This window comes from Pedobacter suwonensis (assembly GCF_044762335.1).
Lineage (GTDB): Bacteria > Bacteroidota > Bacteroidia > Sphingobacteriales > Sphingobacteriaceae > Pedobacter.
This window is the reverse complement of record NZ_JBIWEB010000023.1, coordinates 1-57,671: the sequence shown is the minus strand read 5'-3', so window position 1 is coordinate 57,671 and position 57,671 is coordinate 1. Positions and strand designations below refer to the sequence as shown.

The 57,671-nt window shown below is 38.6% G+C and carries 49 protein-coding genes (1 of these 49 running past the window's edge); 25 read left to right on the top strand and 24 right to left on the bottom strand.

The window, feature by feature from the left end:
- The 4 genes from ACIQXP_RS22950 to ACIQXP_RS22935 form a co-directional block, all read left to right on the top strand.
- Positions 1 to 600, top strand: the 3' portion of a protein-coding gene (locus ACIQXP_RS22950) for an MFS transporter (RefSeq protein WP_387508102.1). 777 nt of this gene lie to the left of the window's left edge; 600 of the gene's 1,377 nt are visible here — the last part of the coding sequence; the start codon falls outside the window, past its left edge; the stop codon is at positions 598 to 600.
- A gap of 151 nt (positions 601 to 751) precedes the next feature.
- The gene (locus ACIQXP_RS22945) at positions 752 to 2,683 is read left to right on the top strand and encodes an alpha-amylase family glycosyl hydrolase (RefSeq protein WP_387508101.1); all 1,932 of its coding nucleotides are present in this window, start codon (positions 752 to 754) and stop codon (positions 2,681 to 2,683) included.
- Between the two features lie 165 nt (positions 2,684 to 2,848).
- A complete protein-coding gene (locus tag ACIQXP_RS22940) occupies positions 2,849 to 4,405 on the top strand; it encodes a S10 family peptidase (protein ID WP_387508099.1) in 1,557 nt (518 codons plus the stop codon).
- Between the two features lie 429 nt (positions 4,406 to 4,834).
- Entirely contained in the window at positions 4,835 to 5,797 is a 963-nt protein-coding gene (locus tag ACIQXP_RS22935) for an acetyl-CoA carboxylase carboxyltransferase subunit alpha (protein WP_090986499.1), read from the top strand.
- A gap of 156 nt (positions 5,798 to 5,953) precedes the next feature.
- On the opposite strand, the gene ACIQXP_RS22930 is transcribed toward ACIQXP_RS22935, so the two are convergent.
- Both ACIQXP_RS22930 and ACIQXP_RS22925 read right to left on the bottom strand, forming a co-directional pair.
- Positions 5,954 to 8,995 (bottom strand): glycosyltransferase family 117 protein, encoded by a 3,042-nt coding sequence (locus ACIQXP_RS22930; protein ID WP_293742572.1) that lies wholly within the window; start codon positions 8,993 to 8,995, stop codon positions 5,954 to 5,956.
- 214 nt (positions 8,996 to 9,209) lie between these two features.
- Positions 9,210 to 12,236 (bottom strand): DUF2723 domain-containing protein, encoded by a 3,027-nt coding sequence (locus ACIQXP_RS22925; RefSeq protein WP_293742571.1) that lies wholly within the window; start codon positions 12,234 to 12,236, stop codon positions 9,210 to 9,212.
- Positions 12,237 to 12,604: 368 nt separating this feature from the next.
- Between ACIQXP_RS22925 and ACIQXP_RS22920 the strand changes: the two genes are divergently transcribed.
- The 3 genes from ACIQXP_RS22920 (at position 12,605) to pth (ending at position 14,951) form a co-directional block, all read left to right on the top strand.
- Positions 12,605 to 13,546, top strand: a complete 942-nt coding sequence (locus tag ACIQXP_RS22920; protein ID WP_145857215.1) for a ribose-phosphate pyrophosphokinase — start codon at positions 12,605 to 12,607, stop codon at positions 13,544 to 13,546.
- Between the two features lie 84 nt (positions 13,547 to 13,630).
- On the top strand, positions 13,631 to 14,215 hold the full coding sequence (locus ACIQXP_RS22915; protein WP_090986510.1) for a 50S ribosomal protein L25/general stress protein Ctc: 585 nt from the start codon (positions 13,631 to 13,633) through the stop codon (positions 14,213 to 14,215).
- Positions 14,216 to 14,390: 175 nt separating this feature from the next.
- Positions 14,391 to 14,951 carry an aminoacyl-tRNA hydrolase gene (pth, locus tag ACIQXP_RS22910; protein ID WP_387508095.1) on the top strand — a complete coding sequence of 187 codons (561 nt, stop codon included), beginning with the start codon at positions 14,391 to 14,393 and terminating at the stop codon, positions 14,949 to 14,951.
- Between the two features lie 130 nt (positions 14,952 to 15,081).
- Here pth and ACIQXP_RS22905 read toward each other — a convergent pair whose 3' ends face one another.
- From ACIQXP_RS22905 to ACIQXP_RS22895, 3 genes are all read right to left on the bottom strand, one after another.
- The gene (locus ACIQXP_RS22905; RefSeq protein ID WP_387508093.1) at positions 15,082 to 15,222 is read right to left on the bottom strand and encodes a hypothetical protein; all 141 of its coding nucleotides are present in this window, start codon (positions 15,220 to 15,222) and stop codon (positions 15,082 to 15,084) included.
- Positions 15,223 to 15,686: 464 nt separating this feature from the next.
- Positions 15,687 to 16,352 (bottom strand): tetratricopeptide repeat protein, encoded by a 666-nt coding sequence (locus ACIQXP_RS22900; RefSeq protein ID WP_293742570.1) that lies wholly within the window; start codon positions 16,350 to 16,352, stop codon positions 15,687 to 15,689.
- A 123-nt stretch (positions 16,353 to 16,475) separates the two neighbouring features.
- Positions 16,476 to 16,883: a hypothetical protein gene (locus tag ACIQXP_RS22895; protein ID WP_090988218.1), complete on the bottom strand. Its 408-nt coding sequence runs from the start codon at positions 16,881 to 16,883 to the stop codon at positions 16,476 to 16,478.
- A 105-nt stretch (positions 16,884 to 16,988) separates the two neighbouring features.
- On the opposite strand from ACIQXP_RS22895, the gene recF reads away from it, so the two are divergent.
- Both recF and ACIQXP_RS22885 read left to right on the top strand, forming a co-directional pair.
- Positions 16,989 to 18,092 (top strand): DNA replication/repair protein RecF, encoded by a 1,104-nt coding sequence (gene recF, locus ACIQXP_RS22890; RefSeq protein WP_387508091.1) that lies wholly within the window; start codon positions 16,989 to 16,991, stop codon positions 18,090 to 18,092.
- A complete protein-coding gene (locus ACIQXP_RS22885) occupies positions 18,085 to 18,375 on the top strand; it encodes a DciA family protein (RefSeq protein ID WP_090988170.1) in 291 nt (96 codons plus the stop codon). Before recF ends, ACIQXP_RS22885 begins: the two co-directional genes overlap by 8 nt.
- Before the next feature lie 92 nt (positions 18,376 to 18,467).
- Here the strand turns inward: ACIQXP_RS22885 and ACIQXP_RS22880 are convergent, their stop codons facing one another.
- From ACIQXP_RS22880 to ACIQXP_RS22870, 3 genes are all read right to left on the bottom strand, one after another.
- Positions 18,468 to 18,644: a hypothetical protein gene (locus ACIQXP_RS22880; protein WP_244278902.1), complete on the bottom strand. Its 177-nt coding sequence runs from the start codon at positions 18,642 to 18,644 to the stop codon at positions 18,468 to 18,470.
- Positions 18,645 to 18,972: 328 nt separating this feature from the next.
- A complete protein-coding gene (locus ACIQXP_RS22875) occupies positions 18,973 to 19,746 on the bottom strand; it encodes a BamJ family beta-barrel-assembly machinery protein (RefSeq protein WP_293742568.1) in 774 nt (257 codons plus the stop codon).
- Positions 19,747 to 19,880: 134 nt separating this feature from the next.
- Complete coding sequence (locus ACIQXP_RS22870; protein ID WP_090988166.1) at positions 19,881 to 20,300, bottom strand: nucleoside-diphosphate kinase; 420 nt, start codon at positions 20,298 to 20,300, stop codon at positions 19,881 to 19,883.
- 241 nt (positions 20,301 to 20,541) lie between these two features.
- On the opposite strand from ACIQXP_RS22870, the gene ACIQXP_RS22865 reads away from it, so the two are divergent.
- The 3 genes from ACIQXP_RS22865 to ACIQXP_RS22855 all read left to right on the top strand — a co-directional run bounded on the left by ACIQXP_RS22865 (position 20,542) and on the right by ACIQXP_RS22855 (position 23,758).
- Complete coding sequence (locus tag ACIQXP_RS22865; protein ID WP_293742567.1) at positions 20,542 to 21,552, top strand: DHH family phosphoesterase; 1,011 nt, start codon at positions 20,542 to 20,544, stop codon at positions 21,550 to 21,552.
- Positions 21,553 to 21,600: 48 nt separating this feature from the next.
- A complete protein-coding gene (locus ACIQXP_RS22860) occupies positions 21,601 to 22,596 on the top strand; it encodes an FKBP-type peptidyl-prolyl cis-trans isomerase (protein WP_293742566.1) in 996 nt (331 codons plus the stop codon).
- A 193-nt stretch (positions 22,597 to 22,789) separates the two neighbouring features.
- Positions 22,790 to 23,758 (top strand): FKBP-type peptidyl-prolyl cis-trans isomerase, encoded by a 969-nt coding sequence (locus tag ACIQXP_RS22855; RefSeq protein WP_090988162.1) that lies wholly within the window; start codon positions 22,790 to 22,792, stop codon positions 23,756 to 23,758.
- 46 nt (positions 23,759 to 23,804) lie between these two features.
- Here the strand turns inward: ACIQXP_RS22855 and ACIQXP_RS22850 are convergent, their stop codons facing one another.
- From ACIQXP_RS22850 to ACIQXP_RS22840, 3 genes are all read right to left on the bottom strand, one after another.
- Positions 23,805 to 24,275 (bottom strand): CYTH domain-containing protein, encoded by a 471-nt coding sequence (locus ACIQXP_RS22850; protein WP_293742565.1) that lies wholly within the window; start codon positions 24,273 to 24,275, stop codon positions 23,805 to 23,807.
- 1 nt (position 24,276) lies between these two features.
- The gene (locus tag ACIQXP_RS22845) at positions 24,277 to 26,226 is read right to left on the bottom strand and encodes a beta-N-acetylhexosaminidase (RefSeq protein ID WP_387508087.1); all 1,950 of its coding nucleotides are present in this window, start codon (positions 26,224 to 26,226) and stop codon (positions 24,277 to 24,279) included.
- Positions 26,227 to 26,499: 273 nt separating this feature from the next.
- On the bottom strand, positions 26,500 to 27,225 hold the full coding sequence (locus tag ACIQXP_RS22840) for a gamma-glutamyl-gamma-aminobutyrate hydrolase family protein (RefSeq protein ID WP_293742563.1): 726 nt from the start codon (positions 27,223 to 27,225) through the stop codon (positions 26,500 to 26,502).
- A gap of 210 nt (positions 27,226 to 27,435) precedes the next feature.
- Between ACIQXP_RS22840 and ACIQXP_RS22835 the strand changes: the two genes are divergently transcribed.
- A complete protein-coding gene (locus ACIQXP_RS22835; RefSeq protein WP_293742562.1) occupies positions 27,436 to 29,532 on the top strand; it encodes a M48 family metalloprotease in 2,097 nt (698 codons plus the stop codon).
- Positions 29,533 to 29,608: 76 nt separating this feature from the next.
- Here ACIQXP_RS22835 and yiaA read toward each other — a convergent pair whose 3' ends face one another.
- Complete coding sequence (yiaA, locus tag ACIQXP_RS22830) at positions 29,609 to 30,019, bottom strand: inner membrane protein YiaA (RefSeq protein WP_293742561.1); 411 nt, start codon at positions 30,017 to 30,019, stop codon at positions 29,609 to 29,611.
- Between the two features lie 165 nt (positions 30,020 to 30,184).
- Between yiaA and ACIQXP_RS22825 the strand changes: the two genes are divergently transcribed.
- Positions 30,185 to 31,681 carry an NAD(P)H-hydrate dehydratase gene (locus tag ACIQXP_RS22825; protein ID WP_293742560.1) on the top strand — a complete coding sequence of 499 codons (1,497 nt, stop codon included), beginning with the start codon at positions 30,185 to 30,187 and terminating at the stop codon, positions 31,679 to 31,681.
- A 119-nt stretch (positions 31,682 to 31,800) separates the two neighbouring features.
- A complete protein-coding gene (locus ACIQXP_RS22820) occupies positions 31,801 to 32,502 on the top strand; it encodes an AIM24 family protein (protein ID WP_134204197.1) in 702 nt (233 codons plus the stop codon).
- Between the two features lie 515 nt (positions 32,503 to 33,017).
- On the opposite strand, the gene ACIQXP_RS22815 is transcribed toward ACIQXP_RS22820, so the two are convergent.
- The 3 genes from ACIQXP_RS22815 to lipA form a co-directional block, all read right to left on the bottom strand.
- Positions 33,018 to 33,875: an anti-sigma factor gene (locus ACIQXP_RS22815; protein WP_293742559.1), complete on the bottom strand. Its 858-nt coding sequence runs from the start codon at positions 33,873 to 33,875 to the stop codon at positions 33,018 to 33,020.
- 2 nt (positions 33,876 to 33,877) lie between these two features.
- Positions 33,878 to 34,429, bottom strand: a complete 552-nt coding sequence (locus ACIQXP_RS22810; RefSeq protein ID WP_134204195.1) for an RNA polymerase sigma factor — start codon at positions 34,427 to 34,429, stop codon at positions 33,878 to 33,880.
- A gap of 111 nt (positions 34,430 to 34,540) precedes the next feature.
- A complete protein-coding gene (gene lipA, locus ACIQXP_RS22805) occupies positions 34,541 to 35,434 on the bottom strand; it encodes a lipoyl synthase (protein ID WP_090988144.1) in 894 nt (297 codons plus the stop codon).
- A gap of 393 nt (positions 35,435 to 35,827) precedes the next feature.
- Here lipA and cysS point away from each other — a divergent pair, with 393 nt between their 5' ends.
- From cysS to ACIQXP_RS22790, 3 genes are all read left to right on the top strand, one after another.
- Positions 35,828 to 37,288, top strand: a complete 1,461-nt coding sequence (gene cysS, locus ACIQXP_RS22800; protein WP_293742558.1) for a cysteine--tRNA ligase — start codon at positions 35,828 to 35,830, stop codon at positions 37,286 to 37,288.
- Positions 37,289 to 37,475: 187 nt separating this feature from the next.
- Positions 37,476 to 38,333 (top strand): nuclear transport factor 2 family protein, encoded by an 858-nt coding sequence (locus tag ACIQXP_RS22795; RefSeq protein ID WP_293742557.1) that lies wholly within the window; start codon positions 37,476 to 37,478, stop codon positions 38,331 to 38,333.
- Between the two features lie 114 nt (positions 38,334 to 38,447).
- Positions 38,448 to 39,467, top strand: a complete 1,020-nt coding sequence (locus tag ACIQXP_RS22790; protein ID WP_400454249.1) for a glycerophosphodiester phosphodiesterase family protein — start codon at positions 38,448 to 38,450, stop codon at positions 39,465 to 39,467.
- 303 nt (positions 39,468 to 39,770) lie between these two features.
- Here the strand turns inward: ACIQXP_RS22790 and ACIQXP_RS22785 are convergent, their stop codons facing one another.
- From ACIQXP_RS22785 to ACIQXP_RS22765, 5 genes are all read right to left on the bottom strand, one after another.
- Complete coding sequence (locus tag ACIQXP_RS22785; protein WP_090988373.1) at positions 39,771 to 39,962, bottom strand: hypothetical protein; 192 nt, start codon at positions 39,960 to 39,962, stop codon at positions 39,771 to 39,773.
- 138 nt (positions 39,963 to 40,100) lie between these two features.
- Complete coding sequence (locus ACIQXP_RS22780) at positions 40,101 to 40,622, bottom strand: hypothetical protein (RefSeq protein ID WP_293742555.1); 522 nt, start codon at positions 40,620 to 40,622, stop codon at positions 40,101 to 40,103.
- Positions 40,623 to 40,990: 368 nt separating this feature from the next.
- Positions 40,991 to 41,953, bottom strand: coding sequence for an AAA family ATPase (locus ACIQXP_RS22775; protein WP_387508082.1), 963 nt, complete (start codon positions 41,951 to 41,953; stop codon positions 40,991 to 40,993).
- Positions 41,954 to 41,958: 5 nt separating this feature from the next.
- Entirely contained in the window at positions 41,959 to 43,320 is a 1,362-nt protein-coding gene (locus ACIQXP_RS22770) for a peptidylprolyl isomerase (RefSeq protein ID WP_293742553.1), read from the bottom strand.
- Between the two features lie 53 nt (positions 43,321 to 43,373).
- Complete coding sequence (locus ACIQXP_RS22765) at positions 43,374 to 43,925, bottom strand: hypothetical protein (RefSeq protein ID WP_293742660.1); 552 nt, start codon at positions 43,923 to 43,925, stop codon at positions 43,374 to 43,376.
- Between the two features lie 140 nt (positions 43,926 to 44,065).
- Between ACIQXP_RS22765 and ACIQXP_RS22760 the strand changes: the two genes are divergently transcribed.
- Both ACIQXP_RS22760 and ACIQXP_RS22755 read left to right on the top strand, forming a co-directional pair.
- Positions 44,066 to 44,719: a hypothetical protein gene (locus tag ACIQXP_RS22760; protein ID WP_387508080.1), complete on the top strand. Its 654-nt coding sequence runs from the start codon at positions 44,066 to 44,068 to the stop codon at positions 44,717 to 44,719.
- A 123-nt stretch (positions 44,720 to 44,842) separates the two neighbouring features.
- Positions 44,843 to 45,415: a non-canonical purine NTP diphosphatase gene (locus tag ACIQXP_RS22755; protein ID WP_387508078.1), complete on the top strand. Its 573-nt coding sequence runs from the start codon at positions 44,843 to 44,845 to the stop codon at positions 45,413 to 45,415.
- A gap of 131 nt (positions 45,416 to 45,546) precedes the next feature.
- Here the strand turns inward: ACIQXP_RS22755 and ACIQXP_RS22750 are convergent, their stop codons facing one another.
- Positions 45,547 to 47,892 carry an OstA-like protein gene (locus tag ACIQXP_RS22750; RefSeq protein WP_387508076.1) on the bottom strand — a complete coding sequence of 782 codons (2,346 nt, stop codon included), beginning with the start codon at positions 47,890 to 47,892 and terminating at the stop codon, positions 45,547 to 45,549.
- A gap of 65 nt (positions 47,893 to 47,957) precedes the next feature.
- Between ACIQXP_RS22750 and tilS the strand changes: the two genes are divergently transcribed.
- The 4 genes from tilS to ACIQXP_RS22730 all read left to right on the top strand — a co-directional run bounded on the left by tilS (position 47,958) and on the right by ACIQXP_RS22730 (position 52,084).
- Entirely contained in the window at positions 47,958 to 49,289 is a 1,332-nt protein-coding gene (tilS, locus tag ACIQXP_RS22745) for a tRNA lysidine(34) synthetase TilS (RefSeq protein ID WP_387508074.1), read from the top strand.
- Entirely contained in the window at positions 49,290 to 49,778 is a 489-nt protein-coding gene (locus tag ACIQXP_RS22740) for a hypothetical protein (protein ID WP_090988355.1), read from the top strand.
- A 452-nt stretch (positions 49,779 to 50,230) separates the two neighbouring features.
- Positions 50,231 to 51,373, top strand: a complete 1,143-nt coding sequence (gene bshA / locus ACIQXP_RS22735) for an N-acetyl-alpha-D-glucosaminyl L-malate synthase BshA (protein ID WP_293742548.1) — start codon at positions 50,231 to 50,233, stop codon at positions 51,371 to 51,373.
- Positions 51,374 to 51,637: 264 nt separating this feature from the next.
- Entirely contained in the window at positions 51,638 to 52,084 is a 447-nt protein-coding gene (locus ACIQXP_RS22730) for a KTSC domain-containing protein (RefSeq protein WP_090988377.1), read from the top strand.
- A gap of 512 nt (positions 52,085 to 52,596) precedes the next feature.
- On the opposite strand, the gene ACIQXP_RS22725 is transcribed toward ACIQXP_RS22730, so the two are convergent.
- From ACIQXP_RS22725 to ACIQXP_RS22715, 3 genes are all read right to left on the bottom strand, one after another.
- Complete coding sequence (locus tag ACIQXP_RS22725; RefSeq protein ID WP_387508071.1) at positions 52,597 to 53,313, bottom strand: phytanoyl-CoA dioxygenase family protein; 717 nt, start codon at positions 53,311 to 53,313, stop codon at positions 52,597 to 52,599.
- A 117-nt stretch (positions 53,314 to 53,430) separates the two neighbouring features.
- Positions 53,431 to 54,540 carry a lactonase family protein gene (locus ACIQXP_RS22720; RefSeq protein WP_387508069.1) on the bottom strand — a complete coding sequence of 370 codons (1,110 nt, stop codon included), beginning with the start codon at positions 54,538 to 54,540 and terminating at the stop codon, positions 53,431 to 53,433.
- A gap of 250 nt (positions 54,541 to 54,790) precedes the next feature.
- The gene (locus ACIQXP_RS22715; protein ID WP_387508067.1) at positions 54,791 to 56,215 is read right to left on the bottom strand and encodes a pseudouridine synthase; all 1,425 of its coding nucleotides are present in this window, start codon (positions 56,213 to 56,215) and stop codon (positions 54,791 to 54,793) included.
- Positions 56,216 to 56,477: 262 nt separating this feature from the next.
- Between ACIQXP_RS22715 and ACIQXP_RS22710 the strand changes: the two genes are divergently transcribed.
- Positions 56,478 to 57,260 (top strand): lytic transglycosylase domain-containing protein, encoded by a 783-nt coding sequence (locus ACIQXP_RS22710; RefSeq protein WP_293742544.1) that lies wholly within the window; start codon positions 56,478 to 56,480, stop codon positions 57,258 to 57,260.
- Positions 57,261 to 57,671: the final 411 nt, after the last annotated feature.

The following is a 57,671-nucleotide window of genomic DNA, read 5'->3' as shown; positions in this document are numbered from 1 at the left end:
CCAGGTTTATTTTTAATGTGGTTTTATTATACCACCGCTGTTGCCATGAATGTTTTTGGTGGCAAAGATGCTGCTGATCCGGTTTATGCGCATGGGGCCGATTTTGGCAGTTTAACACTCGCTTATTACAGCGTAATTACTTTTCTGTTTGCCCTGATACTACCGAAAATTGCCGATACACTGGGCCGCAAAACTACCCATGCCCTTTGTTTAATCTGCGGTGCAGTCGGTTTAATCAGCGTTGCCTGGGTGCACGATAAAAATATGCTGTATTTATGTATGACAGGAGTTGGCATTGCCTGGGCCAGTATCCTTTCTATGCCTTATGCCATGTTAAGCGGATCGCTGCCTAAAGATAAAATCGGGATTTACATGGGTATCTTCAACTTCTTTATTGTATTGCCCGAAATTATCGCCTCGCTCGGTTTTGGCTGGTTAATGCGTAATGTATTAAATAACGACAGGCTTTTAGCTGTACAATTAGGTGGTGGATTGATGATTTTAGCAGCTGTAATCTGTTATTTATTTATCCGTGAATCAAAGAAAACTGATGAAGTTTTGACTTCTAAACTGGAAGTAGAAGAAAATAGATCAGTCTAAAACACTATTCCATGGTCTGTGTCCTCACAGACCATTATTCATGCTTCGGTCTGTGGGGGGCACAGACCGAGGTACATAAAAGATGTATTTTCAGTGCACTCTGTGAAAAAAAACGGTGTTCTCTGTGGTAAAAATCAAATAACCTAACCAAATGAAAAAAAACATTAACCGTATTGATTCGTGTCTGCACGAAACAAAAAGAGTCAAAACCATTGTTTACCTTTTGCTATTGGTAACAGCATGTATTACCGCCTGTAAAAAAGCGCCGGATGGCGGTTTAGAATCTATACCAACTGATCAGAAAGCTGATCTGCCTTCAGGAGCCAAAGATGGTGTGGTTTTTACCAACAATGGAACATCGGCCATTGTAACACTTTATGCACCAGGTAAAAAATCCGTATCGTTGATTGGTGAATTTAATGATTGGTCTACCACCAGCTTACCCATGAAAAATACACCAGATGGAAATTATTGGTGGACTCAGGTAGATAATTTAAATCCATCTGCAGAGTATGCCTATCAGTTTTATGTAGATGGAAACTTAAAAGTTGCCGACCCTTATTGCGAGAAAATACTCGATCCTGATAATGATAAATACATTTCAGCAGCAACCTATCCTAATTTAAAAGGCTATCCAACAGGTAAAACAACAGGAATTGTAAGTGTAATGCAGGCTAATCAACCCGTTTATACCTGGAAAAATACCGGTTTTACCCGTCCTGAAAAAAATAACCTGGTGATTTACGAATTATTGGTACGCGATTTTACTGCTGATCATAACTATGCCTCAACTTTGGCAAAACTCGATTATTTAACCGGTTTAGGTATCAATGCAATTGAATTAATGCCGGTAAACGAATTTGAAGGAAATTTAAGCTGGGGCTACAATCCATCATTTTATTTTGCACCCGATAAATATTATGGCACCAAAACCGCATTACAGAATTTTATTGATGAGTGCCATGGACGTGGCATTGCTGTAATTTTAGATATGGTGTTAAACCACTCTTTTGGTCAGTCGCCGATGGTGCAGTTGTATTTTGATGGCTCGAAACCTACAGCAAATAGTCCATGGTTTAATGTGGATGCGAAACATCCGTTTAATGTTGGTTATGATTTTAACCATGAAAGTGCGGCGACCAAAAAATTCTCGAAAGATGTGATGAAGTTTTGGATGCAACAATATAAAATTGATGGTTTCCGTTTCGATCTTTCAAAGGGATTTACACAGAAACAATCAACGGATGATGCACAGTTCAGGTTGTACGATGCTGGCCGTGTTGCCATTTGGAAAGATTACAATGGCTATATCAAAAGTTTAGACCCTAATTTTTATGTGATTTTGGAACATTTTGCAGAAGAATCTGAAGAGAAGGTACTGGCTGATGAGGGCATGATGCTCTGGAACAATATGAATTATAACATGAATGAGGCTACGATGGGCTGGTTGGATAATTCTAATTTTCAATGGGGTTTTTATGCCAACCATGGCTTCGCTAAATCGGAAAACTTAGTTGGCTATGGCGAAAGTCATGACGAGGAGCGCTTAAATTTTAAGAATATTACCTACGGCAATGCTTCCGGAAGTTATGTAATTAAAGGAAACCTGGCTACTTCGTTAAAAAGAGAAGAACTCATAGCAGCCTTTTTATTCAGCGTCCCAGGACCTAAAATGGTATGGCAGTTTGGTGAATTGGGTTACGATGTCAATATCGATTTTAACGGGCGGACAGGTGAAAAACCTATTAAATGGGATTATTACAGTGATCCGAACCGTAGGGCATTATACGATGCTTATGCCAGATTTATCAGGTTGAAAAAAAATAACAGTATTTTTAATTCGAGCAATTCGACATATAATCTTGCAGGCGGCGTCAAATATATCAAGTTAACTGAAGGAACTAATACTGTTGTGGTGGTTGGTAATTTTGATGTAGTGAGCCAGGCGGCCAATATTGATTTCGGGTCTGCTGGAACCTGGATCGATGCAGTTGGTAGTAGTATTAATTTAAGCACCAGCAGCTACATCCAAACTTTAGCGCCTGGAGAATACCATATTTTTAGTAAAACAGCATTGAAGTAATTAATTCCAGTCATTTATCCATCTCTGGTAAATCGTGTAAAATCATTACAACTTATTGAAAGCCGGTATTGCAGGTGCAGTATCGGCTTTTTTATGGTAACATTTCTAATGTGCTTTTTGATTAACGCTACAATATTTTGATATTTAGCAACCAAACCAAACGCAATGAAATTCAGATTTATACTCGCTACACTTTTAAGCATGGGTATTTTTGCGTACGCGCAACAAGGCCCAAGAAAAAGCCAATCTAAAGAAACCGTAACCACTACCCAGGTAACCCTTAAAGACGAACCTAAAACTTCAGCGAATGAAAGGAACATTAAAGTGGAGAGTACAATGGTTACCAATCACTCGGTGAACATTGATGGAAAGTCCGTTCCGTATAAAGCTACTGTCGGTACCTTACCGGTTTGGGATGAGGACGGGAAACCGATTGCTGGTTTATTCTATACCTATTATGAACGGAGTGATGTACAAAGCCGGGATAAACGTCCTTTAGTGATCTCTTTTAATGGTGGTCCGGGCTCTGCTTCTGTGTGGATGCACATTGCTTATACCGGTCCGGTGGTTTTGAATATTGATGATGAAGGATATCCTGTACAGCCTTATGGTTATAAAGAAAATCCATATTCTATTTTAGATGTGGCAGATATCGTATACATCGATCCGGTTAACACAGGCTATTCGAGAGCGGTAAGCAAAGATATTCCAACCAATAAATTCTTCGGTGTACGTGCCGATATTAAATACCTGGCCGAGTGGATCAACACCTTTGTAACCCGTAATAACCGATGGGCTTCGCCAAAGTTTTTAATTGGCGAAAGTTATGGTACTACACGCGTTTCAGGATTGGCTTTAGAACTGCAGAACAGTCAATGGATGTACCTGAACGGTGTGGTGTTAGTTTCGCCAACCGAATTAGGTATTGAGCGTAGCGGCCTTGAAGCCGCTTTGCGTTTACCGTATTTTGCCGCTACCGCATGGTACCATAAAGCTTTGGCAGCAGATTTACAAAACAAAGACTTAACCGCAATGCTTCCTGAAGTGGAAAGTTTTACCATTAATGAGCTTATCCCGGCCATTTCGCAGGGAGGGATGTTAAGTGCTGATAAAAAGAAAGCCATTGCACTAAAAATGGCCCGTTACTCCGGCCTTTCCGAAAAAGTAATTTTAGATTATAACCTTAACGTACCAACCGATTTCTTTTGGAAAGAGTTATTGAGGGATAAAGGTTTTACTGTTGGTCGCTTAGATTCTCGCTATCGGGGGATCGATAAAATGAGCGCTGGCGAAGCACCAGATTATAATGCTGAACTTACCTCCTGGTTGCATTCTTTTACACCAGCCATTAATATGTACATCCGCAACGAGCTGAATTATAAAACCGATTTGAAATACAATATGTTCGGTTCCGTTTACCCATGGGACAAATCCGGAGACCAGACCGGCGATAATCTCCGCCAAGCCATGGCACAAAACCCATATTTACATCTATTGGTGCAATCGGGTTATTATGATGGCGCCTGCGATTATTTTAATGCGAAATACAGCATGTGGCAGTTAGATGCTGCAGGTAAACTGCAAGACCGTATGAGTTGGGAAGGTTATCGCAGTGGGCACATGATGTACCTGCGCAAAGATGATCTGAAAATGGCGAATAACCACATCCGTGAATTTATTAAAAAAGCATTACCAAAAGCAGGCGAGGCCGCTAAATTCTAAATTTAGTATTTACAAACTTCTTAAACACTGTTATTTGTCAATGCTTTTGGGTTTACAGGAGCGCACTTGTATTGCAATAATTATCGTTAGTCCTGCTTTGCATTACAAGTCCGCACTCGTGCCTCGCTTGCGTGCTTTCCATTGCAATCAGTGCTACATAGGTTAGGGCGGTGGCACGGAAACCCGGCATAGTTGCAAAAACCGGAATTAATAAACCTGATCGGACAGATGCTGATTTTTCATCAGCAGGAGGGAGAGCAGGACGGAAACAAAGCCTATCAACCACTGCAATTGCTTTCCAAAAAAAGAAATAATCGTATTTTGCCTTTCTTTTATCTGTAAAGCTGGTGCGATTTCTCTACCTAAGCACTTAAACAAAAAACTGTTGGCTGCAAACCAAAAATAATTACTTATTTTTGTGGTTCAATTATGCAGCAAATAAAAACATCATTCGATTTTGAGAAACCTATTGCCGATTTAGTTCAGCAGATAGAAAAGGTTAAGCAAGTTGCCGAAAAAACCAAGGTAGATATGTCTGCCACTTTGGACGAACTTGATGGTAAATTAGATGAAACTACCAATAATTTATATAAAAATTTAACCGGTTGGAACAAGGTTCAGATGAGCCGTCATCCAGATCGCCCGCAAACCCTTGATTATATCAATATGATCTGTGATGATTTTATTGAAATGCACGGCGACAGAACGGTTAAAGATGATAAAGCTATTGTTGGCGGTTTTGCTTCTATAAATGGTCAAACGGTAATGATTATCGGTCATCAGAAAGGTAAAAATACCAAAGAGCGCCAGTTCCGCAATTTTGGTATGGCCAATCCGGAAGGTTACCGCAAAGCGTTGCGTTTAATGCGTTTGGCTGAAAAATTTAACAAGCCGGTGATCTCTTTTATCGATACAATGGGTGCTTACCCTGGTTTAGAGGCCGAGGAGCGTGGACAAGGTGAAGCTATTGCCAGAAATTTATTGGAAATGTCGGTTCTGCGTGTGCCGATTATTTGCATTGTAGTAGGTGAAGGTGCTTCCGGAGGTGCTTTGGGTATAGGAATAGGCGATAAGGTATATATGTTAGAACACACCTGGTATTCAGTAATTTCTCCTGAGTCATGTTCTTCTATTTTATGGAGAAGCTGGGACTTTAAAGAAAAAGCTGCTGAGTGCCTAAAATTGACTTCTGATGATATGTTTGGCAACAAACTAATCGATGGCATTATTCCTGAGCCGCTTGGTGGTGCGCATCAGGATCCGGAGTTAATGGGTAAAACATTAAAAGAATATATCGTAAAAGATTTGGCCGCTTTGGGCAAATTGAAAACAGATAAGATGATTGAGCAAAGGATTGAGAAATTCTGTGAAATGGGTGTAGTAAACGAATAATCATTAACTAAAATAAATTTGAATCCTGTTTGGCTATGCTGAGCGGGATTTTTTTGTGCTTTATAAACCTATCAGGTTTTAAAAACCTGATAGGTTGGTCAACAAAAAAGCAGCTACAAATGAATGCAGCTGCTTGGTAAACTATTTTCAGATCCGTTATTGTTGCGGACCTTGTTGTGGGAAAAACATGGATAAACGGCCTTCCAGGTTATTGAAAGTCTTTTGCAATTTATCGCTCAACTTATCCTGTCCAGCAGCTTTGCTCGTTTTAATCATGCGGTCCAGATAGTATAAGCCGGTTTGGATATTCTGTGATCCGGTTAAACCTTTTGATTGTGAAATATCGGCCAGGTAATTCAATTCCTTATTGATGTAATCGCCTGATTTGTCTAAAATATCATTGGCTCTGGCAGTTTCACCTAATTTATACAGGTTTTCAGCCATATAGAATTTTACAACAACTGTACGGATGCCGAAGAATTTATCCGGCATTACCGCATAATATTTATTCACCACTTTTTTGGCTTCATCCATTTTACCTTCTTTAATTAAGCTGTTGGTTAAGCTGCTGAAGATATTGGTAAAAATAAATGTATCATCTGATGACTGTGGATCTAAATATTTAGCTGTTTTCATATTTCCCCACTTAAACTTATTCATCACATTATTATATAAAACAGGCGTGTTCAATTGCTCCGGTCTATCCTCAGATGCGGTTGTATCAGCTTTAAGCGGCAATAAACGCAAAGCTAAACCTTCACTGTATAAATACTTATCCAAACCGTTATATTGCTCAGAAGGAACAGTGGAAGCGAAATAAATCGGGCGTTTCCAGTTGTTATGTGCCAGGATGTCGAACATGGCCAAAGTTCCTTTGGTCACGTAACCTTTATTAAATTTCCAATCCATTGTGTTGGTAATTTTTGAAGCATCTGCTGCAGGCACCGTTCCGGTACTGATTACTTGCTGTGGATCTACAGTAATTTTAAGGTTTTTAGTAGGCAGGAAATTAGATTTTGTTCCATCCTGCATCGGTACTTTATCGCTCTCATCGTTTGATAACAATAAATCAACTACGTTTTTAAGTTCAACGCTACCCGCAATTTTATAATCATCATATGGCATCACGTCTCTCTCTCCCTGTACATATTGCTCAGGCTTCATTGTAATTGGCAATGGGGCAGATTCGTTTTGTTTTTGCCTTAAACCGTTGATGTACCAATCTGTATCAAATAAACTTAAGTTTACAATACGTACGTCAGGACGAACATTTTCTACTTCCTGGATATACCAAAGCGGGTAGGTATCATTATCACCATAAGTAAATAAGATGGCATTTGGCGCACACGATTGCAGGTAATCATAAGCAATATCATGTGGAACCAGTTTGGTAGAACGGTCGTGGTCATCCCATCCCTGCTCGGCCATGATAACCGGTGCGGCCAGTAAACCAATTACTGTCGCGCCAATAGCTCCGGCAGTTGGGGTTAATTTTTTAAACAGCCATTCTTTAATTCCAAGGGCTCCTAACCCAATCCATATGGCAAAGGCATAGAAAGAACCTACATAAGCGTAATCCCGTTCACGAGGCTCTAAAGGCTTTTGATTTAAGTATAATACAATCGCAATACCTGTAAAAAAGAACAACAAAGCCACTACGCCAGCATCTTTCTGGTTGCGTTTAAAATGCCATAATGCGCCGATTATACCTATAATCAACGGTAAAAAGAAGAAACGGTTGTAAGCTTTATTATCAACAGTTGATGGTGGCAAATGACTTTGATCACCACGTAACCAGCTATCAAATGGTTTAATACCACTAATCCATTCACCTTCAAATCCGCTGCCCTGGCCTTGCTCATCGTTCTGGCGACCAACGAAATTCCAGAAGAAGTAACGCATATACATATAGCCGATCTGGTAGCTGGCCAAAAAGCCAACATTGTCAACTACATTCGGATGTTTGCTGTCATCTAAGTGCATCCATTCTTTATAAAAACTGGCATGTCTAGGGTCGTCACTGTACATGCGTGGCAATAAGGTATTGTTGTTGTATTCGTAATCGGTTTTTTTACCAGCCACTTCATATTTATCCTTGCCTTTTCTCCAGATGGTTTTACCTTCAGTTACACCTGTTCTTTCAGAATTGTAGTTTGGTCCATAGGCCAATGGTCTATCGCCATATTGCTCACGGTTTAAGTAACTTAAGAAAGAGAAAGCATCTTTAGGCGCACTGTTATTTAAGTTTGGATCAGCCTTTGCCCTGATGATGATCATTGCGAAAGAGGCATAACCGAAAATGATTAGAACTGTAGAGATTAAACCTAAATTTAATAATTTCTTTTGATGCCTGATCGAATAACGTATTCCCCAAACCAGGGCGCCGATCAATAATATAGCGAAGAACAATACACCTGTTCCGAAGCCCATACCCAATGTGTTCACAAAGAACAGATCGAAATAAGCACCGAATGATACCAGGTATTGGATAATACCATATTGAATTACTGCCAAGATCAGGATACCTACCAGAAGTGTTTTGATAATTCCGGATGTGGTTGCTTTATCAGTTCTTTTAAAATAGTAAACAAAAGCAAGTGCCGGGATTGTTAACAGGTTTAGTAAGTGGATACCGATTGATAAACCCATAATATAGGCAATAAACAATAACCAGCGGTCGGCTCTTGGCTCATCGGCATGCGCCTCCCATTTAAGTATAGCCCAGAATACAATGGCAGTAAACAATGATGATTGTGCATAAACCTCAGATTCTACCGCCGAAAACCAGAAACTATCAGAGAAAGTATAAGCTAAAGCACCAACGGCACCTGCACCCATAATACTGATTAATTTGCCTGTAGTTAATTCTTCACCAGCTTTTAATATGGTTTTTTTAGCCAATGCGGTGATTGTCCAAAATAAAAATAAGATAGTTGCCCCACTCGAAACAGCCGAACCCACGTTCATCCAGTAAGCAATTTTGGTTAAATCACCCGCTGCAAAAATCGAAAAGAAACGTTGGATCATTAAAAATAAAGGCGCACCAGGCTGGTGAACAACCTGCATTCTAAATGCCGATGCGATAAATTCACCACAGTCCCAAAAACTGGCAGAAGGCTCTAAGGTTAAAACGTAAGTTAGTGTAGCAATTAAAAAGCAGATCCAGCCTACTATATTATTAACTTTTGAATAATTCATTGGTTTGTTTAATGATATTAAAAAATGTTTTCACATAAAAATGCTGCCGAAATTAACTATTCTAGTCGATAAAACAGGTAAATTTTTGCATTGATTTAACAATTTTTAACGGCTTAAGGGCTTTAACATAAAGGATTTTAATTTATCGGAAAGTAAAAACCCATAAGCAGAAAGGTGAAATCTGCTTATGGGTTACATTTAGCATGTTTTTTGCCTATCCTGCAGCAAAAGGAGTAAATCTTACAATAAGATCATTATATTGTTTTTCGAGGTTTTTACTCAGGCTTGCCTGTTTAAATGCATCAGTCAGTTTGACCATCTGGCCTAAATAACCAAGGTAGAAACGCACATCCTGTTCTGCTGATAACTGGTTTTTGCTTTCGGAAACATCAGCCAGATGGGTGAGTTCCTTTCCTACATAATCGGCCGTTTTTTTGATCATAGCATTCGCACGGTTTAAATCATTTAACCGATACAGGTTTTCGGTAAAATAATACGTACTCATTACCTGGCGCCTGCTGTAAAATTTAGCCGGAATTACTTCAAAGTATTTATTTACCGCTCTTTTGCTTTCAAAAATTTTACCCTCATTAATTAGTCCGGTTAATAAACCATTAAACATGTTAGATATCATGGCTACATCATCGGCAGATTGTCTGTCTAAATGATTGGCATATTTAATGTTACCGAAGCCATACACATTCATCAGGTTGTTGTACATCGGTTTCAGGTTTACGCGATCAAAATCCTGTGTAATGGCTGTATCAGGTTTTAACGGAAGTAATCTTTTGTTTAAACCTTCAGAATAGAGGTACTTGTTAAGCCCTAAATATTGCTCGTCTGGCATGGCGCCGCTAAAATAAATCGGCCGTTCCCAGTTATTGTGCGTTAAAATATCAAACAGAGCTAAAGTACCTTTGGTTACAAAATTCGAATTATAAGTCCATTCCATACTGCTTGCTATTTTTCCGGCATCTTCTTTTGGAACGGTTCCCGTATCCAGTACCTGTTGTGGGCTTACTGCCAGTTTTAGGTTCTTTGTAGGTAACACATTGTATTTAGAGCCGTCTGTCATGGTTACCTTATCTTCGTCATGATCGGACAGCAACACATCTAAAATTTCCTGTAGCTCAATGTGCTGTGCAATTTTATAATCCTGGTAGTACATGATATCCCTAGTGCCTTCAACGTATTGCTCATGTTTGAGGGTGATCGGTAAAGGGGCAGATTCATTTTGTTTTTTTCGCATACCGTCAATATACCAGTCGGCTGTAAATAAGCTTAAATTCACCACCCGCACATCCGGACGGATATTTTCTACTTCCTGTGCATACCAAACCGGATAGGTGTCATTATCGCCATAGGTAAACAAGATGGCATTAGGTGCGCAGGATTTTAGGTAGTTGACAGACATGTCTCTTGCCATGTGACTGTCAGAACGGTCGTGGTCGTCCCAGCCCTGGTTGGCCATAATGATCGGGGCGCCAAATAAAGCTATAACCGTAGCAAAAATACTGGCACGCAAGGGCGTTAATTTTTGTGAAAACCAATCCTTTAATCCCAGTACCCCTAAACCGATCCAGATGGCAAAAGCATAAAACGAACCTACATAAGCATAATCTCTTTCGCGGGGTTCAACAGGAACAGAATTTAAGTAAACCACTATGGCCACCCCGGTAAATACAAAAAGTAAACCGATAACGCCTGCATCTTTTTGGTTGCGCTTAAAATGCCAAACGGCGCCAATTAAGCCGATTATTAAGGGCAGAAAGAAAAATCTATTATATGCTTTGTTCTCTACAATGGATGGTGGAAGATTTTTTTGATTGCCCAACCTGATCGCATCCAAAGGTTTTACACCACTGAGCCAATTACCGTCTTTCCCGCCAAGTTGTCCATCTTCATTATCCTGTCTGCCTACAAAATTCCACATGAAATAGCGCATGTACATTTGTCCGGTCTGAAAAGAAAACATATATTTCAAATTATCCAAAAGGGTAGGTTTATGTTCATCGTCAAAACCCATGTAGCTTTTGTAAAAATTAACATGTTCAGGTTTGTCGCTATACATGCGTGGCAGTAAAGTTTTATCGGCAAAAACATATTCCGATTTTGTGCCTGCTGGTTCGTATTTTTTATCGCCTTTGCGGATAATCTTGCCTGTTTCTTTAATTCCGATTTTTTCTGAATTGTAGTTTTCGCCATAAAGCAAGGGTCTGTCGCCGTATTGGTCGCGACTCACATATCTTGAAAACGAGAATACATTATCTACATTATAGTTGTTTAAATTTGGTTTAGCCTGTGCCCTGATGATGAGAAGCGCAAAAGAGCTATACCCAAAAAGTAACAGAACAGTAAATAACATCACCAGGTTCAAAACCCTTTTATTTTTAAGGATGGAATAGCGGATACCGTAAACCAGGCCCCCGATTAGGAACACTGCAAAAAATAATATCCCTGTTCCAAAGCCTAAACCCAGGGTGTTTACAAAAAAGTAATCGAAGCTTGCGGCAAAAGATATTACATATTGGATGATCCCAAATTGTACCGCCGCCAATACAGCTATTGAAATAAGAAATACCTTTAAAATACCTTTCCAATCGGGCGATTGGTTCTTTTTGAAATAATAAACAAATATTAATGCGGGAATGGTAAGCAGGTTTAAAATGTGTACCCCGATTGATATCCCCATCATGTAAGCCACAAAAAGTAACCAACGGTCTGATTTTGGTTCATCAGCCTGTGATTCCCATTTTAATATACCCCAGAATACAATGGCGCTACAGAGTGATGACATGGCGTAAACTTCAGCCTCTACTGCTGAAAACCAGAAACTATCAGAAAAAGCATAGGCCAAAGCGCCAACAAAACCGGCCCCCATTATGCCGATTATTTTTTGATTGGTGATTTCTTCGCCTTTTTTAATGACTGTTTTCCTGGCCAGTGCAGTAATGGTCCAGAACAGAAATAGAATAGTGCCAGCACTTGCAAGTGCAGAAGATATATTAATGAAATAGGCAACCTTGGTTTTATCGCCAAAAGCGAATATCGAAAATAACTTTTGGATCATGGAGACTATTGGAGCGCCTGGCTGGTGAACTACTTCCATCCGGAAGGCAGAAGAAATGAATTCGCCACAGTCCCAGAAACTTACAGATTGATCTAAGGTTAAAATGTACGTGAAAGCGGCAATAACAAAACAGAGCCAGCCTCCAATGGTGTTGATCCTTGAGTAATTCATAGTTTAATTTTAGTCTTTGATAATAAATGATTTAAGTGGTTCGTATTAAAAAAAGTCACATAAAAAAAGAAAATGTTGCATGCTATATGATGATTTTTTTATCTTTGCATCGCAAACAGGAACAGCGGGAAAGAAATTAAAAATATTTTAAAATCACTCTTGCATATTTAAAATAAGGTTCCTACATTTGCATTCCCTTTCGAAGAGAATATCTTTGATAAAGCTTGTCCGATAGTATAAGGGTAGTACAACGGTTTTTGGTACCGTTTGTCTTGGTTCGAATCCAGGTCGGACAACTAAAATTTAATAACGGATCATGTTTTAAATAGGCATGATCCGATTTTTTTTAACCGTAACTACACGAACCCATGCCATTGCAGTTTAACCCGGTAAAGCTTTTTTCCGGAACAGGTTCTAAAGGATTATCACTTAAAATTGCCGAGCATTACGGCAAGCCACTTGGTAGCGTAACCATTCACAAATTCAGTGATGGAGAATTTCAGCCTTCTTTTGATGAGTCAATCCGGGGTAGTGATGTTTTTCTAATCCAGTCAACTTATCAGCCCAGCGATAATTTAATGGAACTTTTGCTTATGGTTGATGCTGCTAAAAGGGCATCTGCACATTATATTACAGCAGTTGTTCCTTATTATGGTTTAGCCCGTCAGGATAGAAAAGACAAGCCACGTGTAGCAATCGGTGCCAAATTGGTGGCCAACTTACTGAAATCAGCAGGCATTCACCGAATCATGACGATGGATTTACATGCTGCGCAGATCCAGGGTTTCTTTGATATCCCGGTTGATCACCTCGATGGATCGGTAATATTTGTACCTTATATCAAAAGCTTAGGTTTAAAAAACTTAACCATTGCATCGCCAGACATGGGCGGTTCATACAGGGCACGTACTTTTGCCAAGTTTTTTAATGCTGAGGTAATTATTTGCGATAAGCGCCGTAAACGTGCCAATGAAATCGAATCGATGTCAATTATCGGGGATGTAACCGGACAGGACGTGGTACTGATCGATGATATCTGTGATACTGCCGGAACTTTATCGAAAGCTGCTGCTTTGATTATGGAAAACGGCGCAGCAAGTGTGAGGGCAGTTTGTACACATGCTGTATTATCTGGCAAAGCCGTTGAAACGGTAGAGAATTCGGTATTAACCGAACTGATCGTTACAGATACGATCCCATTGAAAAGGGAAAGTTCGAAAATCAGGGTGCTAAGCACAGCCAGTTTATTTGCAAGGGCAATTGCTAATGTAAACGAACATGGTTCAATTAGTGACCTGTTTAGGGTTTAAATTAAGGTGGAAGGTGAAAGGTTGAAGGCGTAAGGCTTTTACTTGATACTCGATACTTACTACTAATAATTAAATATAAATAAAATGAAAACAATCGCAATTAGCGGTTCTCCAAGAGAGAACGTAGGGAAACGCGATGCCAAGGAACTTCGTTACGAAGGTAAAGTTCCGGCGGTATTGTATGGTGGAAAAGAGCAACAACACTTAGCTGTGGTTATTGCTGATTTAAGAGATGTTATTTATACCCCGGAAGTAAACTTTGTTGAAATCGATGTTAACGGTGCCAAAACCAAAGCTATCGTAAAAGATACTCAGTTCCACCCACTTACCGATGTATTATTGCACATCGATTTTCTTCAGTTATTTGACGATAAAGAAATCGTTATGGAAATCCCGGTTAAATTAACAGGAACTTCTCCAGGTGTTAAAATGGGGGGTAAGTTAATCCAGAAATTACGTAAACTACGTGTTAAAGCTTTACCAGCTAACATGCCGCAAAACGTAGAAGTAAGCTTAGAGAAATTGGAAGTAGGTAGTTTATTCCGTGTTCGTGACCTTCAAGGTGACAAATATGTAATCACTAACACTCCTGAAGATACCATCGTTTCTGTTGCAATGTCTAGAGCATTAAAACAAGCAGAAACTGAAGCTGCTAAAGGTAAAAAATAGTAAGCTGATCTCACAGATTAATGTGATTACACAGATTTTAAAAGCGGTGCAAAAGCAATTTTGTACCGCTTTTTTGTTTTTAATGCGTAGTCGCTACTTTAAGCTTTGGTCTTTTTACTTTTACCTTAAACCTTCAGCCTTCCCGCCTTCAGCCTTTTTTTTTATCTTTGCTTCCATGAAATATCTTATAGTTGGCTTAGGAAATATCGGACCGGAGTATGCGCACACCAGGCATAATATCGGCTTTGATATCGCCGATGAATTGGTAAAAGGCTTAGGTGGTAGTTTCGACAATATCCGTTTGGCCTATTATGCTGAGGTTGGTTTTAAAGGTAAAAAACTGCATGTAATTAAACCGACCACCTTTATGAACCTGAGCGGTAAAGCTGTGAACTACTGGATGAAGGAATTAAAAATAGCACCGAAAAATGTGCTGGTTGTTGTCGATGATCTTGCGTTGCCGCTTGGGAAGCTTAGGTTGAAACTGCAGGGTTCCAGCGCCGGTCATAATGGGCTAAAAAGCATAGAAGAAGTTTGCGGTGGACAAAATTATGCGCGTCTACGCTTCGGCATCGGAAACGATTATCCGAAAGGCAGGCAAATAGATTTCGTTTTAGGTTTGTTTGATAAAAATGAACAGTTAGAACTTCCTGCATTAATCGATAAAAGTGTAGAGTTGATTAAAAGCTTCGTTACCATTGGGCCTGCCCATACCATGACAGCTTTTAATAAATAGATAGTTAATGGGTTAACTGTTCATATTATCATCCTGAGCGCAGCGAAGGATCTTTTGTAATTTAAATCTCAAAGGAGTGTAGCCCAAAAAAGGTCATTTGAAGAGCAATTACAGTAGCTCTTTTTAATGTTCATCCTGCTTTCCATTTCAAGTCCTCGCTGCGCTGTGGGCTTTCCATTTCAATCAGGTCTAAAATGGCAGTGTATTTGCTGTTATTAAAGGTGTGAATAGCATAGTCTGCTAATATGCCGTTATTGTCAGAATGTTTCAAAACCCAAATCGTATTACTTTATTTGCCACCTAAACCCAATCGAAGTTAAGTAAAGTTTACCATATAAAAGGATGCTTATATGCCCTACAATGTCAAATAACCAGGCATTTCTCTTTACACCATGCAACCACAGATAATTTTACTGCCCTGGGCCACCTAAACCTAAGGGATCGCAGTGGTTCCGATGCTTCTCTATAAATTACCATATCAGATTAATCAAAAGCATCGGATTAACGGAAAGCGGGACTGCAGCAACCTAAACGCATCTGTACCTGATTTCCAGAAAAAGAAAGAAGAAATTTTTTATGCAGTTTGTTGAGGCGCTTAAACAGGAGATCGATTTTGGATCTACTCTGTCGTTATAGATCTCTGCATTTCTGCGCTAAAGTTGAGATGACGAAAAGCTGCTAAACAAAAAAAGACCATCTTTCGATGATCTTTCCTGTAAGTATGTTTAGTTTTGTTTATTTCACTTTTTCCTGAGCTCTTGCAATGTATGCGTCAATTAATTGTGCTTCTGCACTCTCCGGATATTGCGTTTTTATTTTTGTATAAGCTTCAACTGCACCTTTATAATCATTTTGGCTTTCGTTAACCAATCCTAGCTTCTTTAAAAACATAGGTGAAGTAAATTTACTTGCTTTATCAGCCGCTTTTTTATAATAGGTGGTCGCTTGTTTGTAGTCTTTCAATTCGCTGTAAGCATCACCTAATAAACCTAAAGCCAATGGATCTGCAACCGGGCTGCCGGTAGCGCTATATTTGCTTAATGCCTCTATTGCTTGTTTATATTCGCCTTTACGTAAGTAAATGCCACCTAAATAAAGGTTAGCTAAGTTTGCCGATTTGGTGTTATCATATTCTTTAGCAATCTGCTCAAAACCCGGGTAACCACCTTCGCCTTTAACTGCTCTGTTCGATAATGAATCTACACCAACAAACTGCTCTGCTTTATACATTTTGCTGGCGGCTTCTTCAGCACGGCCTTTTAAATACACGCCTTGATACCAAAGATATATTAAAACTAATAAAACTACAGCACCTGCGATAAACAGTAAGCTCTTATTATTCTCTTGTAAAAATGAACCTTTTTTAGTCGGTTGAATTGTCTGGTTATCTGTTGTAGACATGTTTGTTTAAAAAATTTAAGATTGCAAAAATACATTTTTCAATCAAAGTATCAACCTTTATTTTGAAGTATTTAATTAAACATTAGTTAATTAGGCGTTCAGATCGTAAAATCATCAAGGTCATTAGCGTAACAAGCTAATCAGTGTATTAAACCAGGTTTGGTTATCGCTAAAAATCCCGGTATGGTTAATGACCAGGTACACAGTTTGGCTTTCAGAATTGCTCAAAACAGACCTGATTCTGATCGGCTGCCAGAATGCACCAAAGTTTTTGGCTGATGAAGCTGGGAATAAATCGTCGAATCCCATATAAACCTCTTCAATATGGGATAATGGCAGTTCCAATTGTTCATCCCCGGTAATGAAAATACCATTGGAAGCTAGTAAAATGTCGCCTTCGTGATTATGGACAGGTTTTAAAAATGAAAATAACTCTGCTATTTTTTTTACCCAGTTCGAATTTTTATTGCTGTTCAGTTCATGATCATAAGACCATAGAACATTTCCTTCCAGCATTTTTTGTGCAACCATTGATTCCTCCTTGCGATGAAAGTACAATTTTTTTAAATCTTATTAACGTTTATTTTAAACAATGGGTTTTAAGAAGTTAAAAAAGGGTAAATTTGTGACATATTTATGTGGTTAAAAAACATTACCGTTTTAAATTTTAAGAATTATACAGATGCAGATCTCCATTTCTCGGAAACTGTAAACGTATTTACGGGTAATAACGGCGCTGGCAAAACGAATATGCTTGATGCGATTCACTACCTCTGTTTATGTAAAAGTTACTTTAATCCCATCGATAGCCAGCAGATCAAAACCAATGAAGAGGTTTTTATGATTCAGGGCGATTTTGATCGCAATGAAAAAAATGAAAAAATTTCTTGTGGTGTAAAGCGAAACCAGAAAAAGCAATTTAAACGAAATAAGAAAGAATATGAAAAGTTGGCCGATCATATTGGCCTTTTTCCGGTGGTAATGGTTTCTCCCTATGATGTAAACCTGATTATGGAAGGCAGTGAGGAGCGGAGAAAGTTTATCGATAATGTGATTTCGCAAACCGATGCACATTACCTGGATCAACTGATTACCTACAACCGCATCCTGTTGAACCGGAATGCTTTGCTAAAACAGATCGCCATTACCAGAAAATATGATCCTACGCTGCTCGAAATTTTAGATGAACAGCTGGTTATAGCCGGCAACAAAATATTTGCCGTCCGTAAAGCTTTTATGGATGAGTTTATTCCACTTTTTAATCAATATTATACCTATCTTACTGAAAAAAAGGAAATTGTAGAGTTGAATTATCAATCGCAATTGAATGATGCATCTTTTGAAGAGTTATTGAAAAAATCAGTAGAAAAAGACCGTATACTGGAGCGGACCACAACTGGTATCCATAAAGATGAACTGGCTTTTATCATCAGTGGGATGCCTTTAAAAAAGTTTGGTTCGCAGGGGCAGCAAAAATCTTTTTTAATTGCTTTAAAAATAGCACAATATGCTTATCTCGCTAAAAATAAAGGATTTAAACCTTTGCTTTTATTGGATGATATTTTTGACAAGCTGGATGATAACCGCGTTCAAAAACTCATGCAAATGGTTTCACACCATGATTTTGGGCAGATATTTATTACAGATACGGGAAAAGAAAGGGTAAAATCAATTTTTGAAAAAATAGAAGTTGATGTAACTTTGTTTGAAGTAGATAACGGAACCATACAAAATGCGTAAACCCAACGATGTTACCTTAAAAGATGCGATCGGCAAAATGCTTGATGTATACCGTTTACGACGTAAGTTCGATGAAACCTCAATCTTATCCGTTTGGCCTGAGATTATGGGTACTGCAATTGCCAACAGAACCAAGCAGATTTACATTCATGATAAACGACTTTTTTTGAGGATAGAATCTTCCGTGATCAAAAACGAACTGATTATGGTAAGACAGGGGATTATCCAGAAACTGAATGAGCATGCCGGTAGCGAGGTGATTACCGAAATGGTATTTTTATAAGGGGTACAAAAGGGCAAAAACTTAGAGTTTCTGCCCTTTATATTTTAATAGGACTGATCATCCCGACTATAGACTTTTGACTCAGGACTAAACTAGCTCCTGCCTCCGCCAAATATTTTGGCCAAAATCCAGATGACCAGCGCCACTACTACTACCACTACAATTACGCCTACCCAAACGCCGGCTTTAAATATACCTTCTACCAGTTCGCAACTGCTTAAGGTGGTGCATAAAAATGCAATCAGTACTAAAGGGAATGCTTTTTTCATATTCATGTTAATTTGTAATAGCTAACATTGAATAGCGAAGAAAGTTTTAAAAATTCCTGGATTCCGTCCTGCTGAACTTGTTTCGGTATCTTTAGATAGAGTTAAATGTGGTGTCGGATGTTTCCATCTGACACAGAAAGTCCGGTTTTTTAAAGTCATCTTACTTAAACAAACAGTCAGCTGGTAACAGCTGACTGCATAGTATTCTTCAAAAAAAAAATCGTCATCTCAAACTGCATATGCTTGCCCGAGACAACGATTTTTGATAATTTCATTAGATGGTCTAGCTTACGGTTTCCATTTCACAAATACCATCTTACATTTCAATTTATTTCCCGTTAACCTTTAACAGTTCTACTTCAAAAATCAAAGTGCTGTAAGGAGGAATGTCTGCTCCTGCACCGCGTTCACCATAAGCCAGGTTGTACGGGATAAAGAATTTGTATTTTGAACCTGCGGGCATTAGTTGTACACCTTCTGTCCATCCTGGGATTACCCGGTTCAGCGGAAAAGAAATCGGCTCGCCTCTGTCGTAAGAACTGTCGAATTGTTTTCCATTTAATAAGGTGCCTTTATAATGTACCAGTACCGAATCGGTAGCCTGTGGTTTAACGCCGGTACCGGCAGTCAAAACCTCATATTGTAAGCCACTTGCAGTGGTTTGTACACCCGCACGTTTTTTGTTCTGTTCTAAGAAATCTTGTCCTTCTTTCATAATTGGTGCATATTTAATTTTGTTTGCAGCTTCTTCAGCCTTGTTTTTTATTGATGATGCCTTTGTGATCGCTTCGCTTATACATTGTTGGGCCTGCTGTTGCGTTAACAAAACCTCATCGCCGGTAAATGAATCTTTCAGGCCTTTTAACAATACATCGTAATTTAAGGTAGAAAGGCCGGTTGTTTTTAAACTGGCTCCGATTGATGTGCCAAAAGCGTAACTGATGGAGTCTAAGGCCGATTTTAAGCCACCCATTTTTAAAGTTGATGTTTTGGTTACTGCGGTCGTTTTTTTTACAGCTGGTTTTTTTGCTGCTGTTTTGGTTTGCGCATAAGATGCACCAGCGATACCAGATAAACATACCGCTAATAAAATTCGTTTCATTGTTTGTTTTATGTTGTAATTAATTCCAGCAGTTATAACTGATGGATCATATTTAAGGCCGAAAGATACAAAATAGATAAAACAATAAAACCCCGAATATTCGGGGTTTTATTGTAAATTTTTTGTGTTGGCAGTTAGAAACGTTCGTCTGCTTTGAAGAAGAAGTTACCTTCAATTTCTGCATTTTCATCAGAATCTGATCCGTGAACTGCGTTTGCATCAATCGATTTTGCATATTTCTGACGGATTGTACCTTCAGCAGCTTCAGCCGGGTTAGTAGCGCCGATCAATTTTCTGAAATCTTCAATTGCATTGTCTTTTTCTAAAATAGCGGCAACAATTGGTCCTGAAGACATAAAGCTTACTAAATCTTTATAAAACGGGCGCTCAGCATGAACAGCATAAAACTGACCAGCAGTTTCCGGTGTAAGTTTGGTATATTTTAATGCAATGATTTTGAAACCAGCATTAGTAATGTCGTTAATGATTGATCCAATATGGCCATTTGCTACAGCATCAGGCTTAATCATGGTGAAAGTTCTGTTAGTACTCATTGTGTTTTGATATCAATTTTCTGCAAAAATACGTTTTAATTGACGAATAACCAATAAGCATATTTTTTCAGCAGAGATTAGAAGGTAAAATAGTTTAAAATAGCTTATTAGGATGGTTTAACAGATGATCCAGCTAATAGTACTATCCATATACATGATCTCTTTTAAAACTATAATCCTGCTAATCCTAAAATCTTTAAATCCTAATCAAAATTTACTTAGCTTTGCAGCGCAAAAATATATGCTTACACTAACTGAATTAAAAACATTATTGGCTACGCCACAACGTATTGTGATCACTACGCATCACAAGCCTGATGGTGATGCGATGGGATCATCCCTGGGTTTGTATGGATTTTTAATTCAGAAAGGCCACCATGTTAAAGTAATTACCCCAACGGATTATCCTACTTTTTTGCATTGGATGCCAAATAACAGCGATGTAATTATTTTTACAGAAGCACAGGAAAAGGCTGCACAACTGGTGGATGAAGCCTCACTCATATTTTGCCTTGATTTTAATACCTTAAGCCGTATTAATGAATTAGGCGAATTAGTTAGGGCCGCTGGTGCCAAAAAGATTATGATCGATCATCATCTTGAACCAGAAGATTTTGATGATTACCGCCATTGGGATATCAATGCCTGCGCTGCAGCACAATTGGTTTATGATTTTATTGTGAACCAGTTGCAGGATGGTGAGCTGATCAACAAAGATGTAGCTTCTTGTCTGTACACAGGAATCATGACCGATTCTGGGTCGTTCCGCTTCTCATCAGCAACAGCTGAAGTATATCGCATTGCTGCAAATCTGATTGATTTGGGGGCTGACCAATCAAAAATACATGAATTGGTATATGATAACTCCAGCGAAAACCGACTGCGTTTTTTAGGCTATTGCCTGTCTAATAAACTGGAGGTTTTAAGAGATTACAATACCGCCATTATTTCGGTTACTAAAGAAGAATTGGCACAGTACCATAGCATCACCGGCGATACGGAAGGCGTGGTAAACTATGCCCTTTCTATTAATGGCATCCGCTTGGCAGCCTTAATTATTGAACGTACCGATAAAGTTAAGTTATCTGTGAGGTCTACGGGCGATTTTCCGGCCAACGAAATCTGTAAGAAATATTTCAATGGCGGCGGGCACAGAAATGCGGCAGGTGGTGCATCAGAAAAACCGTTAGCTGATGTTGTAAGCGAATTTAAATCAATATTAGCAGAATATAAAGAACAATTGATAGCTTAGAAAACAAGAAATTAAAACAATAAAAATTTTAAAAAGTCAAATTAATAAATGAAAAAGGGAATTATTATTCTAGCAGCAGCTACTTTAGGTTTAGCAGCATGTAAACAAGAGAAAAAGGGAGCTGGAGGCTTATTGTATACGATCCATCACTCGGCAGGTAACGAAAAAATCAAAGAGGGTGATATTGTGAAAATGAATTTTATTCAAAAAAATGATAAAGACTCGGTTTTGGCAAACACCTTTGAAAGTGAAACACCTGCAGTTTTTCCTGCACAGAAAAAGATGTATGCTGGTGATATGAACGATGTTTTAACATTGTTTGGAGAAGGCGATAGTGCTACTTTTAAGGTAAACCTGGATACTATGGCATTTCATAGTAAACAACCTAAACCAGAGCAGTTCAAAAATGATAAATACATTACTTTCACGGTAAAAGTTGAAAAAGTAATTAAGAAAAAAGCTGGTGAGGCTGATTCTACTTTTAACAAACGTGCACAGGAGTTTTTTCAGGCCGATTATAAAGCCAGTTCTGAAAAAAAGAAAGCTGCTGAACCAGGCAAATTAAAAGCTTATTTAGAAGACACCAAACTGGCCACCAAAACAACTGCAAGTGGTTTACACTACATCATTGAAAAACCAGGAAGTGCAGAAAAGCCAGCTTTAGGCGATACCGTATTGATTGAATATACTGGTAGGGTAACTAAAAAAGGTAAAGATGGTAAATACAAAATCTTCGATACAAGTGATGAGAAACTGGCAAAAGCAGAAAACGAATTTAAACCAGGTAAACCTTACGGTCCTCAAAAAATGCCGGTTGGCGGTACAATACCAGGATTTACTGAAGCTTTACAATTAATTGGTAAAGGCGGTAAAATAAAGGTGATTATCCCATCTAACTTAGGTTATGGCGAACAAGGTGCACCACAGGTTGGTATTATGCCTTTCAGCCCGATTGCCTTCGATCTTGAAATTAAAGATATCATCAAAGGAAAGCCAGCTGCAGCTACTTCAGCTCCGGTAACGGCCGCTCCGGTTAAAAAATAATTTCTAATTAGATTTTAAATCCTGCTTATTCATTTAAGCAGGATTTTTTTTGCCTTTTTTTTTGACGCTGAACATAGAAATAAAACCTTCCAAAGATTTTTAAAAACTTATTATAGCCTATCTTTGTATGATCAGATAAAGTAGCCTGTTATCCGTAAATGGGTGATAGGCTAATTTTTAATTAAAATATTAAATGAAAAAAGGAATAATTATTCTCTTGGCAGCAGCATCAGGGCTAACTGCCTGTAACAAGTTCGAAAAGGGTGAAGGAGATATGACTTACAAGATCTATCAAAGTGAGGGTAAGCCAAAAATTCAGGAAGGTGATTATGTAAAGTTAAATGGTGTTCAAACCGTAGAAACCAACAACAATCCCGATTCGGTAATGGTCAATACATACGACAATGAACGTCCTGCATTCTTTGCCATTAGTAAATCGATGTTTAAAGGTGATTTGGCCTCTGGACTAAAACTGCTGGGTGAAGGGGATAGTGCTGTCTTTAAACTGAACCTGGATTCGATGGAGAAATATTCAGGTCAGCCGAAACCAAAAGGGTTAAAGTCGAATATTGCGTCATTTACCATTAAAATTGAGAAGGTTTTACATAAAGGGAAAGATCCCGATTCTATTTTTGAAGCAAAGAAAAGACTTTTTTTCGAAGCTGAATACAAAGCATTAAATGATAAAAATAAAACGGTAGAGCCTGCCAAAATAGCTAAGTATATTGAAGAAAACAACCTGAAGATGACTACTGCACCGTCTGGCTTGCAGTATGTGATTTATGCTCCTGGAAACTCTGAAAGAGCCACTTTAACAGATACAGTTTTAATTGATTACACGGGCCAGTTTACCAATAAAAAATCAAATGGGGGATTAAACGTCTTTGATACTTCAAATGCTAAAATTGCAAAAGAGGCTGGTATTTTCTCCGAAAATGTACAATATGTACCACGAGGCTTACCATTGGGCCAATTGCCACAAGGAGTGATCCAGGGTATTCAAATGATTGGAGTTGGTGGCAAGATCAAAATGATTTTGCCCTCTAAATTGGGTTTTGGGGAAAGTGGTGGTGGACCCATCAATCCGTTTACACCATTGGTATTTGATGTCGAATTAAAAGGCATTATTAAGCCAAATGCAGCTTTGCCATTAGCTAAATAAATTTATTTAGACCTCGCAGTTTTTCAAAGCCTGCGAGGTCTTCAATCTAAATCCAATCTTTAAAAGGTTTAACCGTGAGGTTAGAATTGTAATATTTTGCCTCTTCGGTAACTTCGGTACTTACCCAATCTGGTAAATCAAAACGCTCATCTTCACTTTCCAGTTCTATTTCTGCAACAATTAATCCTTCATTGTCACCAGAAAATACATCTACTTCCCAAAGTTTGCCGTTAAACTCAATTTCGTGCCGGGTTTTCGAAAGCTCGGAAACCGAGAAGTTATCCAGCAATTCTGTGGCTTCGCCAACCGGAATTTCATATTCATATTCCAACCTCGACGCACCAATGGTTTGCCCTTTGATGGTTAAAAAACCTTTAGTTTCTGTTGCCCTTACCCGTATCGTTTTAGTTTTATCAGTTAACAGATAGCCCTGCCTTAAAAGTTTCCCTTTTGGCTTGGTCAAGTTATCCCACTTTGGCTGATGGATTAAAAATTTGCGCTCTGTTTCTTTTCCCATTTTATCTTGCCCTTTTCTGTAAATCTGCAACAGGCATACTGATCAATCTTCCGATAGGCTGTTTACCACGATAGGTAATTACGCGCAACATACTGGCATCTTTAGGTACCTGTAAAGCAGCCGTATACTTAGGGTAAAAACGGTCGGGCGCAGAGTTGTCAAAACTGTAGTAAATGTCTAAGCCATCTATTTCTGTTGTCAGTTCTACCATCAGCTGTTTATCTGCGCTGCGTTTTACGGTAAAAATCGGATCATAGATAGCAGGTGAATATTTAATCTCTGCTAAATCCAGTCGTTTGAAATGCTGTTGCGTACGATCGACAAAATTTGTCCAGTTTTTCTTGTCAATAGGGCTCCAAATGGATTCAGCAATAGCAAATGCACGGGGGTAAAGCATGTATTCAACCTGGCGGAAAGTGAAAATCTGCTCTGTCCAAAGGTTAGCCTGTGCACCAATAATGTACTTTGCATTTACACCTGCCGGAACAGGATTAAATTGGTAAGCTTTGTTTAACCTAAGCGAAGCATATACTTTTGGCTCCGTAATAGCGTCAGCCTGCATATAGTCCAGATAGGCGAAATCGGTAGGGCTCATCACCACATTGTGTTTATCATTGGCGGCCTGGATTCCGTATTTCATTCCCCTCCAACTCATTACTGCAGCTGTTGGCGATACCCCTCCTTCAAGAATCTCGTCCCAACCCATAAATTTCTTACCTTTCGAAATCACGATCTGTTCTACCCGTTTTTCAAAATAAGCCTGCACCTGCGGCATGGTTTTTAATCCTTCTCGAAGCATTAAAGCTTTAATTTGATCGTTCTTTTCCCAGAAATTATGCGGCGCTTCATCACCACCCATGTGGATGTATTCGAAAGGGAACAGGTTAGCTACCTGGGTAAGTACCGAATCTAAAAATACGTAAACCTTTTCATTGGCCGGGCAAAGTGTATTATCAACCAAGGCCGTTGGTGGCGCACCACGGCTCCAATCCATTATTTTCTCTCCTGAACGAACCTTATAATTAACGGCCTCTGGTGTGCATGATAACTCTGGATAAGAGGCAATGATAGCTAAACTATGTCCCGGAACATCAATTTCCGGCAATATGTTTACAAAACGTTCCTGTGCATACTGAACAAGTTCTTTAATGTCTTCCTGGGTATAAAATCCACCATAAGTGCGGGGCTCATCAGGTGCAGGTGGAGTAAAATCACCGAAAGTTCCGGTTTTTTTAACACTCCAGGCACCGATTTCGGTTAATTTCGGCAAGCCTTTAATTTCAATCCTCCAGCCTTCATCATCGGCAAGGTGTAAATGTAAAAGGTTGAATTTATAGCGCACCATACCATCAATAAACTGTTTTACTTCTTGCTTGGTAAAAAAATGACGGGCAACATCGAACATCAAACCTCGCCAGCCTAATTTCGGATAGTCTATTACATCTACACAGGGTGCTTTCCATTTGATGCCGTTTACCAACTCTTTACTTTCTATTTCGGCTGGGAAAAGCTGCAGTAATGATTGAACACCGTAAAAAATACCGGCCGGCTGGTTAGCTGTGATGACAACCTGTGTAGGGTTAACATTTAATTTATAGCCCTCTTTACCCAGTTGTACATCTTCCTGTGTATTTAAAATCAGTTTGATGGTAGGATGGGACGAATTGCTTACCGAACTCACAAATTTTCCCGTGGCAGTTGTAATCCTGTCAGACAGATAATTAATGGATTGCTTTAATTCTGTACTTTTAGCCGCCTGTACAATTATATTTTCAGGCAAGGTAAATGTACCTGCCTTTTTTACCAACAATACAGGCTCAGGTATGATAGCAATTGGCGTTTGCGCAACTTCACTCTCGGCATCGCCTATTTCAGTTTCTGTAACAATAGATTGGGCGAAGATATTAGCTGCGAAAAAGCAGCAGGAGATAATCAGGAATAATTTTTTCATGAAAATAATTAAAGCGGATTGACCGGATAAGTATAATCTGCAATTTATTAAAAAGATTTTAATGAAGGTATTTGTTTTCTCAATTAACCACCGAGGTCACAAAGAAAAGCACGGAGATAGCAGAGCCGGAGGCTGATAAGCCGGCGATTTGTTAGCCTGAGCGGAGTCGGATACTAACAGCAAATCTATATATATCAGATTCTTCATTGAGTTATCAATAACGGATTTAAAAAAATCGATCATCTCGACTGTAGCGCAGCGAAATGGAGAGATCTATCTTGGCGGATTTTCACTCTTAAGATTAGTCTTAATGGCATGAATAAATGCCTCGTGTATATTTTTGCAAAAAGGGCTTTGCTGATCTTTCAGCCTCTCGGGATGCCATTGGACAAATAACAAAAAAGATTTTCCTTGAGGTTCAAACCTTTCCATGGCTTCGGTAACCCCATCAGGAGATAGGGCACTCACCACGAGTCCTTTTCCTGTTTTATCGGTACTTTGGTGGTGGTTGCTGTTTACCAATCCCTTATCGGTATTCACCATCTGGCTTAGCCATGAAGTGGGATTTAAAATAATCTCATGATAGCGGTCTGATTTATCGTGCATTTTCGAATGATCAAATTTGCCCCATGTCGGAATGTCGGGAATCAGGGTGCCGCCAAAAAACACATTTCCGACCTGCATGCCCCTGCAAATGCCTAAAACCGGAATAGAATTGGCTTCGGTATACTTTAATACCTTAAATTCGAATTCATCGCGTTTTTCGTCTACATCATCATCATGACAGTAAGCATAATATTCAGGCTGATCGTAAAATCTTGGATGTACATCTTCGCCGCCAGTTAAGACAATACCATTACATTTTTTAATCTCGTCGAAATTATCGAGTTTATATCCAAGCTGGATTACTGTTATATCTTCACTATAGGATAAAACCCAATCCCGATAGATGTCGAATTTGCTGCAATCGGTAACGCCAATGATTATTTGATCAGCCATATCAATTATATTCGTTCTACTCCACGAATTACAAGATTACAAAATTTACCCCTAAAATGATAAATAAAAGGCTTTTGACACAAGTTTTAAGATAGCAATTAGTTCGAAGCATGTATCCTCACTAACCTTACTGCAATATTTGTTAATTTTTTTAAAGTGCTTTTGAGCATTTACCAGTTTTCTTATCTTGCATTACCAAACAATATCTTTATGTACAAAAATGCGCTCCAACCCTCTGCAAATTTTAAGAAGATGGCCCGTAAATCTATTCTGGCTATTTTATTATTTGTAGTAACCTACCTGCTATTGGTTTCTGCCGCGGTGGTTTTAACTATCCTTTCAGCGTATGCAGGGCTTATGCTCATCGTAGCCAAGCCGATGGTAATTACGATTATGCTTGGCGGTGGATTGATCTGTTTTGGCGTGTTGATCTTAATTTTTTTGGTGAAGTTTATATTCAAGGTTAACAAAATTGACCGCTCTCACTTAACACAGGTTACCAAAGCAGAACAACCGGCACTTTTCAAAATGATTGACGAAATTGTGATCGCCGTAGGTACTGATTTTCCTAAAAAGGTTTATTTTTCGTCAGAGGTTAATGCCTCAGTATTTTACGATTCCAGTTTTTGGAGCATGTTCCTTCCGGTAAGAAAAAATCTGCACATTGGCCTGGGGCTTATGAATACGATATCAATCGATGAGCTAAAGGCAATTCTTGCACATGAATTTGGGCATTTTTCACAAAAGAGTATGCGTACCGGTAGTTATGTATACAATGTTAACCAAGTGATCTACAATACACTTTACGATAACGAAGGCTACAGTCATTTTGCTCAACAGATCGCGAATGTGAGCAATTACTTCGCATTTTTTGTTGTTTTAGCTGGTAAAATAACCGGTGGAATACAGTTTATGTTAAAAAAAATCTATGATGTTGTTAACCTGAACCATTTGGCACTTTCAAGGGAAATGGAATTTCATGCTGACACCGTTGCGGCAAGTATTGCCGGCTCCGATGCTTTGATTACCGCTCTTCACCGCTTACAGCTTGCTGACTATTCGCTGAACAATGTATTTAGCTATTACAATGATAGAATAAAGGATAAGGAAAAAACAAATAACATTTTTCCACAGCAAAAATTTGTGATGGATTTTTATGCCAGTCTTCAGCAGATCAGGACAGTGCATAATCTTCCAATAGTGTCTGAAGAACATTATAATAAATTCAATAAAAGTAAACTCGTTCTGAAAGATCAATGGTCTTCACATCCAAGTACTGCAGATCGGGTAATACATCTTAAGCAACTGAATTTTCCGCTGAAAAGTTATGGTTCCGGTATAGCAATAGATTTATTGGTCAATAAAGATGAAGTACTTGAAGAGATTACAAAAAAACTTTTTGATGCAATAGATTATGGAGATACTCCTCTAATTTCAGATTTAAGTAAGTTTGAAGAAGGTTTTTTTGAAAATCAGCGACAAAATGCATTTCATCAGTTATATAATGGCTATTTTGATTTCAGAAATCCACCTCAAGATCTCGAAGCTGATGCATTTCAAAAAATAACATTTACCATCGCGTTAGACGTTGAGGATTTTTTTAGCGATGAAAATTTAAGTTTGATATATCTCCATGACGGTATTAATGAAGATTTAAATCTGCTTAAGCAAATCGAGGATAAGACTTTTGACGTTAAAACCTTTGATTACGATGGAAAAAGATTCACACAGGATGGTTGTCGGGATTTAATTAGTCGCTTAGAAAATGAATCCAGGGATTTGGAAGATCAACTGAAGAAATTAGATATACAGATCTTTGAATATTTTCTATCTCTTTCCGCTGAGCAAGGCCGAAAGGAAGAATTTGTAAATTTTTATGGCACCTATCAAACCATCCACTCACTTTTAGAAGACCAGAATAATTGTCATCATAAAATTGCGCAGGCGACTTCTTTCATGCATACGCGTACAGCTGTTGAAACGATTGAACAACAGATGCATTTGGTCAAGAATGAAGAAATTAGATTTAAAGAAGAACTTTTAAAATTACTCGCAAACCCCTTGTACAGTGAGCAGATAAATGAAGAAGATAAAAAACTGATCGAAAAATTTACATCATCAGATTATAAGTATTTTGCAGGGGGTAGCTATTTTAATCTCCAGGTAGACGAACTTTTTGAATCGATCCAGTTATTTGTAAAGATTATTAATGTTACAAATTTTAAGTCCAAAAAGAAATTACTGGATTTTCAAGTAGAATTGGTAAACGTACATCGAAGTAAAAGCGTTAAGTTAATTGCTGATTAATCTTTTTTAAATAAAAAAGCAGGCTTTATGAAGCAATTTCATAAAGCCTGCTTTAGTTTTTGGTCACTGTAGCGACTTAACTTTCCTGATCTTTGTTTCTATTCACAATCTGGCTGTCCCTTGTGTTTTTCTGTACCGCAATAGCACCAAAAAGAGAAAGCAAAAAAGCAAAAGCATAAAATCCTTTTTCACTGGGTAACAAAGTGGCATTCCACAAACCGATTACCAGTAGGGTAATGGTCAATAATGTTGAAAACCAACTGATGCCATAATAGATCTCAGTTACAGGGATTCCTTCCAATTTATCTCGAACAGCTTTTTGCAAAGAGATAACCGCGAAAAGGCCAAACATCAATACGGTAAAATAGTATCCTTTTTCATTAAGAAGCATATCAGAACGCCACAGGCCCACGATAAAGCCGATCATTCCGGTGCCCAGGGCAATCCAGGAGGCCGCCACAAATGCATTTGAGGGTTTTTGATTCATATTTGAGATTTAATTTAATTCGATAGACAAAGCTAAAGATGGGTAAAAGGTATAAAATTAAAAGCAATTGATATAAAATGTTTTTAAATCAGATGTATTTAGATATAAAAAACCAAACAAAATCCCATCTTTTGCATTATAGCTGTATACTCTTATCTTAGTCATATGCGAACATTGCTTACTTCTGCTCAAATGCGCAGTGCTGATCAGTTTACCATAGCCAATAAGCCCATTGCATCAATTGATTTGATGGAAAAAGCTGCAAGGGCTTTTGTGCAGTGCTTTTTGAGAGAGGAGTTCGATACCAGCAAAAGCATAGCTATATTTTGTGGTAAGGGAAATAATGGGGGAGACGGACTGGCTATCGCACATTTACTTCTTGCTAACGGATATGAGAATTTAAAAGTTTACATTGTTGATTTCAGCGAAAAACAAAGCGGGGATTTTGCGATCAACCTGCAACGGATGGAGGAAACACGCTGTAAAAAAACAATTATCAGTCGGGCTGCAGATCTAAAAAACCTGAAGGCTGATATTATTATTGATGCCATTTTAGGTTCCGGCTTAAATAAACCCTTAAGCGGAGAATTTGAAGCGCTGGCGGGGACCATAAATAAGATGAACAGAAAAGTATATGCGGTTGATGTACCTACGGGTTTTTTTGCTGAGGGTAAATTGCCAAAAGATTATAATGGAATAAAGGCCTATAAGACCATTTGCTTTCAAAGACCCAAGATTAATTTTTTCTTTCCTGAATCGGCCATGGCGACGGAAAAGTATGAGGTAGCTGATATTGATCTGGATGAAGCTTTTATCCAAAAGCAGGATGCAGATTTCTATTTATTGGAAACTTCTGATATAGAGAAGATCCTGCAGCCCCGGAAATTGTTCAGTCATAAAGGTACCTACGGCCACGCTTTGATTATAGCGGGTAATAACCATACCATGGGCGCGGCATTGCTTTCTGCTATGGCCTGTTTACATACAGGGGCAGGATTAACCACTGCTTGCATTCCGCAAGGGGGATTAACCGCCTTAAATACTACTTTGCCAGAGGTAATGGCCCTGCCAAGAGATGAATACACGAGGATAGAAGACCCGAAAAAATATCAGGCAATTGCGATTGGACCAGGCTTAGGTACCGATGCTGATCATGAAAAACTATTGGAAAGTTTGCTTATCACGAACCTTCCGCTGATTATTGATGCAGATGCACTGAATATTTTAGGTAAAAGGCCCGATTTAATGGATAAACTTGTTGCGAATACTGTGATCACTCCGCATATGAAAGAGTTTGATCGGCTATTTGGCGAACACGATAACTGGTGGGACAGGGTGCAAACGGCACAATTACGATCTAAAAAACAAGGAATCGTTATCGTGCTTAAAAACCAGTATACTTTTATCTGTTTGCCAACAGGTAAGGTACTCATCAATCCTACAGGTAATCCGGCAATGGCACAGGGTGGAATGGGGGATGTGCTTACCGGTATGATTACAGGTTTTAAAGCGCAGGGATATCCGGCACCAGAGGCTGCTATTCTGGCCTGCTATATTCATGGTCGGGCAGGTGACAATTTAGCAGAGGAGCAGTTTGTCGTTGCCGCATCGCAGCTCGCTACCAGAATATCGAAAGAGATTAAAGTATTCATTCCCAAATAGATTCGATACATTTTTTTAAAAAGGAAGCTGTATTAGCCCCCTATACTTACAGTTCACAATTTAGATTTTAAACAAATATTTTAATTAACAGATATCTTAAAAACGGAAAACAAATTTTTATGGCACAAAGAGAATACACTTTGAATGAACTCATTCAGGAATCGGCAGAGAACCCAAATGAAAACGATTTTTTTGAGTTAGAGAAACCAGCCATGCTGGAGGTAAACCTGAAAAATCAAAAAATCCTTGCAAAAGCCGGTTCGATGGTCGCTTACATCGGAAATATCGATTTTAAAAGAGAAGGGCTATTGAGTAAAGGGTTGGGCGGTTTATTGAAAAAAGCGATCTCTGGCGAAGGTACCTCACTGATGCATGCAACGGGAACAGGCAAATTATATCTGGCAGATGAAGGCAAAAAGGTTAAAATCATCAAACTTCAAAACGAAGCTGTTTTTGTAAATGGTAACGATGTTTTAGCATTGGAAGAGAATATAAAAAATGAAATAAAAATGTTAAAAAGCATTGCAGGGATGATGAGCGGCGGTTTATTTCAGGTCAAATTATCAGGAAGCGGTTATATTGCCATTACTACACACGGCGAACCGATTTTATTAAGGGTAACCGGTAATCAGCCTGTGTATACTGACCCAAATGCTACAGTAGCCTGGTCAGAAAACTTAACGCCTAACATTAAAACCAATTTAACTTTTGGCTCTTTTATAGGCCGGGGAAGTGGCGAATCTTTTCAGTTGGAATTTTTTGGTGAAGGATGGGTATTGGTACAGCCTTACGAAGAAGTGAAGTACGCAGCAAAGTCATAGTATTTTTAGTTCTTGACGGCACGAACCAGGTCAATAGAATCATCGTCGATCGCAGCGGAGAGATCCGTTATAACAAGATCTCTCCGCATGTGTTAATCAGGTATTGCATTGCGTTCAGCAAAAATATTTATCCATTTTTTCGGAAAGCAAATGCAGAAGTTTTAGGTGACAACAGTCCTGCCATCCGCTTTATCCCGATGAAAAACCGGGATGTTCGCTATTGTCAGGTTAGGTGGCACAGGCTGTATTACTATCAAAGGTTGAAACCCAAAACCTGTGTCTAAAGGTTATCTTCTCGTTTGCAATAGTGGATGGGTATTCGTGCAGTATATAAGGATGTGCCGTACCCAAGGAATCTTCGCATTGTTTGGTTAGGGGTATGCTAATCAGGCGTCAGTGAAATGTATTCATCATCGTGCTGATCCGATTGCTATCAGATCAGCACGACGATCATAAAATAAAAATCCCGACATTTTTCAATGTCAGGATTATAATAAAGTTATTCATTACGATCTCTACACACCACCCATAACGGTTATTTTGTCCATTGTTGGATTAACACTTCCGCCCATAGGCTCTAAGGTTACGGCAAAAGCCTGTGCTTCCTGGATAGCTTGCATTTTTACCAGCGCTTCATTATGCGTAGAGTCTGTTTTTCCGAAGAGGCCTAAACTTACCGGTTTGCCATTTACCAGGGCCCATAGCTGATATTCGTGTTGGGCATCAGTTTTTGGCAGATCCATTGCTACGTAATTAATCAATACACTTTTATCTTTTTTATTCCAGTACAGCTTCATTTTAGACGTTGGACTAAAGGCCTGTCCTGCCATACGGATGGTTGCCCATTCTTTGCTATCGGCCATTGCAGCCATATTGCCCAAGCCCTGATTTTCAAACTCAAGCTTGCTTACTATTCCTGCAAATTTCTGTTTATCGAGGTTTAAGCTGGCAATCTGGTCATGTGCGGCAGCTAATTTGTTGTATGTAATAAATAACGCTGCTGTACTCATCACCAATAGAGCGATACAAGCTACTAAGGCATAACGCAAAACTTTCACTTTACCATCACTTCCATCCAAACGTATAATTTTTGCTTCGTCTGTATAAGTTGGTTCAGGTTGAATATTTACGTTTGCTTCAGCCTCATTCAATCCCAATTGTTCAAATAATCTGGTTTGTATATCTGCAGAAGGTTGTACGGCGTTTTGCATAGCATACTTTTCCATAGCCAGCTCAATGGCGGCTATTTCATCCCTTACCCCAGGGTATTGCGATGCCATTTCCTCCACCCGCAATGTTTCTTCGGGTGATAAATCACCCAAAACATACAGTTCAAGTACTCCAGATTCGATATATGCTTTTAAATTTTCCACGCTCAATTAAAACTCCTTCTCAATTCAATAATAGCCAATCTGATCCGGGTTTTCACCGTACCTAATGGCAGATCTAACTTTTCTGCGGCTTCCACATGAGTGAAACCCTTGTAATAAACTAAATCAAGAACTGCTTGTAAATCCGGTTTAAGGTTATTTACAAGTTGCTTAACACCAAGAACATCGGGATTAAAAGTAACCTTGTTTTGCTCATCAACGAAACTTACGTTATTTTCTATGTCTTGGTTTTTGAGTGAATTCTTAAAATCTTTAGAACGTAATTTATCGATAGATAAATTGCGCGCAATATTCATCATCCACGTAAATAAACGCCCTTTGGTATGATCATAGTGTGCGGCAGATTGCCAGATTTTTACAAAGGTTTCCTGTAGCACATCTTCAGCAAGCTCGGTATGGGTAATAATGCGTGAAATAACGCCATAGAGTGCTGACGAATACATACTGTATAATGTTTTTAGTACCGCTGGATCTTTCGATTGCAGTGCTAGCACAAGTTCTGGCTCAGTTAGGGTTAGTTTTTTAAATGCAGTCACTATGGTTACTAAGATACAATACACAACACCAAAAGCAAAAAAAAGTTTTATAAACACATTCCCGCAAGGAATACGATTATAAAACTTTTTGCATTTACCTGGGTAAGTGAACTATACTATCCCTTCAATCGGGAAAAGGTGTTTTTCTGCATGGTAAGATGAACGAACCAGCGGACCACTTTCTACATATTTTAAGCCTTTCGCCAAGCCGGCTTCCTTATACATAGCAAAAGTATCAGGATGGATCCAGTCAACCACCGGATGGTGATTGCGGGTTGGTTGTAAATATTGACCCAAGGTGAGGATGTGCACGCCATTGGCCACTAAATCGTCCATCGCTTCGAAAATATCTTCTTCAGTTTCGCCTAAACCAAGCATAATACCTGTTTTTGTTCTTAAACCAAATTCCGAAATTCTTTTGAGTGCTTCTAAGCTTCTATCATATTTTGCCTGTATACGCACTTGTCTGGTTAAACGCTTAACCGTTTCCATATTGTGTGAAACCACTTCCGGACGTTCTTCTAAAACACGGTATAAATTATCCCATTGTCCCTTAAAATCGGGTATCAAAGTTTCTAAAGTGGTCACCGGGCTTTCCCTGCGGATGGCTTGTAAGGTTTCTGCCCAGATGATTGAGCCGCCATCTTTTAAGTCATCACGATCTACTGAAGTAATTACACAATGTTTAACTCCCATTAATTTTACCGAATCGGCAATGCGGTTGGGCTCGTCAACGTCAACAGCCAAAGGGCGGCCGGTAGCTACCGCACAAAAAGAACAGCTGCGGGTACAAATGTTCCCTAAAATCATGAATGTTGCCGTACCTGCACCCCAGCATTCGCCCATATTCGGGCAATTGCCACTTTCGCAGATGGTATGGAGCTTATGTGTGTCTACTAAACTGCGAACTTGCGCATACTCTTTACCAACAGGTAATTTTACACGTAACCAATCTGGTTTACGCTTTACTTCAGTCACAGCAGGTACTACTGGTAAATCAATCATGGTACAAAGTTAATGAATAGGATTGAATTGTTGCAACGCCGAAATGTTTGAGGGTTGTAATAATAGTTGGAGTATATGGCCAATTGTGGTTCATCATTAAATGGTGTAGGTATAAGTAAATTAGTTTAGTAAGTGTAGTTGCTTAAAGTGCTAAAACCTGCCAGCTAAACCCTATTGAAGCGGCAGCTCCCGATTTTTCCATCGGGACTATAGCGGAAAGAGGGACTGCTGTTGCCGATGAGCAGTACAGCACCTTTTCCAAAAATAAAACCGTTTTAAAATCCATCCCAAAAAAATAAGGGATGATATGCCCCGGAGGTTAACTGGAAATCATATGCTCAACAATACAATTTTAAAGGTTTTAACTTTCTAACTAAATCTTACATTTGCAATATGAATACTGGCTTACAGCTTTACAATACGCTTTCGCGCAAAAAGGAACTTTTTCACCCCTTGAATGCACCCAATGTTGGGATGTATGTTTGCGGTCCTACTGTTTACAGCGATGTGCACCTGGGCAATTGTCGTACATTTATCTCGTTTGATTTAATTTTCAGGTACCTGAAGTATTCTGGCTATAAGGTGCGTTACGTACGTAATATTACCGATGCAGGCCATTTGGAAGGCGATAGGGATGAAGGTGATGATAAGTTTGCAAAACGTGCGAAACTGGAACAGCTTGAGCCGATGGAAATCGTACAGAAATATACTTTGGGTTTCCATGATGTATTACGTATGTTCAATACACAGCCACCAAGTATTGAACCTACTGCTACCGGACACATTATTGAGCAGATCGAAATGATTAAAGTGATTATGGCCAATGGTTATGGTTATGAGGTGGATGGCAATGTATATTTTGATGTAGAAAAATATAGCAAGGAATATAATTATACCATTTTAACCAACCGCAACCTTGAAGATATGCTGAACAATACCCGCGAACTGGGAGGACAGGATGATAAACGCGGAAGGTTAGACTTTGCCTTGTGGATCAAAGCAAAGCCTGAAACCTTAATGCAGTGGCAATCGCCATGGGGCATGGGTTTTCCGGGCTGGCATATTGAATGTTCGGCTATGAGTGCCAAATATTTAGGGGCTGAATTTGATATTCATGGTGGCGGAATGGATTTGGCAGCAACTCACCATACCAATGAAATTGCACAATCTGAAGCTTGCAGCCATAAACAACCCGCACGCTACTGGATGCACACCAATATGCTTACGGTAAATGGTACGCGCATGTCCAAATCGGCTGGTAACGGTTTTCTCCCTTTGGAGTTGTTTACGGGAGATCACCCTTTGCTAAAAAAAGGGTACAGCCCGATGACGGTAAAGTTTTTTATGTTGCAGGCGCATTACCGCAGCACTTTGGATTTCTCTAATGACGCATTAGATGCTTCAGAAAAAGGTTTCCGTCGTTTGATGTCGGCAATTGGTTTGTTGGATAAACTATCCGTTTCCGAACAAAACGATTTTGATATCGATGCATTGAAAGAAAAATGCATTAATGCGATGAATGATGATTTTAACAGTCCTATTTTGGTTGCTGAATTATTTGAGGCGGTCAGGATTATCAATACCGTTTATGATGGTAAGGGAAAAATCTCGGCAGAAGAACTGGAAAAGTTAAAGCAACTTATAAATGATTTCGTATTTGATATTTTAGGCTTAAAAGATGAGGATGCCGGAAGCAACGACTTAAATGGCGTTTTAGATATGGTTATTAACCTTAGAACTGAGGCTAAAGCGAATAAAGATTACGCCACTTCTGACCGGATTCGTATTGGTTTACAGGAATTGGGCATTCAGCTTAAAGATGGCAAAGAGGGAACTACCTGGAGTAAAGCTTAGGCCGTTTGGGTATTGAACAGGAGAATTGGAGCTGATTTGTACAGCCAGGCGGTTTCGCTTTAAAGTAAAGCGTGGTGAGGATGAATTACAGCCTAAAACAGGTCTTTATGTGCAATTGTTAATTACTTTTAAGGCCTTGCATTAAAGAAAATTTTATATTCGCCAAACATATTATACTAACTGATAAATGAAAAACTTATTTTCAACTGCAATCGCTTCGCTTTTAGCTTTAGGTGCTTTTGCTCAAAAAAGCGACGGAACAACCAAATCTTTAATAAATGCTGAAAAGGATTTTGCTAAGTCAATTGCCAAAAATGGAGATAAAGAAGCTTTTATAGACTACTCAACCACCGGTACTTTAGTATTCAGGCCAAACCCGGTTAATGCCAAAACTTTTTATGCAGCGAAGGCAAATGCAGAGAATGACGTAACATGGACACCGAATCTGGCAAAAGTATCGCGCAGTGGCGACTTGGGTTTTACCACGGGAGCATATGAAGTTGGTACTTCAGAAAAAAAATATGGCCAATACTTATCCATCTGGAAATCGGAAAACGGCAGATGGAAATTAGCCATTGATTTAGGAACGGAAAGCAATAAACCTTTAACGAAAGTTACGCCATCATTTATAGAACCCAAAGACCACGTTGCACCAAAGTTTTTGAATGAAAGAGAAATTAAGGCGGGGAAAGAAATTATTTTAACCACTGAAAAAACATTAAATACCTTATTAAAAACACATGGTATTGCTGCTTTTGGCGGCTTTTTAACCAACGATGCACGTTTGCTTTTTCCTGGGAACGAGGCTATTGACGGAAAGGGAAAAATTATTGCTTTTTATAACAGTATGATCAGCAAAATTAACCTGAAAACAACTGGAGTAGATAAAGCAATAGGCAGTGATCTGGCTTATACCTACGGTGTTGCCACTATCGATTACAAAGCCGATTTACGGGAAAGTTTTAACTACGTTTTCGTTTATGAAAAGGCAGCAGATGCGAGCTGGAATTTAATTGTTCAGGCTTTTGTGCCGGCAGAAAGATAAACAACAAAAATGTGAATAAAGAGGGGCTATCGATAAAAGAGGCCCTTTTTTTATTTAGGGCTATGGTTTGCCGAAACGTTCGGGCTTAGCCCAGATCCGATAACTAACTATCGGATGAAGCGGCATCCTTGTAGCGCAGCGGAAAGGTATAGCGGAAAGCAGGAAAAAACATTAAAAACAGTACTTCATCTGCGCTACGAGAGAAAAATATCGCCAATAAAATTATCTGTTTTACGTTTAAAAATTATGTATAAAAATTTACTTATCTTCTCTGTTCTACTTTTATTTTGTTTCAACGTTTCTGCTCAAAAAAAGAAATTCGATGTACAGGGCAAAGCCGGCGCCCGCGGTATTATGCCGGAGAATACCGTGGAAGGAATGTTGAAAGCCATAGATTTAGGCGTTACCACCCTGGAAATGGATGCCGTGATTTCAAAAGATAAACAAGTGCTGCTTTCGCAAGAACCCTACTTTAATAACGAAATTTCTTTACTGCCCAATGGTAAACCGATTACTTTAAAAGATCAAAAGAATTATAACATCTATAAAATGAATTATGAGGAGATCAAAAAGTTTGATGTAGGCACCAAAGTTCACAGCCGTTTTCCCGGACAGATGAAGTTTAAAGCTTATAAGCCTTTACTCTCTGAAACTATAGATGCGGTTGAGGCTTATGTTAAAGAACATAAACTTGCCAAACCTGTTTACAGCATTGAAACAAAAACGATTAAAAATGGCGACAACGAATTTCACCCAGAACCTGCAGAATTTGTAGAACTGATTATGGACGTCATTCATTCGAAAAAAATTGCTAAAAGGGTGATTATAGAATCCTTTGATATGCGTACACTACAGTATTTGCATGAGAAATATCCAAAAATACAAACCTCTTTATTGATTGATGAAAAAGAGCCTTTTGAAGATTATATCGAAAAATTGGGTTTTAAACCAACTATCTATAGCCCTTATTCAGTTTTAGTTGGTAAGGGTTTGGTAGATCGCTGTCATGACATGGGCATTAAAATTATCCCCTGGACGGTAAATACAGTAAAGGAGGTAAAATACTTCAAAAGTTTAGGCGTTGATGGAATTATTACCGATTTTCCAAACATTATGGGGCAATTAGATAAATAGCTTCTGTCGGTAAAGTTAGGCTTAACGTTTCTACGTATTAAGAATAAGACGGAGTTTCGAATTTAATTGAAAAACGGATCAAAAAGTCTTGTCTACTCTATAATTTGTGAAACACAGTTTACGCTCGCTTTAAGGGATATATCAATAGGAAGCGATTTTATTGCTCTATTAAGTATTTTAAGGTATTTGGAAACAAGTGTTAGCATCTTAAATACCATTTGGAGGGTTGGTGTGATACCAAACAATAGATAAAAACAAAAAAAGCGCTGAAAATCAGCGCTTTTTTTATTCCTTTACTAATGCCTAGTGATGCGATTCAGGAGCTTCTGTGTGGTGTGCTTCAGTTTTTTCGTGTGAAGAAGTTTCTTCACCGTGGTGAAAAATCGGTCTTGTGAAAGCCACAAGCAGGATTAAAACAAGAATCCAAACAGTTAGTGGCAATGCCCAAATGCCTTTTGTTTGCTGAACCGGTGCGTGTGAATCGTGAGCTGACATATCGAATATTTTTGATTTAAAATTTATGCTTTGTAATTGTGTGGTAAAGATAGTAACAAAATTAAAATAACAAGGGTAATTTGGCGAATAGTATTTCAAGATCAGCCTTTTCGTAAAAAAGGACAAGAGAAGCTGACTTTATTCCTGTAAGTCGTAAATCATCCGCTTCGTGCTATTTAATTTGCTTCTAATACGGGTTTGATGTTCCTGTAAAACACTTTGCTCCGCCTGAACGGCATTAAGCAGTTCTGCTTTTTTAAAGTAATTTGCGGCTTCAGCAAAATTTTGTTGTTGCTCAGCATATAGGCCTAAACATTCGTAAATGTGCGATTCGCAAACGCCAGGTACCAGTAAAGCCTTTTCTGCAACTTGTTTTACCAATTTGTGCATTTTGAGTGTAATCACAAGTTTCAGGTAGGGTTTGTACACCTCCTGGAAATCAGGATCAAGTTCGATGCACCGTTTGTAATAATAGCCTGCGGTTTTGTAATCTTTAAAATGAATCTGGAAAATGTTGCCCAACTGAAAATAAGCCCTGGCATAATCAGGGGCGAAGACAATGATTTCGTTAAAATATTGGAGCGCCTTAGGTAATTCACCCCAGTTCAATTCTTCAATTGCCTGTAGATATTTTTCTTCTACAGTAGTATAAATGTCCATAATGGATATAATTGCTTTTGATAAGCAGTATTTTGCTTAGCAAATGGATAATAAATGATTTTTAGATTTGGATTTTATTGTGTTAAACAGTAAAACCGAGCTAAGGATTGGGAAGGAAAGTTAAGTCCATACCCAAACCCTTTAGGCCACAAGACGGGCTAAGGTTCATTTTTTGGATATGTATTTGACGTAGCATTTTTGGGAATTTGTTGCAAAGATATTTATTTTCAGCGAATTGCAAATTATTTTTCATGAACTGTACGGAGAAGCCCATTTCTTGTGTGGAACCGCGTCATACTAGTTGAAATTAAATTAGCTGTAACAGGTATCTGAACCGGGATTACAACTTCGGGCTAACTTAGCTAATGCTATAGTAAATCTTTAATGATTTTTTCAATTGATAAGCCTTCGGCTTCGGCGCGGTAATTACGCACAATGCGGTGACGTAGTATAGGTTCGGCAACCGCTTTTACATCCTCAATATCGGGTGAGTATTTTCCGGTTACTGCTGCATGGCATTTGGCTCCCAGCACTAAAGACTGCGAAGCACGCGGACCTGCACCCCAACTAATGTATTTATTTACTGCTTCAGTAGCGAATTCGGTATTCGGACGGGTTTTCGCTACAAGTTTGACGGAGTATTCCAATACATTATCAGTTACAGGAATCTCACGGATCAGTTTCTGGAAATATTGAATGTCATCTGCATGAATGATTTTCTGCAGCTGGGTGGTTTTATTACTGGTGGTGTTTTTTACGATATTCAATTCGTCTGCAAAAGCAGGATAGTTTAACTGAATATTAAACATGAAACGGTCTAATTGTGCTTCAGGGAGGGGATATGTCCCTTCCTGTTCAATCGGGTTTTGCGTAGCCAGCACAAAGAATGGCTTAGGCAGGGCATGCGTTTGTCCCGCTGCAGTTACCGATTTCTCTTGCATGGCCTCTAAAAGTGCTGCCTGTGTTTTTGGAGGGGTACGGTTAATTTCGTCAGCAAGGATAATATTGGAAAAAACAGGCCCTTTTATAAATTTAAAGTGCCTGTCTTCCCCTAAAATTTCTGCACCGATAATGTCGCTTGGCATCAAATCTGGTGTAAACTGGATCCTGTTGAAATCCAGATCGAGAACGGACGCCACGGTTTGTACAAGTAAAGTTTTAGCCAATCCGGGTACGCCAACTAACAGACAATGTCCGTTGCTAAAAATGGCGATCAAAACAGATTTTATGATGTCATCCTGTCCAACTACGACTTTGCTTATTTCAGCTTTAATGTTGTTGAAAGATTGATGAAGTGCATCAACAGCTTCTACTTCGTTTTTATACTGCATTGGCGTTATTTTGCGGCTGTGGCGGTTTTAGTCCAGATTTTTAATTCATCACAGGTATTAAATTCGTCGTCGATTTTAATGTATGTACTTTCACGACGTTTCTGAAACCATTCGCTTAAAGTACGATTAATTTTATCACTTTGTGCAGCATCTCTGATTTTTGGGAAATCTTGCGCTAAGTTGGCCTTGTGAGGTGGAATTTTAGACTTCAGATAAAGAATTCGGTAGCCTTGTTTCCCGTCAGCTGCAGTAAATAAGTCGGGTTTAGAAATACCGCCTACCTTCATTGTGTCGATTACCAGAAACACCGAAGGGTCCAGTTTATCAACCGGAATAAAGGTGGTTCTTGACTGTACATCTTCAGCATTCATCATCATACCGCCATTGTATTTAGTTTCCTTATTATCAGAATAAAGGTTTGCCGCAGCTGCAAAACTTAATTTTTTGCCCATAAGGTTATTATAAATACTGTCTGCATGTAATTTTAAACGTGTTAAACTCTCAGGTGTAGTTTTGGGCATAATTAAAATATGTCTAACATGCACCTGCTCACCCCTACGCTCCAAAACCTGTAAAAAGTGGAAGCCATATTCAGTTTCGAACACTGGTGAAATTTCTCCGGCTTTTAGTTTAAATGCCCAGGCCGTAAATTCTTTAACCATCGTATTTCTATCGATAAATCCATAATCACCACCATCAGAAGCTGAGCCCGGATCTTCAGAGTAGGTTTTGGCTAAAACGCCCATATCCTCACCGCTTTTAACCCTTAAGCGGAGTGCTTCAATCTTATCGCGGAATTTTTGTTTCTCTGCCCTCGTTAACTTCGGATTTAAAATGATTTCACCAACTTCAACTTCTGTATTGAATTCTGGAACACTATCACCCAATGATTTGAAGTATTTTTCCACTTCCATTGGCGTAACGTTAATGTTCTCAGTGATTTTTTGTTGCATTTTATGCGCAATCAATTCATCTTTTATTGATGGTCTGATTTCATCTTTATACTGTAACACCGATTTGTTTAAGAACTGCTCTAAACGCTCCTGCCCACCGGCACGTTGCATGCTATAACGCATACGCTTGTTTACTTCTTCATCTACAGCACCGTCTTCAACCATTACCGAATCGATTTCAGCCTGTTGCTTCAGTAATTTTTGAGTAAGCGTTTGCTGCAATATTTTGCATTTAATATCATTGTTTGGTTGGTTTCCCTGATAAAGATATTGGGTGTATTGCTGGTTTAAGTCAGATAGCAGGATAATATTGTTCCCTACAACAGCAGCAACCTTATCTACAGTGTGTTTTTGAGCAAAACTGTTTAAAAACAGGCATATTAAAGCGGTTGCTACTAAAAAAACTTTCTTCATTCTATTTATTATATTTTCAAATTTAATACTTATCGTCAAAAAAATCAGAGGGTTTATAACTTGGCAAGTTTCTTCAACTCATTTTCATTAATCTTGATCTGATATTTTTGTTTCAGGCTTTTTAGCCACTTTTCTTCCAGACTTTGTTGATAATCGGCAATTACTTCGCCCCTCACTTCGCCTAAAGGTTTATTATAATTTTTTAGGTTTTTAGTATAAAATTCATTTACGCCCTGCACATCTTCCTGTACCTTGTTCCAGATTTTTTGTTCCGAAACATTGAACATCAAAACACCTTCACGGTATTCATTCAGCAAGAAATCATGATCTTTGTTGCTAACACCAGCCTTTGTGTGTGTAGCCAGAGCATCCTCATAGGTCTTAATTTCTTCCTGGTAATCTGCGCTTTTGTCTAATCCCATCTCACGTGCATCTAAAACCTTCAGCTTAAAATTTATGTACAAGTTTAAATAGGCTTGTAAGGTATCATACGGCGCACTAACAATTCCGTTATGGCTTTTTCTGTATGCCCACATAAATTCTTTAGCACTTATGGATTTTCCGTTTACCACAGCAACGTTTTGCGCAAACGAAGTGCTATACATCAAGCAGAAAAAAAATAAGGAGTAAGCTTTCTTCACACAGAGCACTCTATAAATTTTAAGGGATAAAAGTAACAATTAGCGGCGCTATTATAAGATATTTAACTAATTTTAACAGAAATTATTATCCGACAAAAATACGAATGGAAAACCAGGTTACCAACAATGCGAATGCTTTACGTTTATTTTTTACCGAAGAGGTTTTTTTGGTAAAAGATGAAGGCGTACAAATTCTGCCCTTACGTAATACTGAGCCGGTTTCTGCTATCGAAAATGTTTCCGTTAAACTCGCGGAACTGCCTGTTTTAAAGTCGGAAATAGCACAGATTCCGGAGATTAATCCTACAAATTCCCCTAAAGTTTATCCGCAAACTCCTGAAATTCCTCATCAGGTAGCAGAATCTGCACCTGAAAAAACATTTAAATTTTTAGGCGGGAATAAAAAATCAGTCCTCATTTTAGTGAATGATAGTGAGCATGACGTAAGTACCGAGCAGGGCAGGGAACTGTTGCGTAAAATTGTTAAAGCTGTAGATTTAGGTACATCAGATTTTGCGCTCCTAAATTACTCAAATTATAAAGGGACGGATTTTGTAGAATTGCACCGGTTTTTCAAACCTGCCACTATGTTATCTTTCGGAGTGGAGTTTGCCGACCTGAGGTTGAACTTTACCTGGCAGAATGAAATCATTGTTCATGAAACCACCAGAATCATCTATGCACCACATCTCCATCATCTTGATAGGGATTTAAATGCTAAAAAAACGCTTTGGGGGCACCTCCAGAAAATTAAATAGCTTATATCGTATTAAGTAGTTAGTATCAATTAATTAGTATAAAGTATGAAGATGCGACATCTTACCTTTATATAGAAACCTTAACCTTTCCATATTCCAATTTTTACCATCCAACTTTTACCAATGAAAAAACTTGTTTTTGCCACCAATAACCAACATAAAACCGAAGAAATACGTGCAGCGCTTGAAGGTAAATATGACGTGTTAAATCTGGAAGACATTGGTTGTTTCGTTGATATTCCTGAGACTGCCGATACTTTTGAGGGCAATGCAACTTTGAAAAGCAGTTATGTTGTTGAACATTTTAATCTGGACTGTTTTGCTGATGATAGCGGTTTAGAAGTTGAAGCCTTAAATAACGAACCTGGCGTTTATTCTGCCCGATATTCCGGTAGCAGGGATAGCCTGGGTAATATTCATATGGTTTTGGAAAAACTTGAGGGAAATCCCAATAGAAAAGCAAGGTTTAAAACGGTAATATCCTTAATGCAAGATGGTAAAAACCATATTTTTGAAGGGGTAATAAATGGGACAATCAGAACGGCTTTATCAGGTTCAAAGGGTTTTGGGTATGATCCGGTTTTTCAGCCTGACGGTTATGAGATTACTTTTGCTGAAATGGATATGGCACAAAAGAATAGAATTAGTCACAGGGCTATTGCGCTAAAAAAGATGTTGGATTTTTTGAAAGAGTAAGGAGAGCGTAGTTTACATTAGTCATCAATCTTGATCCGTCGTCCCTCGACAGAAGTGTAGAAATCTTTAAACTTTTCATCAAAAGATTTCTACATTCCGCTGCGCTCCAGTCGAAAAGACGATCGCACTTATCACACTTTATTGGCTGCTTTTTTCACCTGAACCGAGTCTTTTTTCGGTAATATCGGTTTAATGCCAAAGTTGGTCGTATCTGCTGGTTTACTTTGAGGCGATTTTTGATCAACCTTTAGGCTGTCTTTCACCAGCTTAGTTTTGGAGTTAACAGCAGGTACCTTTGTTGATGGTTTGCTTGCAGAGGTTGCTAATGATTTTGTACCTTTTACAGTTTTACCCACAACTGTTTTAGCCTTTGCTTTGATCTTAGGTTTCCCGGCTGAGCCAATCGCATCTTTTTTTGATTTCGGACGTTCGGTAGGTTTCCACGAAAAGCCTTTTAAAACATGGTCTTTCGCAATGGTATTTTCGGGATTTAAAGCCCCCTCTATTCCTTTGATATAAACAATTTCCTCAATGGCATTTTCCTTATCCTTAAAGATGAACTTTATCCTGCTGCTCAGGGTTTGGTTCATTTCTTTATATACCTTTGTGCTGTCATCCTGGGTATAATAAATGCTTTCGGCATTGCCATCCACATATAACGTTTTGAATTTTCCGTTGGTAAAGAACCCCGTCATCAATCTGCCTTTGATCTGGTTAAACCTCAACGAATCTTTTGGCGTATTCACCAGAAATGCATTTCTAAAAGCCTGTAGATTATTTAACTTTTTATTCTTGAACTGAACAAATATAGTGTCGCCAACCTGTTGCGAACCTTCTGACCAGATGATCGGATTGTTGTAGCAACGTAAAGTAGAATCGGCACTGGTGTAAAACAGGCTGTCGGTTTTGGCCTGGATATTTGTTTTAAAGATCTTTACACCATGATAAGCCTTAATAATACGCGTTTGAACGGTATCAGCTGGATTAAATTTGGCCGTATCGGTTTTTAATGTTCCGGCTTTTGAATTTCCGAGGGCTTTTGTTAAGCTATCTTTAGCGCCGGGTTTTATAATCTTTTTTTGTAAACTATCGATTTTGCTTATCAATGGATTCTTTATAGCCAGGTTAGTTTTGCCAGCAAGTTTTTTAAGACTATCACTTTTTAACTTAGGCAGGTTTTTACTAATTGAATCAGCTTTTTCTTTTGAAATATTGTTTTTTTGCAAACTGTCCAAATTAATTTTTGGCAGTACTTTACCAATTGAGTCTGTTTTAGATTTTAGGCTATCAATACTTTTATCTTTCAGATTAAGTTGGTCTTCAGTTTCGGTTTCACCTTTATTCTGCTTCTTCTTTTCGGTTTTGCTATTCTTTGTATTGCGCTTATTCCTATCTTCTTTTTGGCTCAATTCGGCTCCAGGTTTGTATTTTGGCTCTCCTTTTTCTTTCTTTCCACCATCTTCATCGTCTTCTCCAACCTGGTTATCTGCTTTTATGGAAATTTTTGGGACTAGTTTTAAGGTTTTTTGCAATACCATTTGTGTCTCCAAGGTATCTGCACCCATCCATAGACTGTCAGGTCTTTTTTTATTCTTCACCATTACCGAATCTTCGGTGCCTATACCCAGGTAAGCATTTCGGGTAACCAAGGTCCGCTGATCCAGCTTGTAATAGTAACCTAAATCACCAAACATTTTCATTTTATCTTTCGTATCAGAAAAAACAATGTTTTTAACTGCTTTACCAATCCCCTGTTTACCATAATAATATAAACTATCGCCTTTTAAAGATCGTGTGCCCTGTGTGTAGAGATTTTTCTTTCCAAAAAAAGCATCTTCTGTTAAAGTATTGTATTGGCCATTTTCGGTATACAGGTTGTCATCTTTGCCCTTGATATTGGTTGGCCCGTAAAAATAGGTCCACTTATCCTGGGTATTGTAACTCATCGTATCGGATTTGATAGTCGATTGAGGTGTAACCACTACCACATCATACTTGAAATAGGCAACATTTCTCTGGCTAAAATAATAGCCGTTTTTACTGGTTAGGGTTACATCCTTATTTACAATTTTGCCACCACTGGTATAAGTTCCGATTTTGGTGAGTGTATTGTAATCCAATATATTAGTGGTTAAAACCGAAGTAGGATCAACCATTTTTACGTTTCCAGTTAAATGGGCCTGTTTTTTATTTCCATCATATTCAAGCTGATCGGAATAGATATCGGTAGTAAGCTGGTTGATGTGTACATTTTTAAAGGCTTCGAAATAGTTGCGCTCGCTATAAAATACAGCACTATCGCAAGTTAATGTTGCGTTGTCCTGCTGGAAAACAGGGTTACGCAGGTAACTGATTTTTTTCTTGGTATCTCCGGTTATTTTGGAAAATGAAACGATCTTAATCTTCGAAGCGGGCTGCTGACCGAATAAAAATGCCGGACTGATTAAAAGGAATAAAAAGACAAATAGTTTTTGCACACTACAAAGTTAGTTTTTTGTTCCGAACGTTCGGAATACCAGTTAAAATTAAATATTTTTGATGGATGTTACCCCTAAGCCAATTTCAGGATTTTATTGAAAAGCAAAAATTATTTGTTCAGGGTAATCGCATTCTTTTGGCGGTAAGCGGGGGAAAGGACTCCGTTTTAATGTTGCATTTATTTAAGGCAATAGGCGTTGATATTGGTGTGGCACATTGTAACTTTAATTTGCGTGCCGATGAAGCGCAACGCGATGAAAGTTTTGTTGCATTATTGGCCAAAAATTTTGAGTTACCATTCTATGTAACGCATTTTGATACCAAAAAATATGCAGCCGAAAATAAAATTTCTACGCAGATGGCGGCGCGCGAATTACGCTACAATTGGTTTGAAGAAATCAGGCGTACAGCTGGATATGATTACATAGCACTGGCACAACATCAGAATGATGCAGTAGAAACCCTGCTCATTAACCTTACCCGTGGCACGGGCATAAGCGGACTGCATGGTATTTTACCTAAACGAGATTTGCTGATTAGGCCTTTACTTTTTTTAAACCGCCAGCAAATTGATGAAATAGTAAGGGTTAATAACATAGATTTTGTAGAAGATAGTTCAAACGCGAGTACAAAATACACCAGGAATAAAATCAGGCTAGAGGTGGTGCCGCATCTGCAGGCGATCAACCCTAATCTCGAAAAAACATTTGCCGAAAACATCGCGCGCTTTGCCGAATTAGAGACTTTGTTAAATATTCAGGTTCAGAAACTTGCTGCTGAAATTCTAAATAAAAGAAATGATGGCATTTATATTTCCCTTGATGAAATTTCTAAATTAAAGCCCCAAAAGCTATTGCTTTACGAGTTGCTTAAACCGTTTAATTTTGGTGAAAATGTTGTACAGGAAATTTTAGACAGCTTAAAGGCCATGAGTGGTACACATTTTTTTAGCACTACACACCAGGCCATTATCAACAGAAACGACCTGGTTATTGTTGAAAAGAGTGCATCGGTTACCGCTAATCAGTTTATTCATCCAGCAACAACAAACATTGTTTTTGGCAACGTAGAAATTTCATTGGTGTTTACCAGGGAAGTGAAATTTGAAGTGAATCTGAACAGGGCTTTTATTAATGCAGATAAATTGATTTTTCCCTTAGTATTGCGGAACTGGCAAAATGGAGATAAATTTATTCCATTGGGTATGCGCAATCCTAAAAAGGTAAGTGATTATTTTATTGATGAGAAAGTGCCTTTACATTTGAAGAAGGTTACACCGATTTTGGTTAACGGGAATGGTGAAATTATCTGGATTGCCGGCATGCGGCAGGATAACCGATACAAATTACCTACAGCAACAAAAAAAGTTGCTATATTCGAACTCAAAATTAAATAAGTGGAAAGCAAATACGCCTATATCGAAAAACAATACATTGGCCGTGATTATGTCCGTATTTTCATCAGGTTGATTATGGCTGCGTTCTGTTTTGCTGCTTATGTTTATGAACGTGATCGCGACAATACACAAGATCTGTTCCTGGTTGTAGGCTTCGGCATCATAGGTGTTTCTATGCTTTTACTTTTCCTGATCCAGTACAAAATCGTGGTAGACAATGGAAGCATCATCTTAGATGGCCTGTGGACAACCAAACGCGTTAAGATTGACCTTAATAGTATTGTTGATGTACGTAAGGCTACCTATAGTCGTTATTTTTTCAATAATCCGGTTTACAACCTGCACACCAAAGGAACGATCCGTTTTTATTCATCTGGTAAGGATGCAGTGGTGCTAACCGATCGGGATGGTTTAGAGTATTTTATCGGTACGCAACGTCCAAATGAACTTTTCCTTGTAATTAAAGAGGAAATGAGAAATCTGAAATAGTTTTCTGGATAAGCTGGATCTGAGATCGAAAAAATATGAGTTGTAAAGGCAATCTGGAAGCTGCAAATGTTTTGGAAAGCAGTTGCAGTAGATTATGGGGCAATCCTGTCCCGCTATCTCTGCTGCTGCCGTTAGAAAGAACGGCTAGCATTCGTTCTATCAGGTTTAGGTTTGTTGGGTTTATGCTTCTATGTGTGTTTTCTCTGCTACCGCCTTAAGTTTTTAGCCCTGATTGTAGCGACAGCCCCGAGGTACGAGGGCTATAGCGAAAAGCAGGAATTAAACTTTAAAAAGGACTTGTGGTACTGCGCTGCGAAAATAAGCATAACACAAACTACTGTTCCAGCGCGACGAGAAAGTTATATCAACATGATATAACTTTTATTGCAATAAACCGACACGCATTATAGATTAAAATCGGCTACATTTGCGGTAACAACAATACATTTACAATGAAGATAGGAATTGTTTGCTATCCCACTTTTGGTGGTAGTGGAGTAGTTGCAACAGAACTAGGTAAAGCGCTGGCTAACGAAGGGCACCAGGTTCACTTTATTACGTATAGTCAGCCTGCCAGGCTCGATTTCTTTTCTTCCAATCTTTTTTATCACGAGGTATCGGTAAGAGACTATCCGCTTTTCGATTACGCCCCGTACGAATCGGCACTGGCCAGTAAACTGGTAGATGTTGTTCGTTTTGAGCAACTGGATGTATTACATGTTCATTATGCCATTCCACATGCTTCTGCTGCTTTTATGGCGAAGCAGATTCTGGCAAGTTATGGCCTTCATATCCCCGTGGTTACTACTTTGCATGGTACCGATATTACATTAGTGGGTAAAGATCCAACCTACAAGCCCGTGGTTACTTTTTCCATTAATCAAAGCGATGGTGTAACTACCGTTTCGGAAGATTTGAAAGAGGATACCTATAACCATTTTGAAATTACAAAAGAAATTAAGGTAATACCCAATTTTATAGATTTCTCACGCTTTAGTTTGCAGGCAAAAGGACACTTTAAAAAAGCAATTGCACCAAATAACGAGCGCATTTTAATCCACACCAGTAATTTCAGAAAAGTGAAACGTACGGCTGATGTAATCAGGATTTTTGAAAAAGTACAGTCCGTTATTCCATCGAAACTATTGATGGTAGGGGATGGGCCTGAACGCGCTTACGATGAACAACTTTGCAGATCTCTGAATATTTGTGAAAATGTGAGGTTTTTGGGGAAACAAGATGCGGTAGAAGAAATCTTATCCGTTTCCGATCTTTTTTTAATGCCCTCAGAATCTGAAAGCTTTGGTTTGGCTGCATTAGAAGCTATGGCTTGTAAAGTGCCGGCAATTACCACGAATGCCGGTGGTTTGCCTGAACTTAATGTAGATGGGTTTTGTGGTTATATGAGCAATGTTGGTGATGTTGAGGCGATGGCCGCCCATGCCATTGAAATTTTAAAAGACGACGAAACGCTAAACCAATTTAAAGAAAATGCGTTTAAAAGGGCGCAGGATTTCGATTTAAAAAAGATTCTACCGGTTTATGTTAGCTATTATAAAGAAGTAATTGAGAACTCTTTGCAGCCTAAACATTAACTTACTAAATTTTCTTGTATTTTAATTTCTAATCACAGCAAAAGAGGTGTTTATGGATCATATCTGTATTGATCTATATATTTGTGTTTAAAAAACTTTATTGTTGCATAGGGTTCCCTTGGCTGATCATCCGTATCGGTAATATTAACAAATTAAACTTTCTCAAAATCAAATGATTATAAATCGTATCTTTGCAGCTTGAAACGGTTTGGTGTTTGAAAATTCCCAAATCATTTCGAAAAAATTAAAAAGAGGTTATCCCAAATGAAGAAAATAGTTGATTACAGAAAGCTTTTAAACGTAGATAAAAATGCTGAATTAAAGGAGCTCAAATCTGTGTACCGTACATTGATGAAAGATTGTCACCCTGATAAATTTCAGCAGGAAGAAGAGAAGTTGGATGCGGAAGCGAGAAGTAAACAGATTATCGAAGCTTATCATTTCCTGGTGAGTATTGCGCCGGAAACACGCGAACAAAATATTGAAACTTACACACAAACAACTACTTTGTCGAATATTCAGGATTTTGAATACAAACAACAGGTTTTAAATATCCAGTTTTTTGATGGAAGTGTTTATGAATATTTTGACGTACCAAAAGCAATCTATGTGAAACTGGTGAATGCTGATTCTCCGGGTCGCTTCGCCCGCAGGCATATTTTTAATGAATTTCCTTATCGTAATGTGTCGAGGGTTGCAGAACCGGCATAATTCATAGTAATATTTATTTCAAAGGCTCTGATGAAAACCGGGGTCTTTTTTGTGTCGTTTATGGCAATTGTTCAGTATTTATCATTCTTTAAAGACCCTGAAACAAGTTTAGGGTGCCGATTGCTTGTGGAATTTTCGTCATAATGAACTTGTTCAGTATCTATTATACTATAAACCTGAGTTCGATTTATAATTTTTAGAAAAAAAAATAGTCAATCAAAGTAATTATGTTTATATTTAAGTATCTGACATTCAAATATTTAAACATAAAAACAGATGATTGACTACTCCAAAATTAGTGATATTTTTTGTCTTGTAGATGAGTTCTGCAAAGATTTTGATCAAAATACCTCTTCTATCCGTAGAGTTGAGCGCAGCAGCTCTACGGATCTATGAAATAGCGCTGAGTTTATAACTCAGCAATCCTAACGATTCACAGACTCATATCCCTTCGGTAATCCGTAGAGCCTTTGGAAGGCTACGCATAGATGTGAAATTTAAACATTTAGCAACTAAAAATTAAAATACTCTGACCAGTGTAGTTCCTTTGGTAAATGCTGGTTGCTAAACTCCAGATGAATTACCCTTCTTTTTTTATGGTTGCTTGTTCTACTTGAACTATGAAGCAGCAACGGTTTCATAATCATGAGGCTGCCCCTGTTTACTTTGCAGCTTACTTCGCTTTCAATGCTCCAGTCGATTGTTTCGGGACGGTAAATACCTTTACGGTGAGAATTGGTGATTACTTTTAGCGCACCATTCCGCTCATTGGTATCATCAAGATGGATGCGAATGGTAAAATTCCCTTCAAGGATATGAAGAGGTGGCTGAACGGCGAACTGATCATTTTTTCTGGTATAAGGTCCATATCCAGGAATTTTCGCGTTATGGTCGACCGAAATGGTTAAGTCCTGATGATAGGGGACAAACCAATTCGATGTTTCGGGTTTGTCAAAGTAAATTGATTTAACCAGAAAGTAGTCTTTGCCGAAAAGCTCTTGTACGATGGCTTTTACTTTCTGATTGAATATGAGATCAGCGGTGTCAGGAACTTCTTTTAAAAATCGACGTATCGCAAAGAGATTTTCAGATTTTCTAAAGGTTTCTTTTGTAGAATCTGCTATTTTAATAGCCGAAAGGATCGCTTCAACTTCCTGATCTGTAAATACATGATCAATCACGGAAAATCCTAATTCCTGGATTTCCATTTTATTAGCAACTAAATCCACTGATTAATTATTTAAAACAAATTTGTGTCCATGTATTTTTATATATTCCTGAATAGTTTTAATGAGAATTTTTTTTGTGGATCTTCCAATCGAAATCTTCCATGGGCAAAGTTGATGTTAATCAAAAAGCAGGCATACCGGAGCGCCAACATCAATTCTTTTGCCGCTATCGGTTAATTTGCCGGTGTTTTTATTTCTGTTAAAAATAACGATGTTATTAGTATACTGGTGTCCGATCAAAAGAAATTTTCCAGTCGGGTCAATGGTGAAGTTCCTCGGTCCTTTACCTAACGTACTTAGGGTTTCAATGAATTTTAATTTACCATTTGGCAGTATTGAGAAGGCAGAAATGCTGTTGGCATCTCCCCGGTTAGTTTCATAAAGAAATTTTCCATCTGCAGAAACGTGGATATCTGCACCGTCAATTTTTCCTGTGAAATCTTTTGGGGTAGTACCAATTTCCTGGATTTTGGTTAGTGTTCCGTTCGCATAAGCAAAAGCAGTTATGCTACCATTAAATTCGTGCGCCAGATAGGCAAATTTCCCATTTGGACTAAAAGTAATGTGTCGTGGTCCGCTACCGGCATTCGTTTTAAGGACCGATTTTATTGTCAATATTTCTTCTTTCGCAGTTGGGTTATAGTTGTAAATATAAGTTTGATCTTCACCAAGGTCATTAACAATTAAATATCGATGATCTGGTGTAAATTTAACCATGTGTACATGAGCGCTTTCCTGTCTGCCCTTAGGGTCAATGCTTTTTCCGGTATGTTTAATGATCTGTAAAGCTTCTGTTAAAGAACCATCTGCTTTTCGTGAAAATACGGCTAAACTTCCGCCGCTATAATTAGCCACAATGACGTTTTTGTTATCTACGGTAATGTAACACGGATCTGCACCATGACTATCAACCATGTTTAGTAAAGTTAGTTTTCCGCTCGCTGCATCATACCTGAACGCGCTAACCGTACTGGTAGCTCCGGTTTCGTTAACCGCATAAATAAATTGATGATCTGGTGAAGGGGCCAGATAGCTTGGGTTTGCCGTATTTTTTGTAATGCTTTTTATGGATGTGGCAGCTGTTGCAGCATTGAAATCATAAATATAAATCCCTTCACTTTTTCCAGGTGCGGTATAAGTGCCAACAATCAGGTTGTAATTGCTTTTTTGGGCAAATGTTAAGGTAGATAGTATCGTGAGTGTAAGCAATGAACTGAATTTTTTCATGAAACAATGATGTTGATTTTAACAAATATAAAGAAAGTATGTTACGGAGGAGCTGAAAATACGCAAGATGTTTCGTGATTGTTCGTCGTTATCGTCCTCGTTTAACGCGGATGAGTAGAGAGGTGTATTTTTAATGCATGTTCATTGCTGGACGATATAATCGTCTTTATCCTGTATCCTCTAAAAACGAGGACGATGGGGGATTTAAAAAACAGTAAACTAAAAAAGCAGCCAATTGGCTGCTCTTATGCTATTTAATCAGGTGTTTAATCTGGATCAATTCATGCTCTTCAAGATATCGCCATCTGCCACGTGGCAGGTCTTTCTTGGTTAAATTGCCATAAACCACACGGTCTAATTTTTCTACGTTATAACCTAAGTGTTCAAAAATACGGCGAACAATCCTGTTTTTGCCACTGTGGATCTGAATGCCGATTTCTTTTTTGGTGCCACCTGCAACGTAAGAAATGTTGTCCGGTTTAATCAAACCATCTTCAAGCTCTAAACCAAAAGCAATTTTGTTCAAATCTCCTTGTGATAAAGCTTTATCAAGCTCAACATTATAAATTTTGGTGATACCATTCTTAGGATGCGATAATTTATCGGCTAAATCGCCATCATTGGTCATTAACAACAAACCAGTGGTATTACGGTCTAAACGGCCAACCGGATAAATGCGTTCGCGGCTTGCTTTATCAACCAACTGCATTACGGTACGGCGTTCCTGTGGATCATCCGTAGTGGTAATGTAATCTTTTGGTTTATTCAGTAAAACGTAAACTTTTTTCTCGCGTTTTAGTAATTCCCCGTTATAACGAACCAAATCTTTTGCCGGATCTACTTTGTGTCCCAGTTCGGTAATGGCTTCGCCGTTTACGGTAATAATACCGGCAGTAATCAGTTCATCTGCTTTACGACGTGAGCAGATGCCTGCATTTGAAATATATCTGTTTAGGCGAATTAGGCCTTTGTCTTCATTCGTTTTACGGCCTTGGGTAATAACAGTGCGCTCCGGGCGGTTAAATTCTGTATCTCTTGGCTTTGCTTCCTCACGTTTTCTAAACGGACGTGTATCACCTTCCCTTGGCTCTCTGGGTTTTACATCTCTTGAACTTCCTGCACTTGGTTTGAAGTCAGATTTGCCCCTTGACTTGTAATCTTTGTAGCCAGCTTCTCTCGGTTTAAAATCGCGCGAATCTCCATCCTTAGCTCTGAAATCGCGTTCTCCTGTTCTTGGTTTATAATCTCTTGCACCACCATCTCTTGTTTTAAAATCCCTTTCTCCTGTTCTTGATTTATATTCTCTAGGTTTGAAGTCGCGGTCGCCAGTTCTTGGTTTGTAATCTCTTGATTTGTAACTGCGATCTTCTGAACTTGAATCTTTGGATTTGAACTCCCGGTCTCCAAATTTGAAACTTTGCGGTTCCGAATCTTTGGCTTTGAAATCACGCCCACCTGATCTTGGTTTGAAATCTTTCTGGTTTCCGAAAGATTTCGATTTGAAATCTTTACCATCTGAGCTTCTGGGTTTGAAGCCTTCTTTTGAATCGGATGATTTTTTAAATTTGCTGTCCGACCGTCTGTCAGATCCCGCCGAGTTACTTTTGCCTTCTGTTCTCCGACTGCCTGATTTGGACTTGTCATCCCGACTGTTCCTGTTGTTCTTATTTATCATGATACGCTTTTAACGCATTAAAAATGCGGGATGCAAATTTATGAAAAAATGGTGAACTTAACAATTTTCCGGGCGGAAAAAGTGGATAAAAAAATAGCCTCTAAAATAGGTAAAATCGTTTAAAAATCAAAATTTAAAATCGGTGTTTAAAGTGCTTTAAAGGCAGTTTTTTAGGTGTAGTTTTGTAACTATTTGATAGTGTGATTATTATTTTTTACCTTTGCCAGCGTTTTTATTAAGTTTCACCAAAAAAAGGAGGAGAATGTTAAAGAAACACATCGTACCATTTTCAGTAGTGGCAACACTATTTATCTTGGCAAAAGTGTTCACTTACCAAATGCCCTTAGCAAAAAAAAGTCTTTTTAAGGAAGAAAAATTAAGCTCTACAATAACAAAAACTGATAGCACAAAAGCTGAAGACGTTGTGAAACCTCTTTCTCTGATGGCTCAGTTAAATTTCGCGGATGAAACCCTGCCTTTAGGCGATAAAAGGGTGGAAAGAAAAATGAAAAAGATTTTGGCCGCACACAGCTACAAGAACACGCATACCAATCTTTTACACCAAAAGGCAGCAAAATGGTTCCCGATTATTGAACCGATACTTGCCGCTTATGGTATCCCGAATGATTTTAAGTATTTGGCCTTGGTCGAATCCGGAATGACTGAAGGAACTTCGGCGAAAGGTGCAGCCGGAATCTGGCAGTTTATGCCAGGTACTGCCCGTAATTATGGATTAAAAGTAAACGGGAATGTTGATGAGCGTTATAACCTGCGCAAATCTACTATAGCTGCCTGCAAATACATTAAGGAAATGTACAAGGGTTTAGAAAGCTGGACATTGGTAGCTGCGGCTTACAATGTTGGCGACGGGCGTTTGCGCAAGCAAATCAATAATCAAAATCAGGATAATTACTACAAAATGAGGCTAAACCGCGAAACCGGGGGCTATGTTTATAAAGTAATTTCTATGAAACAGATTATGGAACACCCAAAACGTTACGGTTACAAAAAACCGAGGGTATTATTGGCCTATAACGGCGAATAATATAATTAAGATAAAGACAAGCATTTGGTAAGGCGTCCCGGTTTCAATATCGGGACGCTTTTTTTTAAAGGATTGTTTGGAAGATTTGTTTGCTTAGTACTTTTATCAGGAACTACAGATACCATAAAAACTATCTTCATCACGTTCGCCAAAAGGCAAATAAATCAAATGAACTTTATTGCCACGGAAACGGATTAGCAAGGAATGGTTTTACCGTAGAAATCTAAGGTCATTTAAGCGCATATGTGTATAAAAATATTGGTTATTTATATATTTTCTATTATTACAAAAACAAGCTTCTTTAATTGGTGTTTTTCCTAAACCCTAAACCCTAAACCCTAAACCCTAAACCCTAAACCCTAAACCCTAAACCCTAAACCCTAAACCCTAAACCCTAAACCCTAAACCCTA

Bases quoted from the DNA above. Each gene is read 5' to 3' on its own strand.
- ACIQXP_RS22785 (WP_090988373.1), bottom strand. From the start codon at position 39,962: ATGTCAGCTCACGATTCACACGCACCGGTTCAGCAAACAAAAGGCATT.
- ACIQXP_RS22765 (WP_293742660.1), bottom strand. From the start codon at position 43,925: ATGTATAGCACTTCGTTTGCGCAAAACGTTGCTGTGGTAAACGGAAAA.
- ACIQXP_RS22855 (WP_090988162.1), top strand. From the start codon at position 22,790: ATGAAAAAAGGAATAATTATTCTCTTGGCAGCAGCATCAGGGCTAACT.
- ACIQXP_RS22885 (WP_090988170.1), top strand. From the start codon at position 18,085: ATGCGTAAACCCAACGATGTTACCTTAAAAGATGCGATCGGCAAAATG.
- ACIQXP_RS22930 (WP_293742572.1), bottom strand. From the start codon at position 8,995: ATGAATTATTCAAAAGTTAATAATATAGTAGGCTGGATCTGCTTTTTA.
- ACIQXP_RS22865 (WP_293742567.1), top strand. From the start codon at position 20,542: ATGCTTACACTAACTGAATTAAAAACATTATTGGCTACGCCACAACGT.
- ACIQXP_RS22780 (WP_293742555.1), bottom strand. From the start codon at position 40,622: ATGGACATTTATACTACTGTAGAAGAAAAATATCTACAGGCAATTGAA.
- ACIQXP_RS22775 (WP_387508082.1), bottom strand. From the start codon at position 41,953: ATGCAGTATAAAAACGAAGTAGAAGCTGTTGATGCACTTCATCAATCT.
- ACIQXP_RS22860 (WP_293742566.1), top strand. From the start codon at position 21,601: ATGAAAAAGGGAATTATTATTCTAGCAGCAGCTACTTTAGGTTTAGCA.
- ACIQXP_RS22710 (WP_293742544.1), top strand. From the start codon at position 56,478: ATGTTAAAGAAACACATCGTACCATTTTCAGTAGTGGCAACACTATTT.
- cysS (WP_293742558.1), top strand. From the start codon at position 35,828: ATGAATACTGGCTTACAGCTTTACAATACGCTTTCGCGCAAAAAGGAA.
- ACIQXP_RS22880 (WP_244278902.1), bottom strand. From the start codon at position 18,644: ATGAAAAAAGCATTCCCTTTAGTACTGATTGCATTTTTATGCACCACC.
- pth (WP_387508095.1), top strand. From the start codon at position 14,391: ATGAAATATCTTATAGTTGGCTTAGGAAATATCGGACCGGAGTATGCG.
- ACIQXP_RS22760 (WP_387508080.1), top strand. From the start codon at position 44,066: ATGGAAAACCAGGTTACCAACAATGCGAATGCTTTACGTTTATTTTTT.
- bshA (WP_293742548.1), top strand. From the start codon at position 50,231: ATGAAGATAGGAATTGTTTGCTATCCCACTTTTGGTGGTAGTGGAGTA.
- ACIQXP_RS22850 (WP_293742565.1), bottom strand. From the start codon at position 24,275: ATGGGAAAAGAAACAGAGCGCAAATTTTTAATCCATCAGCCAAAGTGG.
- ACIQXP_RS22720 (WP_387508069.1), bottom strand. From the start codon at position 54,540: ATGAAAAAATTCAGTTCATTGCTTACACTCACGATACTATCTACCTTA.
- recF (WP_387508091.1), top strand. From the start codon at position 16,989: ATGTGGTTAAAAAACATTACCGTTTTAAATTTTAAGAATTATACAGAT.
- ACIQXP_RS22790 (WP_400454249.1), top strand. From the start codon at position 38,448: ATGAAGCGGCATCCTTGTAGCGCAGCGGAAAGGTATAGCGGAAAGCAG.
- ACIQXP_RS22945 (WP_387508101.1), top strand. From the start codon at position 752: ATGAAAAAAAACATTAACCGTATTGATTCGTGTCTGCACGAAACAAAA.
- ACIQXP_RS22895 (WP_090988218.1), bottom strand. From the start codon at position 16,883: ATGGTTGCACAAAAAATGCTGGAAGGAAATGTTCTATGGTCTTATGAT.
- yiaA (WP_293742561.1), bottom strand. From the start codon at position 30,019: ATGAATCAAAAACCCTCAAATGCATTTGTGGCGGCCTCCTGGATTGCC.
- ACIQXP_RS22730 (WP_090988377.1), top strand. From the start codon at position 51,638: ATGAAGAAAATAGTTGATTACAGAAAGCTTTTAAACGTAGATAAAAAT.
- ACIQXP_RS22900 (WP_293742570.1), bottom strand. From the start codon at position 16,352: ATGTCTACAACAGATAACCAGACAATTCAACCGACTAAAAAAGGTTCA.
- ACIQXP_RS22795 (WP_293742557.1), top strand. From the start codon at position 37,476: ATGAAAAACTTATTTTCAACTGCAATCGCTTCGCTTTTAGCTTTAGGT.
- ACIQXP_RS22875 (WP_293742568.1), bottom strand. From the start codon at position 19,746: ATGAAACGAATTTTATTAGCGGTATGTTTATCTGGTATCGCTGGTGCA.
- ACIQXP_RS22845 (WP_387508087.1), bottom strand. From the start codon at position 26,226: ATGAAAAAATTATTCCTGATTATCTCCTGCTGCTTTTTCGCAGCTAAT.
- ACIQXP_RS22755 (WP_387508078.1), top strand. From the start codon at position 44,843: ATGAAAAAACTTGTTTTTGCCACCAATAACCAACATAAAACCGAAGAA.
- ACIQXP_RS22835 (WP_293742562.1), top strand. From the start codon at position 27,436: ATGTACAAAAATGCGCTCCAACCCTCTGCAAATTTTAAGAAGATGGCC.
- ACIQXP_RS22940 (WP_387508099.1), top strand. From the start codon at position 2,849: ATGAAATTCAGATTTATACTCGCTACACTTTTAAGCATGGGTATTTTT.
- ACIQXP_RS22870 (WP_090988166.1), bottom strand. From the start codon at position 20,300: ATGAGTACTAACAGAACTTTCACCATGATTAAGCCTGATGCTGTAGCA.
- ACIQXP_RS22925 (WP_293742571.1), bottom strand. From the start codon at position 12,236: ATGAATTACTCAAGGATCAACACCATTGGAGGCTGGCTCTGTTTTGTT.
- ACIQXP_RS22770 (WP_293742553.1), bottom strand. From the start codon at position 43,320: ATGAAGAAAGTTTTTTTAGTAGCAACCGCTTTAATATGCCTGTTTTTA.
- ACIQXP_RS22715 (WP_387508067.1), bottom strand. From the start codon at position 56,215: ATGATAAATAAGAACAACAGGAACAGTCGGGATGACAAGTCCAAATCA.
- ACIQXP_RS22920 (WP_145857215.1), top strand. From the start codon at position 12,605: ATGCCATTGCAGTTTAACCCGGTAAAGCTTTTTTCCGGAACAGGTTCT.
- ACIQXP_RS22935 (WP_090986499.1), top strand. From the start codon at position 4,835: ATGCAGCAAATAAAAACATCATTCGATTTTGAGAAACCTATTGCCGAT.
- lipA (WP_090988144.1), bottom strand. From the start codon at position 35,434: ATGATTGATTTACCAGTAGTACCTGCTGTGACTGAAGTAAAGCGTAAA.
- ACIQXP_RS22825 (WP_293742560.1), top strand. From the start codon at position 30,185: ATGCGAACATTGCTTACTTCTGCTCAAATGCGCAGTGCTGATCAGTTT.
- tilS (WP_387508074.1), top strand. From the start codon at position 47,958: ATGTTACCCCTAAGCCAATTTCAGGATTTTATTGAAAAGCAAAAATTA.
- ACIQXP_RS22840 (WP_293742563.1), bottom strand. From the start codon at position 27,225: ATGGCTGATCAAATAATCATTGGCGTTACCGATTGCAGCAAATTCGAC.
- ACIQXP_RS22915 (WP_090986510.1), top strand. From the start codon at position 13,631: ATGAAAACAATCGCAATTAGCGGTTCTCCAAGAGAGAACGTAGGGAAA.
- ACIQXP_RS22820 (WP_134204197.1), top strand. From the start codon at position 31,801: ATGGCACAAAGAGAATACACTTTGAATGAACTCATTCAGGAATCGGCA.